Source organism: Terasakiella sp. (assembly GCF_048267425.1).
Taxonomy (GTDB): domain Bacteria; phylum Pseudomonadota; class Alphaproteobacteria; order Rhodospirillales; family Terasakiellaceae; genus Terasakiella.
The window spans coordinates 1-57380 of sequence record NZ_JBLWXN010000012.1; the positions used below are offsets into that span (position 1 = coordinate 1).

Below are 57380 nucleotides of genomic sequence, written 5' to 3' on the forward strand. Positions count from 1 at the left end.
TATGGTTGTGCGATGTTATGTTACGTCACCCCGAAAGAACATTTGGGCCTGCCCAACCGGGACGATGTGAAAGAAGGCGTGATGGCCTATAAGGTTGCTGCCCATTCTGCCGATCTGGCCAAAGGACATCCTGGGGCGCGTCTGCGTGATGACGCCATGAGCAAGGCGCGTTTTGAGTTCCGTTGGCGCGATCAGTTCCATTTGGCGCTTGATTCGGAAAAATCATTGGAATTCCACGACGAAACCCTGCCGGCGGAAGGCGCGAAAATCGCACACTTCTGCTCCATGTGCGGGCCGAAGTTCTGCTCCATGCGCATCAGCCATGAAGTGAAGGCAGAGGCGCAAAAAGGCATGGCCGAAATGTCGGAGAAGTTCAAAAAAGAAGGCGGCGAGATTTATAAAAAGATCGATGCCGCAGAATAAACCTAAAAATTGAGATGAAACTTTTAAAAGGGTGTCGTGAGGCACCCTTTTTTTACGCTAAAATACGTAAGAAATTCATACTCCGTTATGAAAATTGAAAAAATTGAGTGTCCGGTCAATATTTATACTGGAATTTCCCTGTAATATTCACATAATTAGGTTGTGCGAGGGTCTTCCATCATAAGTTTATAAAAAAAGCCTGTCGCGTCACAAAATGAACGATATAAAAATGTTTGCTCGGGAAATACGTAAAAGACTGTTTCTGATTTTTTTGTCGGCGGCTTTGGGCATATCTGTCAAGGTATCTGCGCAAGAATGGGTTATGTCTGTACAACATGCCGATCTTTCCCCGTTTAAACATCGCAATGGATTTGGGCCCGGTGGGATCAATGTGGATATTATGTCTGCGATTGCCCATGAAATAGGCGTGGATTTAAAGTTCACCGATTTTACGATTGCGCAAGGGCGCGAGAAATTTAAAACAGGGGATGTGACGGTTGATTGTTGTTTGAATGAAGTCTGGTTTCCAAAACAACAAGACGTTCATGTCTTCAGCAAGCCGATATATCATTTGATTGAAGTTTTTGTTTTTCCAAAGGGGAAAAAGTTTCCCGTTCCGGACACATCCGTTTTAACCGATAAAACGGTTGCAGGTATTCGCGGGTTTACATATCCCGGTCAGGATAATTATGGGCGCCGCGTGGATGGGGACAACCCGTTGGAAGTTTTGCAACTGGTGCATGAACGCAAGGTGGACGTTGGCGTATTGGAACGTCATGCGGCCTCGTTTCACATCAATTCCCATAAATTTAAGGTTCAGTTTGGCGACCCTTATTATTCCGTTGAAGTATCCGTGCGTTTACATCGATCCTTGGAAAACCGATTGAAAGATATCAATCAAGCCATTGATAAGTTGAAATCGAATGGCATGATCAAGCAAATCATTGCCCGCAATCTTCGATAAGGTCTGTTTTTTCCAAAAAAATTAAATAAGGCAAAAAAAGGCAGCTTTCGCGCATAATACTGCCCTATTTACAGTGTTAAATAAGAAACATGGAAAGAACGGTGTGTTGAGGAATATCCCCCTCGCGATAATCCCCAAAGCCCTTAAACGGTTTTATCCCATCAAACACACTTTCTCGATACACCGCTTGGACCATAACCGAATCGATCATGCTAGAACTCATCAAATCATCCTCGGACTTGCCCCCCGGGGATGATTTGTTTTAACAATAGGCTGAACGATATGAAGGGGAAAGTCATGGCGACTTTTGCAGGACGGGATTTGGTCTGTATCCGAGGGGAGCGACTGGTCTTTTCAAAATTGAATTTTGCGATGGAAAGTGGGGGGTGCTTGACCCTGATTGGTCATAATGGCGCGGGGAAGTCTTCCTTGCTGCGCATGATGGCCGGGTTGCTTCACGCCGCCAGCGGTGACATGTTGTGGGATGATCAGGTGGTCGCTGACGATATGGATGAACACCGTGAACGGTTGCACTATGTCGGACACCATGACGCGATCAAGCCGGTCCTGACGGTGGAAGAGAATCTGAAATTCTGGGCGGGTCTGCGTAGTGATGCGTCCGAAGCCCAAGCCAATTTTAAAGAAGCTCTGGATATTTTTTCCATTGGTCATTTGATCGACGTGCCGGGACGCTTCTTGTCTGCCGGACAAAAACGCCGTGCCAATCTCGCCCGCATCATTGCGTCGAAATCTCCTTTGTGGTTGTTAGATGAACCAACAACGGCATTGGACAAGGAATCCATCAAAAAACTCGAAGATGTGATTGAAAGTCACCGCGCCAACGGGGGCATGGTGGTTCTTTCAACACATTCCGATATGAACATCAAAGACCAGCAAATTTTAAATGTTAGTGAATTCAGTGCTGCACGCGGTCACGAAAGTGCGTCTTTACTGGCGGAGGGCATCTAATGGGTCGTTTTCTTTCTATTGTACGCCGTGATTTGCGTCTTGCCCTGCGTCAAGGCAGTGACAGCGTGATGGTCGTGATGTTTTTCGTTTTGACGGTTGTGTTATTTCCGTTCGGGATTGGACCTGAAGGCAATATTCTTGCCCGTGTTGCCAGCGGGGTGATTTTTGTTGCCGCCCTTTTGGCCTCTATGCTGTCGTTGGAACGTCTGTTTCAAACCGATTATGAAGATGGCTCGCTGGAACTACTGACCTTAAGCCCCATGCCGTTGGAAATCATTGTGTTGGCCAAAATTACCGCGCATTGGCTGACAACAGGCCTGCCTTTAATGATTGCCTCGCCCTTATTGGCGGTTTTGATGAATATGGACGGCAACGGTTTTGCCATGTTGATGTTGGCCTTGTTGCTCGGCACCCCGGCGTTAAGTTTGATCGGGGCAATCGGGGCGGCTCTTGTGTTGGGGTCACGGCGCGGCGGGGTGTTAATCTCCCTGCTGGTTCTGCCGCTGTTCGTGCCCGTTTTGATTTTCGGCGTGGGATTAATTGAAGCTGCAATTGGCGGATTTGCGGTAAAATCACAAATCCTGATTTTGTCGGGGATTTTGTTTGCCTGTCTTGCCTTCTGTCCGTTTGCGGCAGCCGCCGCCGTTCGTCAGTCAGTCGAATAATAATATAAAGTGGAATGCAGGGTTAGCCCTGCATCCACGGTAGGCCAGCAACTTTCCAGCCGTTGACGGTGCCGCGATGGCGTTGATCGTCGTGGTCGCCTTCAAATCCACCTTCGATATTATAACAGGTTTTGTAACCGGCAGCCGTCAGGGCGATGGCGGCATATTTGGAGCGCACACCGGACCGACAGAGCATAAGGAGTTCTGTTGTTTGGTTCGGCACCAGTTTGGCGACATCTTCGACAAAGGTTTCGTTGCGCATCCCACCGGGAAAGCGGTTCCATTCCACCAACAGATGTTCTTTTTCCAAGGAAGATAGATTAACTTGACCGACCCAGGCCCATTCGGCCTCGGTCCGTACGTCGATTAAAACGGCGTCTTTGGACGATTGAAGGATTTCCCAAGCCTGCTTGGGGGTGATATCTCCGGCATATGGTTCAGACACGGTGGACTCCCTTGGTATTGCGTCGCGATGCATTCTTGTTACACCTGTTTACAGATCCTGCAAATAAAATGTTCACGCATGTGTGAACGAGCGTGAACTGCAATTCAAAGCGTATATTGGTATTGTCTAATGAAATGCTTCTCAAACAATATCGAAAATTATTATGGCGCCTTTGCAAACCTTATCTTCAAAATACTTTTTGGAAACCCTGTTCCATTGCCGTTTATGCCGTCATGTAACAGGGGCCGTCTTTTTGGCAATTTTAATTGTCGAAGGGGCGATTCTGATTTTTTCGGTTAATAATTTTGAACGTGACCGATTGTTGGAGGTTGAACGCGAAGGTTTCACAGTTGTACGTGCATGGCTTGAGATTAGTGCGGATGGCCCACAAACCATGAAGAAGATGGCGCCGATGATCGGAAGTGGCTCTGTCTTGATTTCTGCAGAGGTGGTTGATGACGCGGGGCACGAAATTGCCAAACTGTCACAACACAGCATTTTGGCACCGAATAAAGAAACATTTACGGTGACCTGGACACCGCAAAAGCTGGGATATCCATTATATGTTACGGCGGTGCTGGATAAATCGGAAATACCGGGACAAATTCAGGCCTTTATCTGGCGGATTATCGGACTTGTTCTGTTGATTTCATTTTTTGTGACGGTTGTGACAATGGTGATCTTGGATCGTCTGATGTTGCGCCCGATCCGCACGTTGCGCAGCCGGATGACGGACGCCTGTGTTGATTTGGCGCACCCTGAATCACATCTGATTGAGAAAAGCAGAAATAATGAACTTGGTGATGTGGCCTTGGCTTTTAATGATCTGTTGAAGCGTTTATCAGCTGCCTTTGGTGAAATCCGTATGCAGCAAGACAGTTTACAGGAAAATAACAATCGCCTTGAAACAGAGGTGGTTGAGCGTACAAAAGAATTGAATGAAACGGTGCGGGAATTACGCCGGGAAGCAAGCGAGCGTGAACGCGTTGAAAAGGCACTGGATGCGTCAAAGGGTGTGTTTACATCCGATCATCTTAAGAAAATTGCATATACCGATACGCTGACCGGATTGGCGAACCGAGATTTGTTTATGGATCGGTGTCGGCAAGTTTTACGTCAAATGAAACGGGCAGATATAAAAGCCGCTGTCCATTTAATTGATCTAGACGGATTTAATGCCATTAATCAGGCCTATGGGTCGCAAGGCGGCGATGCAGTTTTGCAAACGGTCGGGGATCGTTTACAAGGCCTGGTACGCGAATCTGATACATTGGCACGTTTAAGTGCGGATGAATTTGCCTTGATCCAGTTTGATATTTCAAACAGTGACGACGCATCGGTTTTGGCCCAAAAAATAACGGAACATATCAGTCAGTCGATTCATTGGCAGAAGGACGAGATTGATGTGAGCTGTTCGCTGGGCATTACATTGCTGGAAAAGGAAGACAGTTCGGTCGAAGATGTTTTGCAACATGTCGCCTTGGCCTGTAAGCGGGCCAAACAGGACCAGGGTGCGAGCTATCATTTTTACGCAGAAGAAATGAACAAGCAGGCCTTGGAGCGTCAAGTCATTGAACGTGACCTTAAAAAAGCACTGATCAATGAAGAGCTTGAAGTTTATTTCCAGCCAAAACTAGACGTCAAAAACAATCGTGTTTCGGGAATGGAAGCCTTGGTGCGTTGGAACCATCCTGAACGCGGATTTATGTCACCGGCCTTGTTTATCCCGATTGCAGAACGCAGTCAGTTGATCGTGTCGATTGGCGAATGGGTTTTACGTGCCGCGTGTCGACAGGTTCGGCGTTGGCAGGCGGACGGGCTGGGTGATTTGAAAGTTGCGGTCAACGTGTCTGCTGTGCAGTTGACGCAAACGTGTATTGTTTCCCAGGTTCGACGCGTGTTGTTGGAAACTGGACTACAGCCGCATTTACTGGAACTGGAAATAACCGAAAGTGCGGTTATGAAAAATGTTGAAGAAACCATCACGATTTTAGAAGGTTTGCGGGGCTTGGGGGTTTCGCTTTCCATTGATGATTTCGGAACGGGATATTCCAGTTTGAATTATCTGAAACGTTTCCCGGTAAAACGCATCAAGATTGACAAGGCCTTTGTGGATGAAATCACCGACCTGCATAGTGAGGGCGTGATTGCGCGTGCAGTTGTGACAATGGGTCATAGCTTCGGTATGGAAATTACAGCCGAAGGTGTGGAAGAAGATTTCCAACTGGAATTTTTGCGTAAACTCGGGTGTGATGAAATTCAGGGATATCTGTATGGCAAGCCAATGGCGGCGGTTGATTTTGAAGCTTTTGTGAAAATGCGTACACAATCGGCTTTGGCTGCACAGTGATTGCAAAGTTCATCCTAGACAAAGTGGATGAAAAGGCCATAATGCGCGGCGTTTCAAATGCCATACAAGCAAGGCTGACTGCCCATGACCACCACACCAGAGATGTCCGTTGTTGTTCCCGTTAAAAATGAAGCGGAAAACATCCAGCCCCTGATTGAAGAAATTTGCGCGGCGCTGGAGGGGAAAATCTCGTTTGAAATCGTTTATGTGGATGATGGCAGTGATGATGACACCCCGCAAAAATTACGCGATATGCAGGCCAAGCTGGATAACCTGCGTGTGGTGACGCACCGTCAATCCTGTGGTCAAAGTACGGCTGTACGTACAGGTGTGAAACAGGCCCAAGGGCGTGTGATTGCAACACTGGACGGGGACGGGCAGAACGATCCGGCGGACATTCCAGCATTGTATGACGAATTGGTCAAAGACGATAATCAGGATTTTCTGTTGATGGCAGGATGGCGGGCCAAGCGTCACGACAGCGCTTTCAAATTATGGCAATCGCGCAATGCCAATAAAATTCGTGCTGGTCTGTTGGGCGACAACACGCCCGATACCGGCTGCGGTTTAAAAGTTTTTACCCGTGAAGCATTCCTTGATCTGCCTTATTTTAATCACATGCATCGGTTTTTACCGGCATTGATGATCCGGCGTGGTGGGCGTGTGCAGTCGGTACAGGTTAATCACCGTGCACGTGAACGTGGGATATCTAAATACGGCATGTGGAACCGTTTGTGGGTCGGCATTGTCGATATTATGGGTGTGATGTGGTTGCAAAGCCGGGGCAAGGTTCCTGAGATTGTACCGTCCAAGGAAGACGCATGAATTTTAAGGTCTTCATAAAGGGCCTGGTTTTCCTCTGTTCGCTCGCCGGGGCGGCTTATCTGTTGTCCTTGGGGATGGATGAAAGCTGGATCGATGAGAATGTGCGCGGTCAGGGCTTAAAAGGCTGGGTGATTTTCATTTCGCTGGGCGGTGTGTTGGCAGCTGTTGGTTTCCCGCGTCAAATTTTGGCATTTATGGGCGGTTATGCGTTTGGCGTTGTGAAAGGCACCACGATCACGGTATTGGCCGTTGGCGTGGGCTGTATTTTGACTTTTACTTACGCACGGGCCTTGGGGCGAAATTTTGTTAAACGCAAATTTCCACGCAAGGTGAAACGGATTGATGAGTTTTTGTCGGAAAGTCCGTTCCTGATGTCTTTGTTAATCCGTTTATTGCCAGCGGGTAGTAACGTTGCAACGAATGCAGCGGCCGGGGTGTCCGGTGTGCGGGCGCTGCCTTTTGTGATTGGCTCACTTGTTGGATATATCCCGCAAACGATTGTGTTTGCCTTGGCGGGCAGTGGTGTAGACGTGGACCCGGTTTGGCGCATCGGGTTAAGTGTGGTGTTATTTTTATGCTCCGGCTTGCTGGGGGTCTATCTTTATCGTCGATATCGTCATGGCAAAACATTGGGCCGCGAGATTGAAAGCCAGCTGAGTGGTGATGAAGACGAGGCCGAAGCCATTGTTCGCGAATGTGATCGCGGTTCTTCTTCATCGCAGGCTTGAAGCCAACCTTTTTCAATGTCATAAACGCCCGTCGCCTATCGGCAAGGAAAGTGTGGATAATGTTGCAGAAATACTGGTCTCCCGTCACGTTTACAGTCATGTGGTTGGTGTTGGTCGTGGTTGCGATCTGGACCCGTCCGGCCTTGCCGGTGGATGAAACACGCTATTTGGCGGTGGCGTGGGAAATGTGGCAACGCGGTGATTTCATCGTTCCGCATTTGAACGGAGAAACCTACAGCCACAAACCACCTTTGCTATTTTGGTTAATGAATGCAGGCTGGGCGATTTTGGGGGTGAATGACTGGTGGCCCCCGTTGGTTGCACCCTTGTTTGCATTGGCGTGTTTGTTTTTAACCCGCAGCATGGCACAAAAACTGTGGCCCGAACGTCCGATGATTGCGGATCTTTCACCGATCATTTTACTGGGTGCGGCTTTTTGGACTGTTTTTACCACAGTTACGATGTTCGACATGCTGGTTGCCGCCTGTACCCTGTGGGGATTGCTTGGTCTGTTAATGGTCTGGCGTGATGGCGATGTGAAAGGCTGGTGGTTTTTGGCCCTTGCCATTGGTTTTGGTGTTCTGGCCAAGGGGCCGGTGATCTTGCTGCAAATTTTGCCAATTGCCTTGTTGTTACCGTTTTGGGATCGTGAAAAACGCATCCAGAATCGCAAACGGTGGTATTTGAATATTTTGCTTTGTGTACTGGGCGGGGCGGTTATTGCCTTGGCTTGGGCAATCCCGGCCGGTATTCAAGGCGGTGAAGAATATCGCAATGCAATATTTTGGGGGCAAACGGCGGGACGAGTGGTGAAATCTTTTGCCCATGCGCGCCCGTGGTGGTGGTATCTGGCTGTTATCGGTCCCTTATTACTGCCTTGGGTCCTTTGGCCGAGCTTATGGCGCGGTTTGATCCAAAAGGCAGGCGTTATTTTTAAAGAAAGCCAGATCCGGTTTTGCCTGTTGTGGTTTGTGCCAATCTTCGTGGCCTTTTCCTTGATCAGTGGTAAACAACTGCATTACTTGTTGCCGATCTTTCCTGCCTTTGCCTTTGTCTTGGCGCGTGTGCTGGATGAAGGTGAATTGTTTTCATCCCGGTTGGGGCGTTTATTGCCTGCCGGTTTTATGATCGTACTGAACGTGACGTTAATTGCGGTGCCTTTTTTACCGATCCGCAAATTGCCCGATTGGGTGGGGATATTGCCGACTTATTGGATGCTGATCCCCTTAATGATCGCGCTCTATATGATTGCCAAACCGGTTTTGAATAATAAATCTGCGGTGATTGGTTTTACCAGCATGATGGGCGGCTTTGTGGTTGCGCTTCATCTTGCGCTTGCACCTTATCTTGCGCAGTCGTTTGATCTGCATGCGATGGGACGTGAGATCAAAAGCATGCAAGACGACGGATACGAAGTCGCCTTTGTCGGTAAGTATCATGGCACATTCCAGTTTTTAGGGCGTTTGGAACAACCGATTGCAGAATTGGCAACTGGTCGTGGAGAAGATATGTTTGATTGGTTGCGTGTCCATCCGCGCAGCAAAGTGATTACACTCTGGAAACAGCCTGCTCCGGATGATGAGGCTGTTGATTTTGTGCAAGATTTCCGCGGCAGTAATTTTATCATTTTTGATGTGGAAAAACTGGGGGGAGAGTTTGATCTCCTCCACCGTCGCGGTAAAGAATAAGCCCTGCAAATGTTGCGGTGCAATGCAGGTTTTATCGACGAGTCATTAAAAAATAGTAATTCATAGCTTGACAGAAATGAGGTCACAAATTACCTCTGTTAGCACTCGGACCTAACGAGTGCTAATCATTGACTCGTTTGGGTCATTACTTTGGTGACTATCACGGAGTTTAAAACCATGAAATTTCGTCCTCTGCACGATCGCGTCCTCGTAAAACGCGTAGAGCAAGAAACTAAAACCGCTGGCGGCATTATTTTGCCGGAAGCTGCGCAAGAAAAACCGTCCGAAGGCGAAGTGATCGCTGTGGGTGCCGGTGTGCGCAATAAAGACGGCGAGTTTGTCGCACTTGACGTAAAAGCGGGTGACCGCGTTCTGTTCGGCAAATGGTCCGGTACAGAAGTCAAAGTCGACGGTGACGATCTGTTGATTATGAAAGAATCCGACATCATGGGTGTGATCGAAGCTTAATCGGCTTTGTTAATCACGTTTCATAGATAATTTTGACTGCTTAAAATAAGGGTCTAGCTCACATGGCTAAAGAAATTAAATTCGGCACAGAAGCTCGTGCAAAAATGCTCGAAGGTGTTGACCTTCTTGCAAACGCTGTAAAAGTAACACTCGGTCCCAAAGGCCGTAACGTTGTTCTGGACAAATCCTTCGGCGCTCCGCGTGTCACAAAAGACGGTGTGTCTGTCGCCAAGGAAATCACACTGGAAGACAAATTCCAGAACATGGGCGCGCAAATGATCAAAGAAGTTGCGTCCAAAACAGCCGATTTGGCTGGTGACGGTACAACAACCGCAACTGTTTTGGCGCAGGCTATCGTTCGCGAAGGCACAAAATCCGTTGCGGCTGGCATGAACCCGATGGACCTGAAACGCGGTATCGACATTGCGGTTTCAAAGGTTGTTGAAGACGTTAAAGGCCGTTCCAAGCCGGTTTCTACAAACGAAGAAGTTGCGCAGGTTGGTACAATCTCTGCCAACGGTGAAAAAACTGTTGGTGACCTGATTGCACAAGCAATGGATAAAGTCGGCAACGAAGGCGTTATCACTGTTGAAGAAGCAAAAGGTCTGGATACGACGCTTGACGTTGTTGAAGGTATGCAGTTTGACCGTGGTTACACGTCTCCGTACTTCGTAACCAACTCTGAAAAAATGATTTGCGAGTTGGAAAACCCGTACATCCTGATCAACGAAGGTAAACTGAGCTCTTTGCAGCCGATGTTGCCGCTTCTGGAAGCCTCTGTTCAGTCTTCCCGTCCGCTGCTGATCATCGCGGAAGACATCGAAGGCGAAGCACTGGCAACTTTGGTTGTCAACAAGCTGCGCGGTGGTTTGAAAGTTGCTGCGGTTAAAGCACCGGGCTTTGGTGATCGTCGTAAAGCTATGTTGCAAGACATCGCCATCCTGACAAACGGCCAACTCGTTTCCGACGAACTGGGTGTGAAACTGGACAGCGTGACAATCGACATGTTGGGGACTGCCAAGTCTGTGGTTATCACCAAAGAAGAAACCACAATCGTTGAAGGTGCAGGCGACAAAGACGATATCGTTGCACGTTGCAACCAGATCAAAGCGCAAGTTGAAGAAACAACTTCTGACTATGACCGTGAAAAACTGCAGGAACGTCTGGCGAAACTAGCCGGCGGTGTTGCTGTTATTCAGGTTGGTGGTGCAACCGAGATCGAAGTGAAAGAACGCAAAGATCGCGTTGACGATGCCCTGCACGCGACACGCGCTGCTGTTGAAGAAGGCATTGTTTCCGGTGGTGGTACAGCCCTGTTGTACGCAACCAAAGCACTGGAAGGTCTGGAAGGTGAAAACCCGGATCAGAAAGTTGGTATCGACATCATCCGTCGTGCGTTGCAAGCGCCGATCCGTCAAATCGCGGAAAACGCGGGTCACGACGGTGCGGTTGTTGCTGGTAAATTGCTGGAATCTGATGACACTAGCTTCGGTTTCAACGCACAAACTGGTGAATATACCGATCTGGTGGCTGCGGGCGTTATCGACCCGGTTAAAGTTGTTCGCGCAGCTCTGCAAGATGCGGCCTCTGTTGCCGGTCTGCTGATCACAACCGAAGCAATGGTTGCTGATAAGCCGGAACCTGCAGGTGCTGCTCCGGCAATGCCTGACATGGGCGGTATGGGCGGTATGGGTGGCATGGGCTTCTAAGTCCAGACTAACCATCAGCTTTACAAGCTTATTAAAAAGGGGTCGTGCCTATTTGGTGCGGCCCTTTTTTCTTTGCAGGGCGCGGCGGTCTTTGATATAAGCTTCTTCAAGTTTACGTTGACGTAAAGGTAAACATTTTTAAGGAGAAGGATATGAACGTTCAAGGTTTGGCGGCAATCGTTACAGGTGGTGCGTCCGGTTTGGGGGAAGCCACGGCACGCAAACTTGCAAACGAAGGGGCGAAAGTTGCCATTTTCGACATGAATGTGGAAGCTGCGCAAAAAGTCGCTGATGAAATTGGTGGGATTGCGGTTGAATGTAACGTGTCCGATGCCGCCAGCGCCGAAGCGGCATTTGCCAGTGCGCGCGAAGCACATGGCCCGGCCCGTATCGTTGTGTCTTGTGCAGGGATTGCACCGGCTTCTAAAATCGTGGGGCGCAATGGTGCACACGATCTGGACCTTTTCTCCAAAGTGATTAACGTCAATCTGGTGGGGACATTCAATATGACCCGACTGGCGTGCGCCGACATGCTGGAATTGGACCCGGTGAATGGGGAAGAGCGCGGCGTTGTGGTCAATACGGCCTCTATCGCATTTGCCGATGGTCAAATCGGTCAAGCGGCCTATGCAGCCTCCAAAGGCGGGGTGGCTTCCCTAACATTGCCGGTGGCCCGTGAAATGGCCCCCAAAGGCATCCGTGTTATGACGATTGCACCGGGGATCATGGCAACACCAATGTTGTTGGGTATGCCCGACGAAGTTCAAGAAGCTTTGAATAAATCTGTACCTTGCGGTCGTATGGGCAAACCGCAAGAATATGCCGATTTGGTCAACCATATCGTCAATAATGCCTATCTGTCCGGTGAAGTCATTCGTATGGACGGTGCCCTGCGTATGGCCCCTAAATAATCGGTTGTTTAAACCGCATTTGAAACGGAACGGTCCTTACCTGTGTAAGGGCCGTTTTGTTTATTGGACTCTACTGCAAAGCATGTTAAACAGCGCGTCTAGGTTTTTGTCTCGATGCAAAGAGGTCCAAGGTGCAATACGTTTCCACCCGCGGCAAGGCGCCCGCACTTTCCTTTGATGATGTTCTTTTGACAGGTTTGGCCCGTGATGGCGGCCTGTATCTGCCGGAAAGCTGGCCGCAGTTCAGCACCGAGGATATCCGCGAGATGCGCGGCTTATCCTATGCCGATATGGCTGTTCGTGTGATGTACCCGTTTGTGGAAGGCTCTATCCCGCATGCGGATTTTAACGAATTGGTGCAGGATGCTTACAAGGATTTCGGTCATCCGGCGGTTGCTCCGTTAAAACAACTGGATTCTGACCAATGGGTCATGGAACTGTTCCACGGCCCGACCTTGGCCTTTAAAGATTATGCACTGCAATTACTGGGTCGTTTATTTGATTATATATTGAAAAAACGCGGGGAACGCGTGACCATCGTGGGCGCCACATCCGGCGATACCGGGTCCGCTGCGATTGAAGCCTGTCGTGACCGTGAATGTATTGATATTTTCATTATGCATCCGAAAGGGCGCGTGTCTGATGTACAACGCCGCCAAATGACGACAATCATGTCTTCCAACGTACACAATATCGCCTTGGAAGGCACATTTGATGATTGTCAGGATGCGGTTAAGGCCATGTTTAATGATATGGATTTCCGCGATAAATATAACTTATCTGCGGTGAACTCGATCAACTGGGCGCGTATTATGGCGCAAATCGCCTATTATTTCTGGGCGGCTGTTCAGGTCGGTGCACCGGATCGCAAGACCCGTTTTGCCGTGCCGACCGGGAACTTTGGCAACGTTTTTGCCGGATATTGTGCCAAGAAAATGGGTTTGCCGATCGAAAGTTTTGTGATCGGGTCCAACCGCAATGACATTTTAACCCGCTATTTCAAAACGGGTGTGATGAAAATGGAAACGGTGGAACCCAGCTTATCCCCGTCAATGGATATTCAAATTTCATCCAACTTCGAACGTTTGCTGGCACAACATTACAAGGCGGATGGTTCTGCCTTGGCACAGGCTTTGGCAGATTTCCGCGATACCGGCGAAGTTGATTTCGGTACAGATCGCTGGAAAGCCATGTGTGAAGATTTCACGGCCCAATGTTTGGATGATGAAGCCACCAAACAGGCGATTAACGCCTTTTATCAGCAAACCGGCGAATTGTTGGATCCGCATAGTGTCATCGGTTGCGCGGTTGCGCGCGATGCGGTGAAAACCGATGCGGTCACCATTGCTTTGGCAACGGCGCATCCGGCGAAATTCCCGGCGGCGGTTGAAGAGGCTTCCGGTGTTCATCCGGCCTTGCCGGAACGTCTAAGCGATTTGTTTGATCGTGAAGAACGTTTTGACGTGCTGGAAAATGATTTACCCACCATTCAGTCCTATATTGAAAAGACTCTTGCCTAAATGAACGTTCGTATTACGACACTGGACAACGGCTTGCGCGTTGTCTCCAACCACATGGCGTCTGTCCAGTCGGTTTCACTCGGTGCATGGATTGAAATTGGTGCCCGTCACGAAAAGCCGGAACTCAACGGCATTTCACATATGCTGGAACATATGGCCTTTAAGGGGACGACGACGCGCAATGCCTTGCAACTGGCCGAAGAGATTGAAAATGTCGGCGGGCATATCAATGCCTATACATCGCGGGAAAACACGGCCTATTATGCCAAGGTATTGAAAGAGGATGTCGCCCTGGCGGTTGATATCATTTCAGACATCTTGCAGAATTCCGTGATTGATGGTGAAGAACTGGAACGTGAACGCAGTGTCATTTTACAGGAAATTTATCAAGCCAATGATACGCCGGATGATATTGTTTTTGATCATTTCCAACTGACGGCCTATCCCGATCAGGCAATGGGCCGTCCGGTTTTGGGCGAAGCCGATATCGTCAAATCCCTGTCTCGTGAAACCGTCTTGTCTTATATGCAGGATAATTATGCGACGTCGCGCATGGTCTTTAGTGCGTCTGGCAATGTGGACCATGACACATTGGTGGCAATGGTCGAAGAAAAGTTTACCTCTTTGCCGCGTGAAACACAGATTTTGCCGGAACCGACCCGTTATGTCGGGGGGCATTTTGTGGAAAATCGCCCCAATCTGGAACAGGTTCATTTGGTTGCCGGGTTTGATGCGGTTAAATATGATGATCCCGAATTTTACAGCCTATCGGTTATGTCGACCCTGTTTGGCGGCGGCATGTCGTCGCGACTGTTTCAGGAAATCCGTGAAAAACGCGGGCTGGTCTATTCGATCTATAGCTTTGTTTCTGCCTATGATGATGGCGGGATGCTGGGGCTTTATGCCGGTACGGGCCGCGATGAAATGAAAGAACTGGTTCCGGTATTGGCTGATGAAATTGCCAAAGTTTGTGAGCGCGTCAGCGAAGATGAAGTGCAACGCGCACGCGCCCAGTTGAAGTCCAGTATTTTGATGTCTTTGGAAAGTACTTCAACCCGATGTGAACAATTGGCCCGCCAATTGACAGTGTTTAACCGTATTATTCCGGTAGAAGAAGTGGTTGAAAAAATCGATGCCATTGATGTGGATGCGGTCTGTAAGGTGGCCCGCCGTGTCTTTGCCAGCAAACCGACTTTGACCGCGCTTGGCCCCTTGACAGAAATTCCCGAATTTAAGTTACCGGCTTAAGATTAATTTCGCACAGCCAAGGCAACGCCAACGCTGACCACAGCCATACCGATCAAGGCACTTAGACCAAGTGTTTCGCCAAACAGGAAGAAGGCCTCCAACGCTGTTACAGCCGGGACCAGATAGAACATGCTGGCCACCTTGGAGGCTTCGCCTTGTTTGATCATCCACATCAATAAGCTGATGGCCCCGAACGAGGGCACGAAGATCAACCAGAACAGGGCGAAGATAAATTCCCCCGTCCACTGGATTTCCATTGTTTCCAAACCAGAGGCCAGCAGGCCGTAAATCAGGCAGGCGGCAAAATACTGGATGAAAGTCCCGCTCATCAGCGGCATGGTGGTGCAATATTTTTTCTGATAGACGGAACTTATGGTAATGCAGACAACCGCGCCAAAAGCAATAAAAACGGCGCTTAAGGGGAAGCCTTCAAACAAGGCGGTATTGTTCAGATCAATTTTTTCACTGAGGACCAAGACCGTTCCGGTGATCCCGAGAACCAAGCCTGCCCATTGAACCGGGCGCACATTTTCCCCGAGAACAGGTTTGGCAATAAAGGCCGTCAGCAAAGGCTGAAACCCTGCAATCAAAGCTGTTAAGCCGGAAGGTAGACCCATTTTGATCGCTGTAAAAACCCCACCAAGATACCCGACATGGATGAGAATGCCCGAGATTGCGACATGTCCGCCTAAGCGGCGGCTTTTAGGCCATTCTTTTTTTAGGACCAGCAGGACAACAAGCAAAATGGCGCAGGTGAGTGTCATGCGCACAAACAGGAAGGTATAAGGTTCGGCATAGGGCAGGCCGAACTTGGCCCCGATAAAACCGGTGCTCCATAAAAAGACAAACAGGAGGGGGATAAAACGGGTCACAGTTCGATATTGGCAACGTCGCGATAGACGTTTTGTAAACAACCGGCAGCCTCGATATCGCCTTCTTTATGACGGGTTTCCAGAACGCGTAGGCAAGCTTGCGCGATGGCTTGGACCTCCATGGTGTCCAGTTCGTTGAAGAAAAGCTGCGGGTTGGTTTTCAGGCCAATGATGAACGGGTTAGACATGTGTCTCTCAATGCTCCTTTCGAAATCTGTGCCCAATCTAGTTTTTTCTGAACCAAAAGAAAAGCTTCATATAGGCTGACTTGTCAAATCGCCTTTACGAGCCTAGTCTTCTTTTCGCACAGTTTGGTCGTTTTTGGGAAGAACACAATATTCGGTTGACGGAAATCTATGCGGGAACGATCGAGTCGTTGCAGGCAAGACAAGAACGGTCTGCCCGGCGTGTAATCACCCCCAAGGCCATTTCGAATTATTGGCGGAAATTGGTAAGGACATAACGATGTTAATCAACGTTGCACAGGATATCTGGATTGGCGAAGGCGGTCTGGTGGATTTTTACAGTTGCCCCTATCCCACCCGTATGGTCGTTGTACGACTGGCAGAAAACAAATTATGGGTCTGGTCCCCGATTGAACTGAGTACGGATTTAAAAACGGAAATTGATGCATTGGGGACGGTTGCCCATCTGGTCAGCCCCAATAAAATTCATCATCTGTTTTTGGGGCCGTGGCAACAGGCTTATCCAAACGTCAGTTTATGGGGACCGCAATCGACCATTGATAAACGCAAAGACTTGCAGTTTACAGGGGTGCTTGGGGATCAAGCGCCGCAGGAATGGGGTGATGTCTTTGATTCGATCTGGTTTAACGGGTCGTTTTTTATGGATGAAGTGGTGTTTTTCCATCGTCCGTCCCATACCGTTATTATGGCGGATCTATCGGAAAATTTCAGCGAGACCTTCATTCAAAAACACTGGAACACGTGGCAGCGCGTGATTGCGAAACTGTGGGGGATCGTCGAAGGGCGGGGGTATGCTCCGCTTGAATGGCGATTAAGCTTTTTTAAACGAGAAGCTACTCGCAAAGCCAAGGAACGTTTGCTGTCTTTACCCGTGGAAAAGGCCATCATGGCGCACGGCGAATGGCAACCCAGTAATGCGCGGGCTTTTCTGGAAAAATCCCTGTCGTGGATTTAATTTTTTTTGTGGGAGCGTTGTAAAAGGACCAAGGCAACCCCGCCCAATGTGGCAAGAGAGGCCAGAATAAGACGCAGTGTCAAGGTTTCGTCCAGCAGTACCGTTCCACCCAGGGCAGCAATGATTGGAACGCACAATTGAACGGTGGCAGCTTGGGTGGCTTTCAGGTAACGCAAGGCCGAATACCAAATGGTATAGCCGCAGCCTGAGGCCAATGCTCCCGATGCAATTGCCAAAAGAACGCCGTGATTACTGAGAACAGTTTGATCCAGAAAAAACAGGTTCATCACAATAACGGGCACCACGCAGTAAACAAAGTTCATGGCGGTGCTTTCCAGTGGTTTGGTTGTGCCCCGTCCGGCCAGCGAATAAAGACCCCATGCAATTCCGGCGATAATCATTAAAAGGCTTCCGATCAAGTCCGGTGCATTCAGACCGGGGGAAACCAGATAAATAATCCCGCTGACGGCAGTTCCCAGGCCCAGCCAGGATAAAAGACTGAAATGTTCCCCGATTTTAAGGGCATAGACAAACATGGTAAGCTGAACGGCCCCGAATAAAATCAAAGCCCCCGTTCCGGCCCCTAGGGAAAGGTAAGCAAAAGAAAAGAACACCATATAGGTGAACAGCATGGCGGCGCTTTTGATGTTTCCGTCTTGTCTGGATAAGGGACGGCGGCGGATCAGGACGATCAGGCACAGCATCACAGCCCCGGAAATAATCCGAATGGAGGTAAAAGAAGCTGCGTCAATTGCGCCGGTCTCAAGGGCTTGCCGACAGAGGATAGAATTGGCTGCCAGTGGGATCAAGGCGCAAGCTGTAAGCAAAAAAGCGTGCATGGAATAACTTTAAAAAGAATAATCAAACTATTCCAAGCTAGAGAAGTTTATCCACAGGTACAAATCTTTTTATATAAAGGAGGATGCGACTTTAGTTTATCCACACCCTCCTTCAGGGTCCTATTTCGTTGTACTTAATCGTTTAACGGCGTTAACAAAACGATTAAGTGTCTGGGAAATTTCGCCGCGTTCCAGCATGATTTCGATCAGTTGGAAACAGGATGTATCATTTTGGGCAGCTTCTAAGGCTTCGACCAGTTCTTTACGGGTGGTGACGCGCACACCTTTCCCGCCCATCGGGGCTGCCATTTGGGCGAATTTCCAATCATCCAAATCGTGATAATCCGGCCCCGGTTGGAAGGTGCGCAGCATTTCCCAGCTGCGGTTGTTAAACAGCAAAACAATCGGGTTCCAGCCATATTGGCGGCAATTGCCCAATTCCCAACCTGTCATTTGAAAGGCACCGTCGCCAACCATGATCAACGGACGTTTGCCGGATGTGGCCTGTATGCCGAGCCCTGCCGGTACGCCCGGCCCCATCGAGGCATAATAACCCGGTGCAATCAAAGCGGTATTGGCGATATCCATCGCGGTAAACAGGCAATCTCCCATGTCCGATGCGATGGGCATTTTGCCATGTTTGGCAAACATATCGTTGACGGCGCAGGCGATATCGGTTGGTGCAATGGGGCTGTCATCGGCGCTGAGATTACGTGGATAGACAGGGGCAGGGTGACGTTTGGCATCGCCAACGGGCTGGGCGATCTCGATCAAGGCTTCGATCAAACATTCCAGTGTGACTTCACGGTAAGTGTGATGGGCGAAATTGACCTCACGATCAAAGGCATGAACGCAGGCGCGCATGTCAATTTCGCGTTTGGAAACCCCGAAGTTGGTATCGGACAGGATGACGCCTAACATCAACAAACCATCAGAACGTTCAACCGCTTTGCGGACCTTTTCTGTACCGGCAAGGCCCAGATAAGTACCGATCAAGGGGACTTCGCTGTCGGCTAGAATGCCGCGTGCCATGAAAGAGGTTACAACCGGCACACCCAGAATATTGGTGAGTTCCGCCAGTTTCTTTTCCAGACCAAAACGACGAATTTCCACACCGGCCATAATGCAGGGCTGTTTTGCGGCACGTAAATGTTCCAGAACTTCTTCAGCACAGGCCCGCGCCGCGTCCATGTTGTCACAACCGGGATGAAAGGCGGGAACGGCTGCAATATCTTCGGCCACCATATCACGGGGCAATTCGATATAAACCGGGCGCGATTGTTGAATACAGGTGTCCAACGCGTGTGCGATCAATTGCGGTGCAGTCTGGACATCATCGAGAATGACCTGTGCGCAGGTGATTTCTTCAAAAATTTTATATTGGGAATCGATTCGTTTGACCTGATGATGCAAGCCAAGGCCGCGCTGGCTTTCCTGCTTGCCCGGCGCACCGGAAATGACGACGAGGGGTGATTTTTCTACATAAGCTTGCGCCACCGGGTTAACCATATTGAGTGCCCCTGCGCCATATGTGACGGCGGCAACCCCCAGGCGGCTGTTGAAACGTCCCGCAGCATCAGCGGCAAAACCGACACCGGGTTCGTGGCTAAGCGTATAAAGCGGAAGGACTTTCGTATCTTCCAGAATTTTGAAGTAGGGAAGGGCAAAGTCGCCGGGAATTCCTATAACCTCGGTAGCGCCACGATCTTTCAGGGCACAAAAAAGGGCTTCGGCAAGCTGCATGTGATAGGCCTCTCTGGTATAATTTCATTTGAAACTAGCTTATCAGAAAAAATTTGAAATGAATGCTCAAAGTTGGGCTGATTCTGATAATAACCAGTCGCGAAAGGCCTTGATTTTATACCTTTCCGTCGCGCCTTTTGGGCACACAAAATAGTAGGCAACGTTGGCAGAGATACTGAAGTCGAACAAACGTACAAGTCGTCCGGCATCCAGTTCAGTCTGGATCAGGGCTGATCGTCCCAATGCGACCCCTTCCCCCACCATACAGGCCTGCATAACCATATGGGTATGTGAGAATTTAGGTCCTCTGGTATGATCGACGCCTTTGATACCGGCTTCCCTTAACCAATATTTCCACGCAAGGTGGGCTTCGGCATCGCTATGGATGGCGTAGTCATGGATCAAGGTGTGATGTTTCAGGGCTTGCGGTGAAACCAGTGAGGGGTGTTTTTCAAGATAGAGCGGGGAGCATACCGGAAAAACATCTTCGCCCATAAAACGTTCTTCATAGACGTCGGGCCAGTTGCCCAATCCGTATCGAATGGCACAATCGACATCGTCGCGGGCAAAATCGGTCAAACTGTCGTCTGCTGCAATGCGAACGTCAATATCAGGATGTCGATTAGTAAAATTTTGCAAACGTGGCACCAGCCATAAGGAGGCAAAGGACGGCATGACCGATACGGTCAAGACACCGTTGAGGTCGGATTTGAGCAAAGTTTCAGTTGCACGCGATAACTGATCTAATGCGTCGCGCACGTCGGGATAATATTGCTGACCATCATCTGTAAGCATCAAGGCACGGTTTAACCGCTTGAAAAGCTTAAGTCCCAAGTGATCTTCCAAAGCTTTGACCTGATGGCTGACAGCGGCCTGAGTCACATAGAGTTCTTCTGCCGCACGTGTAAAGCTGAGGTGGCGTGCAGCGGATTCAAATGCGCGCAATGCATTCAATGGGGGGAGTTTGCGGGCCATTGTTTCGATACAATCCTGTTGTTCGCATTAGTTTTACTTATGCTGTATAGCAAAAAAGATCGTTTGAGAACAGAAGAAAACATCTGTAAAAAGAAACCATAAGAGGCGCGCCTCTATTGACTAAACCTTAAACGTGATGGAGATCGTTATGTCAGTAGAAACTCTTAACATTATTGAATGCTGTTCAACCCATAACGGCGAAAAAGCACAGGCACGTTTGGGTACAACGCTGAAGACAGCACACAAAACGCTTTTTGTATGGCTTCATCGCCATAATTCCCGCAAGTCTCTTGCGCAGTTGAGTGACCATATGTTGAAAGACGTGGGTTTGACCAAAGCGCAAGCGGAAGCAGAAATTGCCAAGCCGTTTTGGGTGAGATAAATTAATGCTTACGGTTACGTCATCCCGTCGCACCGGGATCTGGATACTCCCGTGAATTCAGGCTCTGGCTTTCGTGCCAGAGCGACGTTTTTTGAACAAGGCGAAATGAATTCAGCATGCCCAATGCCTTTCTTTATATAACAACGGTTTTGATCTGGGGCTCGACATGGCTTGCGATCAAATATCAGTTGGGCGTGGTTGCGGTGGAAGCCTCTATCGCATACCGTTTCGCATTAGCCAGTATTTTATTGCTGGCTTTTTGCGTTTTGACACGACGTTCTCTTTCCTTTGACCGTAAAACACATATATGGCTCGCCCTTTTGGGACTGTGCCTGTTTTCTGGTAATTACTTCTTTATGTATATCGCCAGTGGGCATATTACCACCGGGCTGGTCAGTGTTGGCTTTTGCTCTATGGTGGTGATGAATATTGTCTTAAGCCGATTGTTCTTTAAAACATCCATATCCGGGCGTGTGGTTCTAGGGGCAAGTCTGGGCATGGTCGGAACTTTTATGGTTTTTTGGCCGGAAGTGAAGCATTTTGACCCGTCCGACAGCGGTTTTTATGGCATGATATTGGTTTTGCTGGGCACGTTGTGTGCCTCGTTTGGCAATATGGTGTCGGCACGTAATCAGAAAAAAGGTGTTCCGGTGATGCAGGCAAACGCGTGGGGAATGGCCTACGGGGCATTGTTTATGGCGATTTTTGCCAGCTTCAACGGTGTAGCATTTACTTTTGATCCCCGTTTTGAATATATCTGGTCGCTGTTCTACCTTGCCGTATTTGGATCGGTGATTGCGTTCGGGTGTTATTTGACGCTGCTTGGCAATATAGGGCCTGAAAAAGCGGTTTATAGCGTTGTGCTCTTTCCAATTGTTGCGTTGAGCCTGTCAACCGTTTTTGAAGGATATCATTGGCCGGTTGCCGCAGTGGTTGGCGTTCCGTTGGTTTTGTTCGGGAATGTGTTGGTGCTTACAAAACCGGGGACGTTTCGCAAGGTTGCCCGCGTTTAAAGACCGTTTGGAAAAGCGCGTTGATAGGCATCGCGAAAGGCATTTACGGTTTCCATCTGAGTGCCCAAACTAAACGCCATATAAAGCGGCCTGGAAATCTCACTCAGATGATAAACCGGTTCCAGAATATCCGGAGAAAGCCCCATTTTTTCAAGGCGGTATCTGGTTGCTGTAATATCGGCAGGCATAAGGTCCAGACGGTTGTTCAGCAGAAGCTTAATCCCGTTTTCTTCGCTGGTTAGTTCAGTAACGGCGATTTTTTGTTTCTTTAAATATTGCCCTTTGACATCTTTGCGCAAAGCGCCGATTTGATAGTTTCTGAGTTCTGCAAGATTCTGGACGTGGATGTCTTTGCGTTTTTTATCTTTAAAAAGATGGACATCGAAACCCACAACAGGGCCAATCCAGTGGAATTTTTCTTCACGCTCCGGTGTGCGGGCCATAGAAAAAATAAGGGTGTCGGGTATGTTGAGTGCGATATTGTATGCACGCGCCCACGGGTAGACATTGATATTTGGGAAAAAGTGCAATTGAGCAAAAACCTTACGAACCTGATTGACTGCGATTCCTTGTGCGGCCCCCTCTTCTGCAAAGCTATAGGGTTCGTAAAAAGAGGTAACGACTTTGACTTTGGAAAAATCAGGTTGAGCAAAGCTGTTTGTGCTGAAAAAGAAAACAGCGCAAAAGATCGCTTTCGCTAAACTTTTCATTACGTTGGCGTCCTCAAAAATCTCATCTCCTTAGATATAGCGCTCTCCTAATCTTTTTTCTATACGCAATACTATCTATATTGTTTGAAATATTGTTTGGAATGCTTACATTTAGCGATTAATTATTTTAAAAATAAGGAATGCCACATGGGCAGAAAAGCATGGACGGTCATTATTTGCGGAGCGCTTATTTTAGCACTCGGTATGGGGATGCGCCAAAACCACGGTTTGTTTATTGAACCGATGCGCATGGATTTGGGCTGGCAGTTGGGTGTTTTTGCTCTCGCACTTGCCATTCAAAATTTGATGTGGGGGGTTGCTCAACCGTTTGCAGGGGCTCTGGCAGATAAATATGGCACCATGCCGGTATTGATGAGCGGTGTGTTCATTTATGTGTTGGGTCTTATTGGGATGGCTTTTCCGCAAGGACCATTGATGTTCCATATGAGTGCGGGCGTCTTTATCGGTCTGGGGGTGGCGGCGATGGGTTTACCCGTGGTTTTAGGGGCCGTTGCACGCATGGTATCTGAGGAAAAACGCAGCACCGCCTTGGGTATCGCCTCAATGGGCGGCTCTTTTGGTCAATTCCTTTTTGCACCGGTTTCCCAAACTCTGATCAATCAATACGGCTGGTCTTTTGCGCTTGCCTGTTTGGCAGCGATTGCGGCTTTGGGTGTTTTTCTGGCCTTGCAGGTCAATGCAAAGCCGGCAGACAGCAGTGTTGAAACCCATGAACCGGAACAAACGCTGCGCGAAGCTTTGCATGAGGCTTTTGGGACCAATAGCTATATTTTATTGAATTTAGGTTTCTTTGTTTGTGGGTTTCATATTGCTTTCATCGTGACGCATCTGCCGATGTTTTTATCGACATGTAATATTTCACCGGATGTCGGGGCAACCGCTTTGGCTGTAATTGGTTTGTCCAATATGGTCGGCACGTATGTTTCCGGTGTTTTGGGTGGGAAATATTCCAAGAAATATCTCCTCAGTATTATTTATTTCAGTCGTGCCGTTGCTATCCTTATTTATACTCTGATGCCGATTACCGTCTTTTCAACAATGGCGTTTTCGGTTGCAATGGGGGCATTGTGGCTATCGACTGTGCCCCTGACCAGCGGGTTGGTCGGGGTTATGTTCGGCACCCGCTATATGAGCACCTTGTTTGCCATTACGCTGTTCAGCCATCAGGTTGGCGCGTTCTTCGGGGCATGGCTGGGTGGTTACTTCTTCGATCTGACCGGCAGTTTTCAAGGCGGCTGGCTGGCGTCTATTGCATTGGGACTGTTTGCAGCTGTGGTACACTTGCCGATCAAGGAAATGTCGGTGCGTGATCGCCGGGTAACGGCTTAAACTTTTTTAGAACCGGATTGGCGAACCGTTTCATCTTTCCAGATGTACATGGTTTCGCCAATCAGGTGACTTGTTTGTTGCCAAATGGGAAGACGGGACAAGAGATAAAGATAAAAAGCACGTGAAAAAATGGATTTTCCCTGTTTACGTTTTGCCCATTTCCATGCCCGGCCCGCACATCGTTTAAAGGCGAGACGTTGAAGGTCGGCGCTTATATCCGGATTATCCATTAGAAAATAATACATCGTGGCAGACAGGTCGTGAATAACAGTGGCCTGTGCATCCAAAATACGGCCATCGGCATTTTCGGGGCCGAAAACAACCAGCAAATCTGTGCAAGCCATGCGATGTTTTTTGCTGAGACGCAGCGGGAGAGAGAAATCCTGAACGAAGACCCGTTCGTCACAGCCGCCGACATCTTTAAAAGCACGGGTACGGATCATGGTGGAGGTTGATCCCCCCATACCGACTTTAAAAAATTCAGAGAGAGGATCCTCTAAAATATCAAGAGATGCGTCGGTTTCTAGTGCATTTTTAGAATCGGTTTCTATATCCGGGCTGAGCTTCCATTCGGCGGCAATCTGGTCAAGGTTATGCGCGCGCATCATGTCAAGCAGGCGGCGGCTGGCATAGGGGGTCATCGCATCATCGGCATCAACGATTTTGATGAATTCGCCTTTTGCCGCAAAACCGCCTGTGTTGGTGGCAACACTGACACCTGCGTTTTCTTGTTCAAGAATACGAACATTGGGCCAGTCTTTGGTGCGTTCGCGGATGATATCTAGCGAATGATCCGTGGACCCATCATCGACAAAGATAAATTCACGGCTGAAATTGCCCTCTTGTCGTTCCAGTGCATTCAGCATGGGGGCGATGTGATCGGCCTTGTTGTAAACCGTGATGACATAAGAAATGTCGATCATAATTCTACCACCAGATGGTCGCGGTGGATCATTTCATCGCGACCAATATAGCCAAGTTTTTCTTTAATCTCGCTGGATTTTACACCAATGATTTTACGGGCATCTTCGGACCCGTACGCAATAAGTCCACGCCCGATTTCGCGGCCATCCGGGCCTTTTACGCTGACAGCTTCACCGCGCATGAAATCGCCGTTTACCGCACGTACGCCGATGGGCAATAGGCTCTTTCCGGCTTTTAAAGCTTTGAGGGCACCGTCATCCACGACAATTTCACCCATTGCTTTCAGGCTGCCGGAAATCCATTGTTTACGCGCATTGCGCGGTGTGGCTTCGGGCAGGAACCATGTGGCCTTTTCACCGTTTTCGAGGGCTTTAAGGGGGTGGGCGCGTTCGCCCTTGGTAATGACCATGCGGCAACCCGCGTTCAGGGCAATTTTTGCTGCGGCAATTTTTGTGGTCATGCCACCGGATCCGACATTGCTGGCGGCACCACCGGCCATTGCCTCGATCTCGTCCGTGATATGTTCAACAACGGGAATGAAACGTGCGTCCGGGTTTTTGCCGGGGTCCGCGGTGTAAAGCCCGTCAATATCGGAAAACAGAACCAAGGTGTCGGCACTGACCATCGCTGCGACACGGGCCGCAAGACGGTCATTATCGCCAAAACGAATTTCATCGGTGGCTACCGTGTCATTTTCGTTGATCAGGGGAATGGCGCCAACGCGCAAAAGCGTCTCAATCGTGTTGCGCGCATTGATATAGCGTCGGCGGTTTTCGCTGTCTTCCAAGGTCACCAGAATTTGCGCAACCGAGATGTGATGATGTCCAAGAACTTCTTGGTAGGCATGGGCAAGTCGAATATTGCCGCAAGCGGCTGCGGCTTGTTTTTCATCCAGGCGTAAACTGCCGTTTGGCAGGTCAAGGTGGCGCCGCCCAACGGCAATGGCACCGGAGGTCACAATGACGACTTCCTGGCCGCGCGCACGGGCTTCGGCAATATCATGCGCAAGGCTTTCCAGCCATTTGCGATGAACGGTCCCGTGTTTCGCATCCACAAGAAGGGCGGAACCGATCTTGATGACGATGCGTTTGGCGTCTGTGATCTGCGTGCTTTTTTGAAGATCGCCCATGATTAAAGTCTTACCTAGAATTTGGCCTGAGACGTTTATAAGCTAATTTTTTTGAATCTGTCACGCTAAAGGATCGAAAGGCTTTGACTCTTCTTCAAAAAACTCTTCTTCCGGTTCGTCGACGGGACCATCGTCCCACGGGCCGGCGGTAAATTCAATAGGGCCACCGTCTTCACCTTTGATAATGCGGTGCATTTCCAGCAACAGTTCCGGGACGTTTGTGCGTGCCACACCGGAAATCGCATGAATTTTTCCGTTATAGACCTTCGCCAACTCTTCTTTTTGTTCGGCAACCTGTTCGTCCAAAAGCGCATCGCATTTATTCAAGGCGACGACTTCAGGTTTTTTCGCCAGTTCAGGGCTATAGGCTTCCAGTTCGTGACGAATTGTGGTGTAGGCGCCGGCGACGTCGTCTTGCGTGACATCGATCAGGTGCAGTAAAACAGAACAGCGTTCCACATGACCGAGAAAGCGATCCCCAAGGCCTTGCCCTTCATGGGCGCCTTCAATCAAGCCGGGAATGTCGGCAATAACGAATTCGCGACCATCCTTTTGATCCCCGGCATGAACAACGCCCAGATTGGGGTGCAAGGTTGTAAACGGGTAATCAGCAATCTTGGGCTTGGCGCGGGAAACAGCCGCCAGAAATGTGGATTTCCCGGCGTTGGGCAGGCCGACAAGACCGGCATCCGCAATCAATTTCAACCGTAACCAGACCCAACGTTCCACGCCCGGCCAGCCGGGTTCATTGCGACGAGGTGCCTGATTGGTGGAGGTTTTGAACTGTGCGTTCCCACGTCCACCGTCACCGCCGCGCATTAAAACGCGCTGGACACCGGGTTCCAGAAAATCAGCCAGTACCGTTTCTTTATCTTCATCAAGAATTTGCGTGCCGACCGGGACTTTAAGGATAATGTCGTTGCCTTTTTTACCGGAACGATTGCGCCCCATGCCGCCTTCACCGCGCTGGGCTTTGAAATGCTGCTGGTAACGATAATCAATCAGCGTATTCAAATTGTCGACGCATTCAACGATGACATCACCGCCGCGACCGCCATCACCGCCGTCAGGACCGCCGAATTCGACATATTTTTCGCGTCTAAAGGAAACGCAGCCATTGCCGCCGTCACCGCTTTTGAGGAAAATCTTCGCCTGATCTAAAAATTTCATGATGATACCGTCCTCGCCCGGGCGGGGAGCTTTCTTGAGATGAAGGTGGCTATTCAGGGAATGTCAGAATAACCGTCTTGTTTGAACGAAAAAAGAGGAATGGAAAACCACCCCTCTCTTTCCTAACCTGTTATAAGCGAAAAATCGCTTATTCGGCAGCGTCTACGCTGACGTATGTGCGGCCTTTGGCTTTGGTGCGGAAGTTCACTTTACCTTCTGCTTTTGCAAACAGTGTGTGATCTTTACCCATGCCAACGTTGTCGCCTGCATAAAATTTGGTGCCGCGTTGACGGACCAGAATGTTACCAGCGAGAACGGCTTCGCCACCGAATTTTTTAACGCCGAGGCGTTTGCTTTCGGAATCGCGACCGTTACGGGACGAGCCACCAGCTTTCTTATGAGCCATAACTTGATCTCCTTAGTTTAACGGCCTTAGCCTTTGATAGACTTAATGCGCAAAACGGTCTGTTCCTGACGGTGACCTTTTGTGCGGCGATAGTTTTGGCGACGCTTTTTCTTAAAGATGATCACTTTGTCACCTTTGCCTTGTTCGATCACTTCTGCTGTGACAGAAGCCCCTTTAACAAGCGGCGTACCAACAGTGGTTTTGCCTTCTGCACCAACAAGAAGAACGTCTTCCAGTTTGATTTCAGAACCGGCTTCACCAGCCAATTTTTCAACGACGATAACGTCATTTTCAGCGACGGTGTACTGTTTACCGCCGGTTTTAACGATAGCGAACATGGTTCGACATACCCTTTAATAAACGCGCCTTACGGTGCCGATCAATGCGGACTTTCGAACTTGATAATCAAGAACCTCAAGCAGCGTGCTACAACAAAATCCGATTATGCGCAAACGCGCACTCGGACATAAAGTGGGCGAAATATACGTATATTTATTCAAGAGTCAATGTTTCTGTGGTTTTGGGCCAAAATAAATATCTGAATGAAGTATTTTTACTTATGTACTTTTGGTAGGGAGCTACCTAAAGTACAACGATAGCTAAAAAGAATAGAGGTTCTCAGATGGCGAATAATGATACCGCTTTAACGGGGGTTGAGCGCGCATTTGGCGATAATGAAATTATTGTAAGTAAGACGGACCTAAAAGGCCGTATCACCTATGCGAACAAGGTTTTTCTCGATGTCGCCGGATATGGTTTGGATGAAGTGATGGGGCAACCGCACAGTATGATCCGCCATCCCGATATGCCCAGAAGTATATTCAAACTTCTTTGGGATAAAATGACCAGTAAGCAAGAACTATTTGCGTACGTTATGAACCGCTGCAAGAACGGCGATCATTATTGGGTTTTGGCCCATGTCACGCCTAGCTTTGATGCTGACGCTAATGTGGTCGGCTACCATTCCAATCGACGTGTGGCAAAACGCGATACATTGGATAATATCATTATCCCGTTGTACGGTAAGCTTTTGCAAATCGAACAATCCCACCAGAACCGCAAGGACGGGATACAGGCTTCCACGCAAGCTTTGATGGATATATTAGATAATAAAGGGGTCGCATATGACGAGTTCATCCTCTCCATCTAAATCAAAAGGGAATGTTTTTTCCTATCTTGCGGTAGCAAGTTTGATTGCGCTGTTTGTCCAGATGATTGTGACGACGGGATTTTCTCTCATTCCGGCACTTTTAATCGTTGTGGCACTGGGGTTTGTTCTTTTTGGTATTTTTGCCGGTTCTGGTACTGTTGCTTTGGGATCGGGTTCGGCTATTGATGAAGTAATCCATGTATGTAATGAGATTGATCAAGGAAACTTCGAAGCGCGGATTACTCGTGGGGGACATGGCAAAGAACAGGAAATGTTCGATGCAGTGAACGCCGCGATTGACCGCACAGATGCCTTTGTACGTGAAGCGGCTGCTGCGATGGAGCATGTGGCGCAGAAAAAATATTACCGCACGATTATTGAAACCGGCATGACCGGGGCTTTCCTGAAAGGCTCGCGCGATATTAACGGATCGATTGCCAATTTGGCCGGGATGCAAAAATCGGCACTTACCCTGCAAGATCAGGTCAATACGGTTGTTGAACGTGTTATCAACAACGCAAAATCCATTGTCAGTGAAGCTGAAAATATGGGTAAACGGATCGATAAAAGTTCTTCAGGGACGATTGATGTCGCCGATTCTGCGATCCAAACGTCAGAAAGTATTACGTTGGTTGCGGCTGCGACAGAAGAATTGGCCTCCTCGGTTGCCGAGATTACCCGCCAGGTTTCTTATGCCAGTGAAACATCTCAATTGGCGATGACAAATGTAAACAGCATTCAGGAAGATATTACGGCTCTGTCCACAGAAGCGCGTAACATCGGGGAAGTTATTCAGCTGATTTCCGATATTGCCGCGAAAACCAATCTCTTGGCGTTGAACGCGACGGTCGAAGCGTCCCGTGCAGGGGAGGCAGGAAAAGGCTTTGCGGTTGTGGCAGCTGAAGTGAAAAACCTTGCGGATCAAACGGCAAAGGCGACGGACCGTATTGCGCAGCAGATCGGCAATATTCAGGATGCGACAGAAGAGGTTGTGCGTAAATCCGGCGAGATTTATCACACGATCAACGAAATTAACGAAGTTTCCAGTGCGATTGCGGCTGCGGTTGAAGAACAAGGTGCTGCCACCAATGATATTTCGGAAAAAGTCGGTGTTGTTGCCGATCAATCCAATATGGTGTCTGATCGCATCGGGGATATCGCGCAGGCTTCTGCCGGGTCTTATGCCGGTGCAATTACAGTTATTTGGGCGGCCGGAGATCAAATTGATCCAGTGCGTGAATTGGATGACGACCTGAAAAAATTCTTCAGTATGCTTTAATCCAGTAACATTCGGGAAGCCGGGAGAGGGATGATCTTTCCCGGCTTTCGCATGTCTCGGGCCAAGCCTCGTCCATTGAGGTAGGCGCTTTGTTCTTGCAAGGCGCGCTCAATATCCTGCTTATTTTTTACCCCCCATGTACAAAGATGTTTTTTGTGCTTATGGGCCATTTTCGCAATCGTGCTCAGGTGACTTTTGTGGTGGGTATTGGGGGAAGACAGCGACATATCATAGCAGACAAAGGATATGGCCTCATTTTCAAGAATATCGCGTGGGATATCTTGGTCTTCAATTTGGATGCCGATATGCGGCAGATAATTTTGATGTATTTGCAGGGCTTTGAAGAGGGCCTCGCTTGATTTCAATTCATCCAATCCAATAATTTCAATCCAGAGCCTCTGACGGGTTTGATCCGGCAGGTTGTGTAATGGTTTGAGCGGGGAATATTTTTTTTCCGCTAAAATACTTTCTAGATGGAACGGTAAAAAAATTGCCTTTTGGTCCAGTTGGCTAGTGTGTTCCAGATGTTGCACACCTTGTTTGGCAATGGCTTTATCGATGCGTTGGATGGTTTTGGTAGGCGCAGAGGCCGGATAGAATTGATCCCCCTTGAAAAGGGTGTTGTCTTGATGACGAAAAGCAAACCCGACATAACAATCAATACGTTCTGTATGACGTTGCCACGTGGGATGAAAGGCGAGAACTATATCGCCTAGTTGGCGCAATCGGGTGGGTTGAACGCCCAATGATTTGGGCGGGAGCGTTTGGGCTTGCGGCTCGGTTGCGGTGTTGTCGGGGGGAGATTGCGGCGTGTCGAGCCAGGAACGTGCTGTTTTGGCTTCATGGTTGTTGTGTGTTTTTTGCTCGGTTGTTGATTGCCATTGCTGTGACGGTGGCGGATTGTTTTTCGTCGGGGTTGATGGTGTGGAGTTGGTTTCGGTCGATCTTGCGCGTGTGGGCTGTGCGCTCCAGTCGGTCACGTGTTTGTCTTTTACCGGTTTTTTCTGTGTCTTCCAGTCGCCGTAGTCATTTTTTGTGGGACGGGGCGGCAAGGGGACATATTGCGTGGGGTCTGTGGCTTCAATACTGATTTTCCCATCCTGCCAGTTGGTATCGGTTGGGCCGGATATGTTTTTTTCCACCACCAGCTTGATGGCCTTTTTGGCCCGCTGAATATTGAATGTTCCATCCGGGTTTACGATGTCCTGCGGCAAGACACGGGTCATCGGGATGTCTGGTTTTCGCTCACCACTGGTATAGCGATCGCCTAAGAGACGGGCGCCGATTTCATCAATAATGCCAAGGGCGGCGTTATATTCCTCAACCGCATCATTTTTGTGAATGTGAAAGGCGTAAAAGGCATCGACGTGCATATATCCCACACCTTTTTCGCCACAACGCGTTTTTAAAATACCTTCCGTAACCGGGGGGATACTGGGGCGCAGCTCTTTGACCAATGCTTTGCGAAAGGCGGATGTATCCAGCAGGTAAGCGCGCGCACCGTGACGTCCGTGTTGAATGTGGATCACATCGTCACCGGAAACAGAAGGTTTCTTGCCGAATTTCTTTTCTTCTTCCATTTGTGCGGCATATTGTTTGGCAAACTCAGCCAGCCCCCCGTCGTCCGCTAACATATCGGGAGGGGGGGAAGGTGAACCAAAGATTTGATCCATAATGGTTTGAAACAGACCGACCATGAAGACCCCAAATACATCATAACCATTATACAACTGGATATGTTTTCTTAAAAAACAAGGGGGGAGCTTAAATCAATCTTATTCGGCAGATGTTTCGGCACGAGGAAGTAAAATGGTAAAGGTGGACCCTTCGTCCAGTTTAGAAATAACGGTGATCGTCCCGTTCATTTTTTCAAGTAAGGCTTTTGAAATGGTCAGCCCCAACCCTGTTCCGCCCTTGTGACGCTGATCGGAACTGTCGGCCTGAATAAACTTATTGAAAATTTTGTCACGCATATCACGGGGAATACCGCGCCCGGTATCAATGACGGAAATGGCGATTTTATCATTGCGCGTATGGGCGCGAATTTTAACCGTGTGCCCTTCATGGGAAAATTTTATGGCGTTGGAAACCAAATTGGCCATGACCTGCATGAGACGGTCAGGGTCTGCGAGGATCTGATAACTGTCGCCCGATTGATCGTAATCCAGATCGACTTTGAATTTCCCGGCGTAAGACCGATGATTTTCAATCACTTGCGGCAGGAAGCTATCAAGTGGGATCACAGAAGGAGAAAAAGTCACATTCCCGGATTGCAATCGGTCCATATCCAGAATGTCGTTCACCAGAAAGTTTAGACGTTCGCTGTTATTCTGGGCAATGCGAACAAGGTTGCGGGCGGGTTCGGACAGTTCCTCTCCATAATGACCATCAAGCAAACCGATGGCACCGTGAATGGCGGTCAGCGGAGTGCGTAATTCATGGGAGACAATCGAGGTGAATTCGGATTTGGCCTGTTCCAGTTGTTTAAGTTCGGTGACATCGGTATGGGCACCGATCATACGGATTGCGCGACCTTGTTCATCGCGCAAGGCATAGGCGCGCACCAAAATGAAAACCGTATGGTCTTTTTTATGATGAAAACGCTGGATCATTTCAAAACGGTCCAGCTCACCCCGAAAATGCGCGTCCATCATGTCCATCGCTTTAATGCGATCTTCGTCGAAAATCAGATTGGCCCAGCTTTCAAAACTGTTTGAGATTTCATCTTCTTCATAACCAAGTTGCGCTTTCCATTGTGGCGAAAACCACATTTGGTCGGTTTGTAGATCCCAATCCCAAATCCCGTCCGATGTGGCGCGAAAAGCCATTGATAAGAGTTCTTCTTTACTGCGCAGGCTGGCTTGATGGACGCGTTCTTCGGTGACGTCTTGCAAGATGCCGAACAGACTGCGCACAACACCACTTGCATCATATTCACAAACAGCGCGAACCGCGACGGTGCGTCTTTCGTTGTCGTCGCGCTTGAGAACCAGTTCCGTACTGATTTCTCGACCGTCATTTATGGCGTGTTGGATAAGTGACCAGAATTCCTTTTGGTGGCTGCCGGAAAACGCATCAATAAAATCGTCAAGGGTGATAACAGCCTTGTTCGGGCGCCGTCCGTAGATGTTATAGACCTCGTTTGACCATTGAAGTTCCCCTTTGGACACATCGAGTCGCCAATGGCCGATCCGGGCGGTCTGTTCAGCCAATTCCAGCAGGCGGACATCGTTATCAATGGCAATTTGCTTTTGTTTGCTTGTGCTGATATCGCGTGCGCTTGCGCATATGGCCTTATGAGGTAACCCGCTCAGGGAAAGATTCCAACTCAGCCAAATGTACTGACCATTTTTTTGTCGCCAGCGGTTTTCGATGTTTTGCTGGGGAAGGTTTTCAATCACCTTTTGCAAGGCCCCGCGCATGCTCGCGACATCTTCGGGGTGCAGAAAATCAACCAGTTGTGAACCGATTAATTCACCCTCAGTCCATCCTGTTGTCTTTGTCCATGCCGGATTTATTCGGTTCAGACAGGTGGTCTCATCGAAAATGCACAAGAGATCAAGCGCATTTTCGAACCAGTCATTCAGCATGTTTTGTTGGTTTTCTGACATTTTTCGTCACTTCTTCTAAAACTTTGGCAAGCAAGATACAGTAATTGTTACAAAAAACCAATTCACTGGTTGTGAATTATATAAACGCTCGGCTACACTGCTGATCGCAAGTAACCGGTTTGGCAATAAAACAAGGACGAAACGTGTCTGTATTTAGTTTGAAGAACCTCCTCATCTGCGCAACAATTTGTGCCCCGGCTTTGATTACCGGTTGCACGACGGCCAGTGAACCGCAAATGCCTCCGTTAAAACCGGGCGAGTCCTCCTTGTCAAATTATCTTGTGGGGCAATATGCGGTACGCCATCGTGATATGGAGAATGCAGCCGATTTTTTAAGTACTGTGCATGAATCAAAAGATTTCCCCACTGAATTGGACGATAATCTGAAACGCCAATTATTTGCGATTTATGCCAGCGAAGGCCGTTTCGAACAGGCTGCCAAGATTGCCGGTGAAATTAATAACGAAAATCTGATGGCGAAACTGGTTGTGGCCTTGGAAGATGTGGTGGCGGGTGATATGGCGGCGGCACGCACCAAGGTTGATGACATACCGGGCAGCGGCCTTGGCGCCTATGTGAAACCTTTAATCCAGACATGGTTAATCGCAGCGACCGATGGGGTGGATGCGGCGTTGAAGGCGATTGCCCCGATGCAAAAAGAAAAAGGGCTGGAAGCACTTTATCATTTGCACACCGGTTTGTTGTACGATTTTAAAGGCGATGTCGGGAACGCAGAAAAACATTATAAATTGGCGGCACAAGGCGAAAACGGTATGTCCCTGCGTCTGGCGGAACTTTATGCCGCTTTGCTGGTTAAACAGAATCGCGTGAGTGATGCGCAAGCTGTCTATGGACAGTATTTTATGGCGCACCCCGATTCTCTTTATATTCAGGCTTTGTTGGACGAACTCAATAGCGGCATGTTGGCGAAAACACCGGCGATTACGGTCAAAGACGGCTTGGCGGAGGCTTTGTTCGGTCTGGCTTCTTCCCTGCGCTCGCACAGTACCCGGCAAGTTGGCCTGATCATGGGCCATATGACCCTGCATGTGAAACCGAAATTCCCGATTGCGCGTATTTTGGTGGCAGAAATTCTGGAAAGTGATCGCCGTTTTGCCGATGCCAATAAAATCTATGCAACAATTGATAAGAAAAACCCGTTTTCATGGTCTGCGCGTTTGCGTATGGCATTGAACCTGGATGATCTGGGTGATCAAGACGGTGCGATTACCATTTTGGAAGAGATGGTGGCACAACATCCAGACCGTTTGGAAGTTCTGGTGACATTGGGCGATGTGTTACGTCACCATGAAAAATTTGAAAAAGCGGAAAAAATCTATGGGCAGGCAATTGGTTTAATTGGCCAAGAGGTTGGGGCCCATCATTGGAATTTGTTTTATTCGCGTGCCATTTCGCTGGAACGCCTGAAACGTTGGGATGAGGCAGAACCTTTATTCTTAAAAGCATTGGAACTGGAACCAAACCAGCCGTTTGTTTTGAATTATCTGGGCTATTCATGGATTGAAAACGGTCGTCATCTGGAACGTGCACAAGCAATGATCGAAGAAGCGGTCGCCCAACGTCCACGTGATGGATATATCGTTGATAGCCTCGGCTGGGTGCTTTATCGACTGGGACAATATGAAAAGTCTGTGCCTCATCTGGAACGTGCTGTTGAATTGCAACCCAGTGATCCGGTGATTAACGATCACCTCGGGGATGCTTACTGGAAAGTCGGTCGCAACCGCGAGGCCCGTTTCCAATGGTATCGGGCAAAAAGTCTCAACCCAACACCGGATGTTCTGGAAACAATCGAACAAAAAATTGCAAATGGTCTAGAGACGGAATGAGCATTACGCAACAGGCCTATGCAAAGGTAAATTTATACCTTCATGTATGTGGACGGCGCGAAAATGGTTACCACGAACTCGATAGCCTGATCGTGTTTGCCCAGACAGGTGATCTGTTACATGTGGAAGCGGCAGACCGTTTGTCATTAGATGTCGTTGGCCCGATGGCGTCTTATATTGATGTGTCGGGTCCAGATAATCTGGTGATGAAAGCGGCTTTGGGGCTGCAAAAGCTCTGCAAGACCGATTTTGGGGCTCAGATTACGCTGGATAAACGTTTGCCGGTGGCTGCTGGTATTGGTGGTGGCTCCGGTGATGCAGCGGCAACGTTGAAGGCGCTTTGTCAGTTATGGCAGGTTTTTCCCGACCCATTGGGATTGGAAGAATTGGCCCTGTCCTTGGGGGCGGACGTTCCGATTTGTATGAAAGCCCATGCCAACCATGTGGGCGGGATCGGTGAAGTGATCACACCTCTTCCCCCTATACCGGACTGCTGGATGGTTTTGGCTAACCCGATGATTGCGCTATCCACACCATCTGTGTTTAAAGCCCGCACAGGCGGGTTTACGGATGCGGCGCCGATGGGTGGGGAATATACGTTTGCGACCTTTATCAAGGCTTTAAAAGAACGCACAAACGATCTGATGGCACCCGCGGTTCAGATTGCGCCCGAAATTGCAAATGTCTTGCAGGCTTTATCTATTCAGCCGGGATGTGCATTGACCCGTATGTCGGGCAGTGGGGCAACCTGCTTTGGTTTGTTTGAATGCGAAAAGGATGCGCAAGCTGCTGAGAAAGCATTGCAAAAGGACTATCCGAAATGGTGGATTTCCTGTGGAAAAATAATTTAATTTTTTTTCAATTACCCTCTTGCACTTTCTAAAATTTGGTCGTATGTTCCGCGCCACCACACAGATGGGGCATCGCCAAGCGGTAAGGCAACGGTTTTTGGTATCGTCATCCCCAGGTTCGAATCCTGGTGCCCCAGCCAAAAAAAACCCGAGAGTTTTTGCTCTCGGGTTTTTTGTTTTGGAAAGTCCGTGTACATTTATTTGAAAGTACACAGAGAACGGCTTATCGTTTTGTTTGCTATGTGAACTGTTGGAAAATATACGATTTCAACCCTGAATATAATATTCTTTTGTGACGTTCTGTGGGTCTTGATATAACATTGCGCATTTATAGTAGTATTCATGCTATACGTTAATGCTAATAAGAGTTTCTTTGCCAAAAAAAAGAATTTGCGACACTTGTACGCGCTGTCCTGTTGCGCGTATGATAGACGCCGTTGTCTATGCAATGTTCGCGGCTGTCTTGAGAGTGAGCGACAAAAGGAGATTTGAATGCAAAGCGGTGAACAACTAACCGTATTGGCGGAGCAGATTCACCATCTGGTGCGCTATATTACAAAGATCAAGGCTGAGTTGGCATCTATACGGCATCCGAAATCTCCAGTTGATCATTTCAATACGGTGGCAGAACAGCTCAACACGATCTGTGAGACAACAGAAGACGCGACGAACACGATTATGGAGTCCGCAGAAGATATTCTATCAAATGTGGATGATCTAAATGCCAATATCAAATACGAACCGGCACAGGCCTCTTTGAATGCGATTCAGGATCGCACAAACAAAATTTTTGAATCTTGTTCTTTCCATGATTTGACGGGGCAACGGATTTCGAAAATCGTGCGTATTATGAACCGTTTGGAAAGCACACTGGACAGTTTGGTGGATATTGTCGGTCGCGAAGGCCTTGGTGAAATGCCGGTCGATAATGACGAAACCATTGAAGATGCTATCGGGATGCGTGATGGTGATATTGCGATGCATGGCCCGCAAGTCAGTGGACAGGAAGTATCGCAAGATGACATTGATGCTTTGTTCGGTGGCGACAACCCACCTAGCGCGGGTCAGGCGGTATCGCAAAATGATATCGATAGCTTGTTTGATACCCCGTCACCAGCCCCCGCAAGCAGCGCATCTGTTTCACAAGGTGATATAGACAGCATGTTTGACCAACCTGCAACGCCGGTGGCGAAAACACAGGCGCCTGACTCGGGTAGCGCTGTTTCGCAAGATGATATTGACAGTATGTTTAATCAACCCGCCGGTGCACCGAAAGCAACAAAGCCCAAGGCAGAAAATCCGCCTGCGGGGCAAGATGTCTCACAAGATGATATTGATAAGCTGTTTGGTTAGCTTTCTAGAATAAGCGCCACTTTTTCTTTTTTGTCTCGGTCTCTGTCAACCAGCTTTCCGGTTGTCCCGCATGGGGATCACGTTTTTCGCGCGCTGTAATCGGGCTATGGCTATGGCTGCGATATTCCACGTCGACCAGATAGTTAATCGCACTGAAGTCTTTACGTGGTAGATCTGCCTTTTTATAAAGGGCAGCGAAGCCTTTTTCGCCGGGGTCTTTAATCAAAGTCCGGGCCGCTTGAATATCAATTCCAACGCGGTGTGCCATTGCATATTCAAAGAAAGGACGGTCCCCAATTTCCAAGGCGCGGAAAATCAATTCCGGGGTTAGTTTCCCCTGTTTATTCATAGCAAGGACGAGTTTCTCTGCGTCGCGTTTAGAACGAGGGTCATGTAACAATCGGCGTTTGGCATCTTCACGTGATTCCAGTACCACACGTTCGATCAGAACAGGCGATAATGTCTGATGGCTCAGGAGGTAGGCCTTTAACTGGTCACTAACGACATCAACCAACAGGTCAATAATATGGGGTGGCAGTTGATGGCGCGTCGCCAGCCCTTCGTGAATGGCTTCGCTTTTTTCAAAACGCTGCAGGACAAGTTCATATGTATTGTCTTCAAAAGACGCGCCTTCATTTTTTAAGGTGCTTTCCACAACGGCTTCGCTTCCGGCTTCACATAAACTGTGCGTTAAGGTGGGGCTCAGGGTTGGGCGATGGGAAATGGCCATTTGACGATCATTATCGCCCGTATGGATGATTTCTATAAGATCGCTGTCTTCCAGCAAGGTGCTGAATTCCAGCATGGGCAGACTGACCTCAAGAACATCTTTTGCAAGACCAAGGGCCAAATCTTTGGGGATATCGTTATTCTTTTTAAGGGCGTGAGAGAGGGACCTACGAACGGTTGTATCGACATCGTCAGCCAGTTTTTGGCAAATCGCAATGGCAAGATCATACTCGGTTTCCGAAAGGGTCTTGTTTTTCAGGTCATTTGCCAGTTTCTGTGCGAGCACAGCACGTCGCGCCGGCGAACTGTCACCGTCAAGCAACTTCACATCGTTTAACGTAATTTCCGCCATGACCATATCCCTTAATGCTGCCTCGCCTATTATATCAAAATTCTAATTTATTCCCTATAGTAGAATTAAAATGAAAGAATTTATGTGATCACGCGCACAGCAGTGTTACTTTTTTCAATCCCTTAAACCGGGATCAATCCCGAATGACATGAGGGATAAAACGTGAGCTATCCTTGGTAATCGCACTGTTATCTTCGCGAATCCCGATGCCACAGGGCTGACTGGCGACCAGCCAGCTGCCAATGACGGTATGGTTTCCTTCAAAAACGGGAAGGGGGTGTAAGGCCTGTACGATCATGCCTTCCGCCCCGTAAGGTCCCTCAACATTTTCCAAAGATTCACCCGCCTGATGAATGCTGACATTTGCGCCTTCGCGAGACAGAAGAGGTTTGCGGACAAAGGCTTCGCCGACCAAATGCGCATCGGGGTCATCGGCAAAATAAGCGGGAAGGAGATTGGGATGACCTTCAAACATATCCCACAATAGGGGGAGCAATCCTTTATTGGAGAGGATGCTTTTCCATGCCGGTTCAATAAAGGTTGTCCCGGATGTCGGCATGGCTTCGCCGAATTCTTCCTGCATCATCCATTCCCACGGATAAAGCTTGAACAGGGTATGAATGACATTGTCCTGTAAATCGGTCAGTCGGCCTTTTTCATCAATTCCGATTTCTTCCATATGAATGAAATGGGTCTGAAGACCAGCTTGGGTTGCGCATTCTTCCAGATACAGAACGGTGCCTTCGTCTTCCAGGCTTCCTTGGCAGGCGGCAACATGCAGGGGGCTTTGCAGCTTCATATTGGCAAAAGCACCGATAAGGGATTCGTGGATGGCGTTATATTGATCGCAATCGGGTGGGATCAACCCTTGTTCCATTGCCTGTTCCATCCAAACCCATTGAAAAGCGGCACTTTCATAAAGGGAGGTCGGTGTGTCGGCATTATATTCCAAAAGCTTGGCTGGGGATTGTCCGTCATAGGAAAAATCCATACGGCCATATAAATTTTTTTCCCGGTTTAGCCAGCTTTGACGCACATAATCCCAGTAAGAACGCGGGATGGCCAGCTTTTGCAACAAGGCTTCATCCTGAACGACACGGTCAACAATCTGAAAACACATTTGTTCGAGTTCCGCAGTTGGGTCTTCGATATGGTTTTCAATTTGATCCAGTGTAAATCGATAACAGGCACTTTCATCCCAATAGCGTTCGCCGTCGATTGTATGAAAATGAAAGCCGACTTCCTTCGCCAATTGTTGCCAGTTTGGACGTTCTTCAATGCGGATACGATGCATGATTTCTTATCCGCCGAAACTGCGGGTGCTCATACGTGCGGCTGTTGAGCCAAAACCACCGCGACGCAGGGTCGAGGTTTTTGTGCTTGGGCTTTTCGTAACGTTTGACGGGACTTTTTGCACACCGGTTTGGGTAGCAACTTTTTGGTTATCACCTGTACGGAAGCTTTTCGGGTCGTCTTTTGAACGATAGAGCGGTTGGGTTGCCACGTTGGAACGTGTTCCGCCACTGAGCATAGACCCCATCATATAACCCATCATCATCGGCATGAAAACCGACCCGCCCGATGTGGTTTGCATGGGGGCTTGTTCGCAATTTTCATTACCGAAATCAGCTTGGCAATCTTCGACGGAGGTATATTTGGGTGCTGTGCGGATATGTTCAGCTGCAGCCTGTTCAAACCCTTGGCGGCATTGATCCAAATCCTGTCCTTCATAACGTGCGCATTCATCGACATCTTCGAAAATAGCAGCGACTTCATCGCCGTTGTCGCAAGCTGTCATGGTAAGGATTGTCGCGCCCATCAGGGCAAGTTTTAAAGATTTGGAACGTTTCATATCACACCTGTTTTGACCTTTGGGTCTTAATCTAGTAGGAAAAGAGAAACACACAAGTGAAAGTTCCATGGAAAGACCGAATTATATAACGCCACAAGGCTTGCAAACGCTAAAAGACGAGAAACACCAACTTTGGTCGGTGGAACGTTCCGAGGTGGTCAAAGTTGTCACATGGGCGGCAGGCAATGGTGATCGATCAGAAAATGCCGATTATCAGTACGGTAAGCGCCGTTTACGTGAAATTGATCGACGGGTACGGTTTTTAACAAAACGCATAGAAGCCGCGGTTGTGGTGAACCCGGAAGAACAGACCAATCGCGACCAGATTTTTTTCGGGGCATTTGTTGTGTATGAAAACGAACGCGAAGAAAAAGTCAGCGTACGCATTGTCGGGGAAGACGAAGTCGATTCCACCAATGGCCTGATCAGTTGGATCTCACCTGTTGCGCGTGCGTTGATGAAAGCGCGTGTCGGGGATTTGGTAACAGTCAAAACCCCAAAAGGCGACGATGAATTGGAAATTCTTGAAATCCGGTATTGATTGGCTAAAGGTCTTCGTGTTCGCCCTTGCGCGAGATGGTGACATCCTTGTGGATTGAAACACTAAGCAACAGGCCGAAGCTGAAGAGAATGGAAATCATCACCGTTCCGCCATATGAAATCAACGGTAGGGGAACCCCGACAACCGGTAAAAGGCCCATCACCATTCCCATATTAATGAAGACATAGAGGAAAAAGGTTGTCGTCACACCCAAAGCAACCAGACGACCAAAATTGTTGCGTGAACGCATGGCGATGGCATAGCCGTAGATCAATAACAACAGATAGAGTCCCATCACGACAAGTCCGCCGATAAGACCGTGTTCTTCTGCCAGCATGGTGAAGATAAAGTCGGTTTGTTTTTCTGGTAAGAAGTTAAGGTGGCTCTGTGAACCCAATCCAAATCCCTTGCCGGCAATGCCGCCGGACCCGAACGCGATTTTGGATTGCATGATATGATAGCCAGCCCCCAATGGATCATTTTCGGGATTTAAGAAGGTGAGAACCCGTTTTTTCTGATAGGTATGCAGGAACTGCCACGCTACGGGAATGGCGGCCAAGGCAGATGTGCCGACAAGGATAAACTTCCATAGACGCACACCGGCAAGGAAGAAAATTACACCACTGCCGAGAATCAGCATCAAGGTTGTCCCGAGATCGGGTTGGCGCAAAATTAAGACAGAAGGGGCCGCGACCATAAATAAGGGCACAAACAGATAGGGAATGCTTTGAATTTCTTCAAGGCTGCGTCCGTGGAAGTAACGCGCCAGTGCCAGAATAATTGTGATTTTCATCAGTTCGGACGGTTGAAGCTGGAAAAACCCCAGACTGATCCAGCGTTGTGCACCCATCCCAATCGATCCTTTGACTTCAACGCCAATCAACAAGCCAAGTGCAATGAAATAAAGGATATAGGAATATCGCAACCAGATCCGGATATCGGTCAGCGCGACAATAAACATGATACCCATGCCGCCGATAAAACGGATGAGTTGACGTTTGGCCCAAGGATCCCAGCTACCGATTGCCCCGGGGACGTTTGGGTCGGGGGAGGCAGCGGAATAAAGCATGGCAAATCCCACACAGGCCGTTAAAATCAGTAAAAGAACAAACCCCCAATTTAATTCGAGAATTTTGCGACCAAGCGTGAGTTTATCTTGCCCGAGGCGATAGCGTGTCATCATGGTGTGTACTTACGCCTCCTTCTCATTTTTTTTAGGGGTGGTCTTGGTGGGAACCAATAATTCACCGCGTGCAGATTCGCGTCTTTGGGCTTCCAGCAAAATGTCGCGGGCAATGGGTGCCGCCGTTCTTGAACCCGATCCGCCATGCTCAACCACGACGGAAACCGCATAGCGCGGGTTGTCGTAAGGCGCAAAGGCGACAAACAAGGCGTGATCGCGCAGTTCCCAAGGCAGCTCGTCATTTTTTAACACCCGTGTGTCCCGTTCGGACTTGGAAATACGGCGAACCTGTGCCGTTCCGGTTTTTCCGGCCATCGCGAATTCAGTTTCCTTGATGCGCGAGCGAAAGGCTGTTCCACCGGGGATATTGGTAACGGCATTCATACCGCGCTGCACGATTTTTAAATGGGCTTGTGAAATGCCCAGTGGTTCGAATGTGGTGCGGACCGGAACCTCGACCGCATCACTGGTGGTGATTTTACGTGTCAGATGTGGAATGATTTTGGTCCCGCTGACAATGCGTGCCGTCATCACGGCCAGTTGCAAAGGGGTTGCCAATACGTAACCTTGACCGATACCGGTAATCAAGGTTTCCCCGCCTTGCCACGGTGCACCGATGGTGGCCAGTTTCCAGTCCCGCGACGGCATCAAGCCGGTGCGCTCGCCGGGCAGGTCAATGCCGTTTAATTCACCGATTCCCAAGCGTCGCGCCATATCGTGTATGCGGTTAATTCCGGTGCGTTTGGCGATTTCATAGAAATAGACATCACAGGAATGCATATGGGCTTCCACCATATTGACATTGCCGTGCCCGCCTCTTTTCCAGCAGTGAAAGCGTGCGTTGCCCAGTTCCATGTGACCGGGGCAATAAATTTCCTGTGAGGGGGTGATGACCCCTTTTTCTAGGGCGGCCAAGGCGACAACCATTTTAAAGGTGGAACCGGGGGCATATTGCCCGGCAATGGCTTTGTTGGTCAGGGGGCCACGTGGATTGGTGATCAGGTTTTGCCATTCTTTGTGGGATAGCCCGCGATTAAAGGCATTTGGGTCATATGTCGGGCTGGATGCCATAGAAAGGACTTCGCCGGTATGGATATCCAGAACAACGGCTGCTGCGGCTTCTTCCCCCAGACGTTCGGCAACCATTTCTTGCAAGCCGGCATCTAATGTCAGGGTAATTTCTGCGCCGGGTTCCCCGTCTTGGCGTTGAACTTCCTGAATCACACGACCCAATGCGTTGACTTCAACCTGTGAAGTGCCACCCGTTCCACGCAGTTTTAAATCATGCAGTTTTTCGATGCCGGATTTACCGATTCGAAAGCCGGGTAATTCCAATAAAGGATCGTCTTTCGCATCACGTTCGGTAACGGAAGCCACATAGCCCAGAACATGTGCGCTGTAATTGCCTTTGGGGTAATGACGGGTCTGACCGACATCAATTTCACTGCCGGGGAGGTCCGGTGTGTTGACTTCGATCTGTGCGACCTCTTCCCATGTCAGGTTTTCGCGCACGGTAACGGGGACAAAGCTGCGTTTACGCTTGATTTCTTTCAGGATTTTCTTTTTTTCTTTTTCACCGATTTCGATAATTTGACCCAATGTATCCAGCGTCCCCTTTGGGTTGCCATTGGTATCTTCGGCGGTGATGATGACACGGTAGTTTTGTTCGTTGACTGCCAGTTCTTCGCCAAAACGATCCACAATATTACCACGCGGAGGCGGTAGCAAGCGGATGGAAATGCGGTTTTCTTCCGCCATTGTTTTAAAACGCGGGGCTTCGACGACTTGCAGATAATACATGCGCCCGACCAGTGCAGACATCAAAACCAGCTTGCCACCGCCGAGGACGGCCGCGCGTCTGCTGAAGAGTTTTGATCTGTCCGAGCTGCGGTGCATTTAAACGGCTTCCTTTGTTATTATCGCAAAATAGTACGTTGCCAGCGGCCCATAAGCCATGCCAGAAGGGGGTAAAATCCAATGGTCATCAGATATTGAAAAAAGATCGGGCCGGGAATAAGAACATGCACGTGATAGGCGGACAGTAACAACCAGGCTTGCAAGGCGGCCCCGGCCGCAATGATGCTAAACCCTAGCCATTCCACCCAGAAGGTTTTACCCAAAAAGAAACGGCGTTGACCCAGAACGACACCGAATACCGTAAGATAAACAATCGTGTTTAATCCCATCGGTGCACCGCTTAACGCATCTTGCAGAATGCCGATGGCGAAAACGGCAATGATTGGTAACAGATCGGGGCGAAAAACGGTCCAATGGAAAATACCCATTAACGCCAATTGCGGTACGATGGACCCGTAACCCGGAATATGGGTGGGAATGACGCTGAGCAAAATAAGAACGACCGACAATCCCACCGGAGAGATATTGCGCGCCCATAAATCGAGACGCTGCCAAAAACCCGGTTTCATGGCTCTGACGGTCTCCTTTCTGTCCCCGGTTTTGGCACGACGGTGCGCATTTCAATCGGTGTATGAACAGGCTGTGCAACCGGTTTTTCTGGGATATCATTTTTGGGAAGATCGGTTTTTAAACGGTCACGATCCAAAATACCATCCAGTCCGTAATCAATAATGCGCACAATCTCAAGACGGGAACTGTCGACGTACAAAGTGACCTCAATCGCTTTATCGCTGACAGAGGAAACCTGACCAACGGGAATCCCTTGCGGGAAAGCACCGCCGTGACCGGATGTCACGATGCGATCACCCGGTGATACAATGGTGCCGGGTGGCAGTTTACTTAAAATGGGTTTTTCTTCGTTGCGACCGATCATAATCCCGCGTGCGCGTGAGCTTTCGATCATTACCGGAATACGGGAGTTCAAATCGGATAAAAGCAGGATACGGGCAGAACGATAGGCAACACCGGCAATCCGCCCGACAAGGCCTTCGCCGGTGACGACGGCTTGTCCGTTTTTCACCCCTTCGCGAACACCGGCATAAACCAGCATGCTTTCCGAGAAAATCCCGCCGTCATCGGAAATGACGCGGGCGGCTTTGTAAGTGGCTTGCGGTCCGACTTCAAATTTCAGCAGTTCGCGCAGAACGGTGTTTTCACCCTCAACCTGACGGGCAACGGTTTGCCATTTTAACAAACGTTTGTTTTCTTCGCTCAGGCGTTGGTTTTCTTCATGCACGGCCAAAAATTGTCGCGCTTCAGCCAGATAACCGCGCACGGTTTCTGCCGGTTCCGCAACCGCTTCGAGAATGGGGGCAAAAGCATCGTTAATGCGGGCGCGGGCTTCTTCGACAATGATCGTTTCAGCCTTGCCCAGCATCATCAGGGCAAAAGCCGCCAAAATCAGCCCGAGATATGCAAATCTCTGTAGCAGATTTCGGATCACATCGACCCGGTTTTGTGCGCCTGGTCCGTGCTTTACCAAAAGATGTTTCCCTCATTCTCAAGGCAAAAGCGTTTTAAGATAAAACGCTTTATTTATTAATACATAGAAGACAGGACGTGCTTGAGCTTCTTCATTTCTTCAAGCGAGCGACCTGTTCCCAGTGCGACGCAAGATAGTGGATCATCGGCAATGGAAACCGGTAATCCGGTGGAATGGCGCAAAACGAAATCCAGATTGCGCAACATGCCAGCCCCGCCTGTCAGGACGATACCTTTATCAACGATATCGGCCGCCAGTTCTGGGGCGGTGTTTTCAAGGGCGACTTTGCAGGCTTCGATAATGGCGCCGACAGGTTCTGTCAGGCTTTCTGCAATTTCGCGCTCTGAAATGACCAATTCTTTCGGCACGCCATTCATCAAATCGCGGCCTTTGATCTCCATCGTCCGGCCTTCACCATCTTCCGGCGGGCAAGCGGAGCCGATTTCTTTTTTAATCCGTTCTGCGGTACCTTCACCAACCAGCAGGTTGTGTGTGCGGCGGATATAGGCAATGATGGCTTCGTCCATTTTGTCGCCACCGACACGCACAGAACGTGCATAAACGATACCACCCAAAGACAGGACGGCAACTTCGGTTGTACCGCCACCGATATCAACGACCATGGAACCGGTCGGTTCGGTCACAGGTAAGCCTGCACCAATGGCTGCCGCCATCGGTTCTTCGATCAACATGACTTTGCGGGCACCTGCATTTTCAGCAGAATTTTGAATGGCGCGGCGTTCAACGGCAGTGGAGCCGGAAGGCACGCAGATCACAACCAGAGGGGCGGCAAAACTGCGACGATTATGCACCTTGCGGATAAAGTGCTTGATCATTTCCTCGGCAATTTCAAAATCAGCAATCACCCCGTCGCGCAAAGGGCGAATGGCTTGAATATTACCCGGTGTACGGCCAAGCATTTGCTTGGCTTCTTCACCAACGGCGAGAACCTGTTTTTTACCCATGTTATCGGCAATGGCGACAACGGACGGTTCGTTTAGAACAATCCCTTTACCTTTGACGTAAACCAGTGTGTTTGCAGTTCCTAAATCGATTGCCATGTCAGCGGACAGAACGCCGAACAGTTTTGAAAACATCTCGCCTCAACTCTCGTTTTGCAGGCCAAGCCCTGATAACCCAAATGGCTTTTCAAAAATACTTCGAAAAACCGATTAACCTTTATAAGAAGTCGCGTGCTGCAATACTAGTCCTTATCACGAGTCGCAAACATTTTTTTTGTAACAGTTCGAGACGTCACACACTTCTTAACCCATGCATGATGAAGCAAAGAAGTTAACAAAAGATGAGGGCTAAAAAAAAGGGAGAAAACAAGGTTTGCCTTTCTCCCTTTAGTGTCCGTGATTTAGGCGGTTTTTAACTTTTCTTTTTGGTCTTTTGAATGATTAACCAGCAGCTTATTTAACGCGTTTAAATAAGCATGGATGGAGGCAACGACCGTGTCCACGTCCGCACCCCGTCCATTGATGGTTTTGCCGTTTTCTTCCAGACGAACCGTGACTTCGGCCTGTGCGTCCGTCCCTTTGGTCACGGCATGGACTTGATACAGTTCCAAATGGGCGTTGGGCAGGGGCACAATTTCTTTAATCGCCTTGAAGGCGGCATCGACCGGGCCGTCGCCTGCGGCAATGGTTTTACGTTCTTCCCCGTCAACTTCGATAGCCAAAGCCGCGATTTGTTCTTTGACATGGGTGCCACAGGTGACTTGGAAATGTTTCAGTTTGACCCGTTCGTTGACACGCATGACTTCATCATCGACCAAGGCGATAATGTCTTCGTCATAAACATCTTTTTTCTGATCGGCCAGATCCTTGAACCGTTTGAAGGCATCGTTCAAGGCATTGTCACCCAGCTCATACCCCAAGGCAGACAGCTTATCTTTAAATGCGTGGCGCCCAGAATGTTTGCCCAAGACGATTTTGTTGGCGTTATCCAGTCCGACACTTTCCGGTGTCATAATCTCGTAAGTTCCGGCATGTTTCAACATGCCATCCTGATGGATGCCAGATTCGTGGGCAAAGGCGTTCTTGCCGACGATGGCTTTGTTGGGCTGGACGGAAAAGCCTGTGATCGCCGATACCATACGCGAGGCCCGTGTGATCAATTCGGATTTAATGCCGGTATCATAGGGCAGGAAGTCCTTACGGGTGCGCAAGGCCATGACGATTTCTTCCAAGGCGGCATTGCCGGCGCGTTCGCCCAGACCGTTGATGGTACATTCCACCTGACGCGCACCTGCGCACACAGCCGACAGGGAATTTGCAACCGCCAAACCCAAATCATTATGACAGTGGGTGGAAATAATCGCTTTGTCGATGTTGGGAACCCGGTTCATCAACATATCGATCATGGCATAGTATTCTTCCGGTACTGTGTAGCCGACGGTATCGGGGATGTTGATCGTGCGTGCCCCGGCATCAATGGCGGCTTCGACACAACGACACAGGAAGTCTGCTTCGGTTCGGGTGCCGTCTTCTGCGGACCATTCGACATCTTCGACCAAGGAGCGCGCAAATGTCACGGATTCTTTGACTTTCGCCAAAACGGCATCGGGTTCCATCTGCAATTTATATTTCATATGCAGTGGCGATGTGGAAATAAACGTATGAATGCGATGTTTCGGCGCGTGCTTAACGGCATTGAAACAGCGCTCAATATCACCACGTGCGGCGCGGGCCAAGCCACAAATACTGGCATTTTCAGCCTGTTTGGCGATCTCGCTGACCGATTCAAAATCCCCTTCCGAAGCGATTGGGAAACCGGCTTCGATGACATCTACACCCATTTCTTCCAATGTATTGGCGATGCGCAGCTTTTCTTCCAGGTTCATGGAGGCGCCGGGGGATTGTTCTCCGTCACGCAAGGTGGTGTCAAAAATAATTACGCGGTTTGAATCGGTTGTCATCTATCTCATCCTAGAAATGGCATTTGCTACGAAAATTAGTGAAAACAGCTTGGAAAAGCAACAAGCCTTATCCCCTGAACGTTGCTTCAGGTCACTTTTTTCAAATCATGGACAAGAAGCAGGGCTCGCTCAGGGGCGAGTAAGTCGTGCGAGGAGGAGAGAGAGTTGTTTTTGACCGTAGAAACGCACGATCAAGGCCGCGCTTAACGCGCCTGCACTTAAGATCATCATGCTTGTTTCAAAAGCGGTCATGGAATTGAAACCTTTGGTTCACTTTTTCTCTGCCTATATAAAACGGGATTGCGGGGCCGTCTGTCAACGTCTTTTTGGGAAAATCGTCTCTGTTGAATTCCTGCGGATGATTTTTTTTTAATTATTCGCAAAAAAAAAGGGTGAAATAGATATAAAGTATGATACATTCACACTCGAAGTCATACTTTAGGACCGTTATCGCCAGTATTAAATGGTCCTAGAGATTTTCAGGGATAACTCTCCTTACGATTCCAATCGATTGGATTGCCCCCACCTTCCCTGAAAGCACATAGAAAACCCTGCGCTTATTATACCCCCCCCCCTCCGAGTGCAGGGTTTTTCTATGTGTGTTTTTCAATTTCCGCAAAAATTGACTCTTTGAGCAATCGGTGTTTTACTGTTGTGGTAGACGACAGAAGTTCGTTTTAAACGATAGAAGGACGTTGAAACATGGATATTACCGGACTTGCGGTGAGTGCTATGGCGATGCAAAAAGCTTCGAACAATCAGGAAGCCAGCATTGCTATGACGCGGCAGGCTATTGAAAGCCAGACCGCTGCGGCCGCAACAATTGTGGAACAAGTGAGCGAGCAGGCGAAAGCCTCAGCCGCCGCTGCCGCACGGGGCGGGATTAATATTCTCGCCTAAGGCTACACAATTTCAATGCGTTACATCGGCTCGATGGCAATGTGCTGTCGGGCCGTTTCTGTTTCTTCAGCAGGAAACGGGGGCAACTTTGCAGATAGCTGTGTTTTTAGTCGGGCGAGGACGAGATGGCCTTCTACAGGTTCGCCATTTTCCGTGCGAATGGGAACGAAGCGTTCTTCGATGATATGAAATCCGCTTGCCGACAACCAATTGCGCACCGTTTGACGATTATGGATAAAGCGCTGTGTGTGATTAAGGTTGAAGCTTTCACAAGACGGGTCAAAACCGGAACTTTCCACGCTAAAGGCAAGAAAACCACCGGGGCGCAGGCGTTGTACAGTACGTTGGAAAACAGTACTGAGATCCCCGAGATAGTTAAATACATCACAAGCGATAACCAGATCGAAACGTGGTGCGTTTTCCGCGATCTCGGCAAGAATATCGCCTTGCAGCAAGCGGTTATATATTTTTTTCTTTTCCGCCTGTTTTAACATTTTTTTGGAAAGATCAATGCCTTCCAGACGACCAGCGATGGGGTGGATATGTTGCCCTGCCAAACCTGTTCCACACCCTAGATCAAGGACATGCGGTTTGCGAGGCATTTTGGCAAGATGGGTAAACAACAGATTGAAAACCTGTTCCGGTGCGCGATAAGATAAATGCTTGAGCAAATTTTTCTCAAAGCGTGGGGCGTAATCGTCAAACAGGGCCTCGACATAATCAGCCGGTAGACGTTGCATGTGTTCACCTGCGCCCAGTAAAGACAGACGCACACCTGCCCCAAGATGATCCTGATCTTGCAAAATCAGGGCTTGTTGATAGGCGGTAATGGCTTTCTCAGGTGCTTTTGTCTTTTCGTAAAGCTCCCCCAGCACAAAATGAAACTGCGCTTCGTTGGGCAAGGCATCAATGGCGGCCAAGGCGGCTTCGATGGCGGCGTCCAGATCGCCTTCCTCCAACATACCAAGGGCAAAATCCAAACGCATAAAAGCAGAATGTCGCGACATGTGACCTACGGGGAAAGGGTTTCAATCGCGATTATCTACGGGGAAAAATGAGTTCTATCAAACGAATAAAATCAAAGGATAACTTCGATTTTATTCATGTGTAGGTCTAGAAACTTACTTCCTGACATGTTTCTTGTTTCTTGTTGATTGCAGAAAAAATTTTCGAAAAACGGGTTAGCTCGGAAGTAAAACGAGAATACGGATTTCCTTCTAACCATTCATCTTTAAATTCTTTAATATTGGGGACAAGTAAAGAAGCTTTGATAGGAGTTTCATTCACATTCGCAACAGTGACATTTAGAAAAGACATCTTAGTATTAGTTGTGAATATATTTTCTATTTGCTGAAAGAGGTGATCAGCATGACAACTAATTAAATTTGAGAAATCAAAAGTTGCGATTTCATTTTTAAGATAAGAAAAATTATCTGCTTCTTTAATATCTAGTGGATAAGGGCTAAAGACTACGACAATATCTTTATTTTTCAAATTTAATGCGTTGAGAAGTTCATTGCTATAAGCGTAATCGTAGGAAGATAGAAAAGACTTAAAAAAATTAATATCACGCTTGCTATATAGTTTTTGAATATCCCAACTATATTTACCTTCTTTTAAAGGTACGGTTAACAAAGCAATGGCTTGTGTAGGAACAGTAACACGTGTGTAGCCTTCATGTTTTTCATACATAGCGGCGAATGCTTTTGCGACAGCTTTTCGTGTGGAAAGAGTTCTGTCAGAATTATCCCCAAATAGCAGATAGCCGTAACTACCATATCTGTCTTGTGATAACCAATAGGATCCGTTTTCTATATATTTAGGATAAATATATGCAGGTCTAATTTTCTTAAGTTGCCTAGACTCGAGCATTTTTGCATAGGTGAATTCAGGTACGACAATACTGTTTCCACCGCCACCGCCACCATCATAGTTCCAATCAACTATATTAATTGGGGTGCAAGCAGAAAGAACCATTAAAGTTAGTCCAATGCTAAATCCCATTTTCATTTCATGTTCTCCGCCAAATTTTCCAGAAAAGAGATACGCCAAAGACAGATAAAGAGCATAAAAAAAACAAGCTTAAAATTTCGCCCGATGATAAAAAAATACCTTCGTTTTCCAGAACGTAAATTCCAGCATAAGTCATTAATAGTATGGGAATAAATAGAACGCTTCTTTTGAAAATAAAAATGTATGATTTTATCATATGTAATCCCGGAAAACCTCTATATGTTGTTGTATATATATAAACACAATCAAAAAGTATTTTCATTAAAAAAAGAGGTCCGACAGATATCGGACCTCTTTCTTCTTGCAGTGCGTGCAATGCTCTCACCAAAGTGGAGCTACGCGTTCTAAACCCGAGGGCTTAGTTGCGTTCCTTGTCGACCAATGCATTGGATTTGATCCAAGGCATCATGCCGCGCAGTTTTTCGCCTGTTTCTTCCAGCGGGTGAGCCGCACCTTGCGCACGACGTGCTTTCAGGAACGGTTGACCAACTTGGTTTTCCAACATGAAGTCACGAACGAATTTACCGGTTTGGATATCGGTCAAAACGTCTTTCATGCGGTCTTTAACGGAAGGATCAATAACACGCGGGCCGGAAACATAGTCGCCGTATTCCGCTGTGTTAGAGATAGAATAACGCATGTTGTGCATGCCGCCTTCGTACATCAAATCAACGATCAGTTTGACTTCGTGCAAACATTCGAAGTAAGCCATTTCCGGTGCGTAACCGGCTTCTGTCAATGTTTCAAAACCATAACGGATCAGTTCAGTCAAACCACCGCAAAGAACAGCTTGTTCACCGAACAGGTCGGTTTCACATTCTTCTTTGAAGTTGGTTTCGATGATGCCGGAACGACCGCCGCCAACGCCACATGCGTAAGACATGGCGATTTCTTTGGCATTGCCGGACGCATCCTGATGAACCGCGATCAAGCAGGGAACACCGCCGCCTTTCACGTATTCGCCACGAACAGTGTGACCCGGGCCTTTCGGCGCGATCATAATAACGTCGTTGCCAGCCGGAACTTCGATCAGGTTGAAGTGAATGTTCAAACCGTGTGCGAATGCCAGTGCAGAACCTTCTTTGAGGTTCGGTGCGATTTCTGATTTGTAGATACCGGCTTGCAGTTCGTCCGGTGTCAGGATCATCAGTACGTCAGCCCATGCTGCAGCTTCAGCAACAGACATAACTTTCAGGCCTTCGCCTTCGGCTTTTTTACGTGTAGCAGAGCCTTCGCGCAGCGCAACAGCGATTTCTGTGCAACCGGAGTCGCGCAGGTTCAATGTATGTGCGTGACCTTGGGAGCCGTAACCAACGATGGCTACTTTTTTGGTTTTGATCAAATTGACGTCTGCGTCACGATCGTAATAAACCTGCATGTTCAAATACCCCTTGAACTATAAGACAATAAAAAAATTAGACGCTTCTCTTAGAGCCCTTGGGCTCCGCGAGAAATTGCCACGACACCGGTACGTGAAACGTCAACCAGCCCCAGTGGCTCCATCAGTTTAATAAACGCATCGACTTTGCCGGCTTTACCGAACACTTCGAATACGAAGGAAGAATTCGAGCTATCGATAACGCGCGCGCGGAAAATATCGGCAATACGCAAAGCTTCTACACGATGTTCCCCCTCGCCTGCAACCTTTACCAACGCCATTTCGCGTTCCACACTGGGGCCGTCGATGGTGAGATCGACGACTTTGCGCACAGGAACAAGGCGATCCAGCTGCGCTTTGATCTGTTCGATCACTTGGCGCGTACCGCTGGTAACGATTGTAATCTTTGACAAATTATCCACATGGTCGACTTCGGCCACGGTCAGGCTGTCAATGTTGTAACCCCGACCGGAGAACAGGCCCACAACGCGGGCCAGAACACCGGATTCGTTGTCCACAAGAACGGAAACTGTGTGGCGTAGGAGGTCATCTTTGTCGTTATTGGTCATTTTTTGTTACTCCTAAGCTTTAAACCAGAACACCGGATTCGACGCTGCCGCCGTTTTCGCTGGATTGAGAATCCTCAGGGCCGAGAATGATTTCATTATGGGCCGCACCGGACGGGATCATCGGGAAAACGTTTTCTTCTGCATCGACCGAAATGTCGACGATGGTTGGCAGGTCAGAAGCAAATGCTTGCTTAATCACGTCATCCAGTTCACCCGGTGTGGTCGCGCGCAGGCCTGTTGCACCATAGGCTTCGGCCAGTTTGACAAAATCAGGTTGAACGTCGATATGGCTTTCGGAATAGCGTTCACCGTGGAACATTTCCTGCCATTGGCGAACCATCCCCAGAAATTTGTTATTGAGAATGAAACATTTCACCGGCAGGCGATAGGCCATTAAGGTGGCGATTTCCTGCAGGTTCATCTGGAAGGAACCATCCCCGGCAATGGCAACAACCAAGGCATCGGGATGCGCGGTTTGAACGCCCATCGCAGACGGGAAGCCATATCCCATTGTGCCCAGACCGCCAGAGGTCATCCAACGTTTGGGTTTTTCAAAGCACAAATGTTGTGCCGCCCACATCTGGTGTTGACCAACTTCGGTCGTATAATAGGTGTCTTTACCCGTTTCTTTTGCCAGATCACGGATGCGTTCCAAGGCATATTGCGGCTTAATGACTTTATTGGATTTGGTGTATTTCAGGCTGTCAACTTTGCGCCATTCATTAATTTCTTTCCACCAGTTATCCAAAGCTTTTGCGTTCACTTGTGCTTGGTCGGCTTTCCAGTGTTTGATCAACTCTTCCAGAACATGGGCAACGTCGCCGATGATCGGCACGTCCACGATAATGTTTTTGTTGATCGAGCTGGGGTCGATATCCACATGAATTTTCTTGGATCCCGGCGAGAATTTATCCAACGCGCCCGTAACACGGTCATCAAAACGCGCCCCGATATTGATCATAACGTCGCAGTCATGCATGGCAAGGTTGGCTTCGTACGTGCCGTGCATCCCCATCATCCCGAGGAATTGGTCATCGGATCCCGGAAAAGCGCCCAGACCCATCAAGGTCAAGGAACAGGGAATGCCCGTCATTTTCACCAGTTGGCTGAACAATGTGCAGGCTGCATCGCCGGAATTGACGATCCCGCCACCGCCGTAAAACAGGGGGCGTTTTGCGTTTTTGATCAAATCAATGGCTTGTTTGATCGCAGCCGTATCGCCTTTGACTTGCGGTTTGTAAGAACGGTGTTCAACTGCCGTGTTTTTACCCGGTGTCGTATAATTACCAAGCGCCAGCAGAACGTCCTTGGGAATGTCCACCAGAACGGGGCCCGGTCGACCGGAACGCGCAACATAATAGGCTTCGTGCAGAACACGGCCCAATTCGTTTACATCTTTTACAAGATAGTTGTGTTTGGTGACGCCGCGTGTGATCCCGGTGATATCAGCTTCCTGAAAGGCATCGTTGCCGATCAGGCTGGACGGGACCTGCCCGGTCAGGCAGACCAGCGGTACGCTGTCCATCATGGCATCAACAAGGCCCGTCACGGTATTGGTCGCGCCGGGGCCGGAAGTCACAAGGACTGTTCCCACTTTCCCGGTAGAGCGTGCATACCCTTCCGCAGCGTGGACAGCAGCCTGTTCGTGCTTCACCAGAATGTGGCGGAGACCGTTTTGTTTGAACAGTGCGTCATACAGCGGAAGAAGCACGCCACCCGGTAGCCCAAACATCACATCCACACCTTGATCTTTCAAAGCTTGGATGATGATTTCAGAACCGGTCATTTGTTTCGTGGACATGCAATAATCCTCCGTCTCAACGAATTTTCTTGTGCCCGTTTTTAAGACACAAAAACTCCCGCGCAAGTGCTGCGCAGGTTCGAGCTGCGCAAACTAATGGGTCAACTGTCTGGGGTCAACAAAAAATGACGAATTTTATTATAAATCTCATCACGCAAACTTTCCGAATATTGCGTATTGTGAATTTCTACCGCAGAAATCTGATTCCGAAACCAGGTGCATTGGCGTTTTGCAAACCGTCTTGTCTGCATTTGGGCCTGACTTCGCGCCTCATCCAGGGTGCATTCATGGCGCACGTAAGACAACAGTTCGGGGACACCAAGTGCTTTCATTGCCGGGACTTTCGGATCCAGTTCAAGCTTGGCAAAGGCGGTGATTTCTTCAACCGCACCTTGGTCAATCATCAAGTCAAAGCGCTGGTCGCAACGGGCATAAAGGACATCACGTGGCGGCATGACCACATGACTTGCAAAACGGGCGTCCAAGGCGGGTGTGGGTTTTATGTCACGTTGTAATTGGGCCAGTGATTTGCCGGTGGTTTCCAAAACTTCTAATGCGCGGCAGATTCGCTGCATATCGCGTGGCTTCAGGCGCGCGCCCATTTCCGGGTCTTTGGCTTGCAATTCGGCGTAAAGTGCCTCGACCCCCAATTGGTCGCCCCGTTGACGGATGTCATTTCGAATATCATCGGGGATGGCGGGCAGTTGGGAAATACCTTCCACCAATGTCTTAATATATAGTCCGGTTCCGCCTGTGACGATGGGCAGTTTATTTTCTGCCCATGCCTTTTCAATTTCCGCAACACAGAGCTTTTCCCAATATCCGGCGGAACAGGTTTCTGCCGGGTCCATAATTTGATACAGGCGATGGGGGATGCGTGCTTCGTCTTCTGGACTTGGGCAGGCCGTGACGATCGGGATTCCTTTATATATTTGCATGGAATCGGCGTTGATGATGACACCATTAAATTCAGTGGCGGCATCTAAGGCAAGGGCCGACTTTCCGCTGGCGGTGGGACCCGCGATGACAACAACCTGATTTTTCGTAACGGTTGGCATAGACTTTCTTGGTTTCCTCTGGCATAAAATGGCGCACCGCAAAACTCTACGGCTCGTACCCTAATGTCCTATGTTCTGACTTTTATTGCAAACCCTGAAAAGCGACAAATTACGCCGGAGCAGATTCTCAAACATCTGCCGAATGCAAAGCCGGTCTGTTTGTCAGAAGGGGAAGCCTACGATGTTGAGATTTCAGAAGTTGTTAATCTCAATGATCTTCGGTCTAAATTCACGCAAGTTGATGTGATTTTTCAAAAAGTGCAGGGGCGTAAGAAAAAGCTGCTAATCGCGGATATGGATTCTACCATCGTGGCCGGGGAAACGCTGGACGATTTGGCGGAATTCGCCGGACTGAAAGAACAAGTTGCCGAAATTACCACACGCGCCATGAACGGCGAAATTCCCTTTCGCAAAGCCTTGCGCGAACGCGTTTTGATGTTGAAAGGCTTGTCGGAAAGCTTTTTGGAAGAAGCAATGGGCTTGGTTCACCTGAACCCCGGGGCAAAAGAACTGGTCGCAACCATGAAAGCAAACGGTGCCTATTGCGCCCTTGTATCCGGTGGCTTCACCTTTTTTACATCGCGGGTGGCGGCCGATGTCGGCTTTGATTTCAATGCGGGCAATAATATGGAAATTATCGATGGGGTTTTGACGGGAAACGTCATCGACCCGATTGTGACCAAAGACAGCAAGCTTGCGTATCTGCAATCACTGTGCCGGGAACAGGGGCTTTCTGTGGATGAAGCGGTGGCTGTCGGGGACGGCGCGAACGATTTACCTATGTTATTGGAAGCGGGACTGGGCGTGGCCTATCACGCGAAACCCTCCGTGGTGGAAAAAGCGCGTCACAATGTGCAAAATACCAACCTGCGCAGCCTGTTATTTGCGCAAGGTTATACGGAAAGTGAATTTTCTCGTTAAATTAAGCGATTGATATGAAAAGATAAATCGAGGGATAAAGTGCAATTAAGCATTGTAATACCGAAATACCATTATTTCC

The 57380-nt window shown here is 48.8% G+C and carries 56 protein-coding genes and 1 tRNA gene; 26 read left to right on the forward strand and 31 right to left on the reverse strand.

Annotated elements, in window-relative coordinates:
- Positions 1 to 423: phosphomethylpyrimidine synthase ThiC (locus tag ACN0VA_RS15465; RefSeq protein ID WP_417822029.1), on the forward strand; the 423-nt coding region annotated here is incomplete at its 5' end.
- 322 nt (positions 424 to 745) lie between these two features.
- Entirely contained in the window at positions 746 to 1387 is a 642-nt protein-coding gene (locus ACN0VA_RS15470; protein ID WP_417822030.1) for a substrate-binding periplasmic protein, read from the forward strand.
- Positions 1388 to 1463: 76 nt separating this feature from the next.
- On the opposite strand, the gene ACN0VA_RS15475 is transcribed toward ACN0VA_RS15470, so the two are convergent.
- The gene (locus ACN0VA_RS15475; RefSeq protein WP_417822031.1) at positions 1464 to 1610 is read right to left on the reverse strand and encodes a hypothetical protein; all 147 of its coding nucleotides are present in this window, start codon (positions 1608 to 1610) and stop codon (positions 1464 to 1466) included.
- 74 nt (positions 1611 to 1684) lie between these two features.
- Between ACN0VA_RS15475 and ccmA the strand changes: the two genes are divergently transcribed.
- Both ccmA and ccmB read left to right on the forward strand, forming a co-directional pair.
- Complete coding sequence (gene ccmA / locus ACN0VA_RS15480; protein WP_417822032.1) at positions 1685 to 2356, forward strand: heme ABC exporter ATP-binding protein CcmA; 672 nt, start codon at positions 1685 to 1687, stop codon at positions 2354 to 2356.
- Positions 2356 to 3021 carry a heme exporter protein CcmB gene (gene ccmB / locus ACN0VA_RS15485; protein ID WP_188665623.1) on the forward strand — a complete coding sequence of 222 codons (666 nt, stop codon included), beginning with the start codon at positions 2356 to 2358 and terminating at the stop codon, positions 3019 to 3021. The genes ccmA and ccmB overlap by 1 nt, the downstream gene beginning before the upstream one ends.
- Before the next feature lie 22 nt (positions 3022 to 3043).
- Here ccmB and ACN0VA_RS15490 read toward each other — a convergent pair whose 3' ends face one another.
- The gene (locus tag ACN0VA_RS15490; RefSeq protein WP_417822033.1) at positions 3044 to 3466 is read right to left on the reverse strand and encodes a rhodanese-like domain-containing protein; all 423 of its coding nucleotides are present in this window, start codon (positions 3464 to 3466) and stop codon (positions 3044 to 3046) included.
- Positions 3467 to 3629: 163 nt separating this feature from the next.
- Here ACN0VA_RS15490 and ACN0VA_RS15495 point away from each other — a divergent pair, with 163 nt between their 5' ends.
- The 9 genes from ACN0VA_RS15495 to ACN0VA_RS15535 all read left to right on the forward strand — a co-directional run bounded on the left by ACN0VA_RS15495 (position 3630) and on the right by ACN0VA_RS15535 (position 14913).
- Positions 3630 to 5816: a putative bifunctional diguanylate cyclase/phosphodiesterase gene (locus ACN0VA_RS15495; protein WP_417822034.1), complete on the forward strand. Its 2187-nt coding sequence runs from the start codon at positions 3630 to 3632 to the stop codon at positions 5814 to 5816.
- A gap of 84 nt (positions 5817 to 5900) precedes the next feature.
- The gene (locus ACN0VA_RS15500; protein ID WP_417822035.1) at positions 5901 to 6641 is read left to right on the forward strand and encodes a glycosyltransferase family 2 protein; all 741 of its coding nucleotides are present in this window, start codon (positions 5901 to 5903) and stop codon (positions 6639 to 6641) included.
- Positions 6638 to 7369, forward strand: coding sequence for a TVP38/TMEM64 family protein (locus ACN0VA_RS15505; RefSeq protein WP_417822036.1), 732 nt, complete (start codon positions 6638 to 6640; stop codon positions 7367 to 7369). The genes ACN0VA_RS15500 and ACN0VA_RS15505 overlap by 4 nt, the downstream gene beginning before the upstream one ends.
- 59 nt (positions 7370 to 7428) lie before the next feature.
- Positions 7429 to 9057, forward strand: coding sequence for an ArnT family glycosyltransferase (locus tag ACN0VA_RS15510; protein WP_417822037.1), 1629 nt, complete (start codon positions 7429 to 7431; stop codon positions 9055 to 9057).
- A gap of 177 nt (positions 9058 to 9234) precedes the next feature.
- Positions 9235 to 9525, forward strand: coding sequence for a co-chaperone GroES (gene groES, locus ACN0VA_RS15515; protein ID WP_188665609.1), 291 nt, complete (start codon positions 9235 to 9237; stop codon positions 9523 to 9525).
- A gap of 62 nt (positions 9526 to 9587) precedes the next feature.
- Positions 9588 to 11234, forward strand: coding sequence for a chaperonin GroEL (gene groL / locus ACN0VA_RS15520; protein WP_417822038.1), 1647 nt, complete (start codon positions 9588 to 9590; stop codon positions 11232 to 11234).
- A 152-nt stretch (positions 11235 to 11386) separates the two neighbouring features.
- On the forward strand, positions 11387 to 12145 hold the full coding sequence (locus ACN0VA_RS15525) for an SDR family NAD(P)-dependent oxidoreductase (RefSeq protein WP_417822039.1): 759 nt from the start codon (positions 11387 to 11389) through the stop codon (positions 12143 to 12145).
- A gap of 131 nt (positions 12146 to 12276) precedes the next feature.
- Positions 12277 to 13665, forward strand: coding sequence for a threonine synthase (gene thrC, locus ACN0VA_RS15530; protein ID WP_417822040.1), 1389 nt, complete (start codon positions 12277 to 12279; stop codon positions 13663 to 13665).
- Positions 13666 to 14913 (forward strand): M16 family metallopeptidase, encoded by a 1248-nt coding sequence (locus ACN0VA_RS15535; RefSeq protein ID WP_417822041.1) that lies wholly within the window; start codon positions 13666 to 13668, stop codon positions 14911 to 14913.
- Positions 14914 to 14915: 2 nt separating this feature from the next.
- Here the strand turns inward: ACN0VA_RS15535 and ACN0VA_RS15540 are convergent, their stop codons facing one another.
- Both ACN0VA_RS15540 and ACN0VA_RS15545 read right to left on the reverse strand, forming a co-directional pair.
- A complete protein-coding gene (locus ACN0VA_RS15540; RefSeq protein WP_417822042.1) occupies positions 14916 to 15785 on the reverse strand; it encodes a DMT family transporter in 870 nt (289 codons plus the stop codon).
- Complete coding sequence (locus ACN0VA_RS15545; RefSeq protein WP_417822044.1) at positions 15782 to 15973, reverse strand: hypothetical protein; 192 nt, start codon at positions 15971 to 15973, stop codon at positions 15782 to 15784. The genes ACN0VA_RS15540 and ACN0VA_RS15545 overlap by 4 nt, the downstream gene beginning before the upstream one ends.
- A 277-nt stretch (positions 15974 to 16250) precedes the next feature.
- Here ACN0VA_RS15545 and ACN0VA_RS15550 point away from each other — a divergent pair, with 277 nt between their 5' ends.
- A complete protein-coding gene (locus ACN0VA_RS15550; protein ID WP_417822045.1) occupies positions 16251 to 16946 on the forward strand; it encodes a DUF4336 domain-containing protein in 696 nt (231 codons plus the stop codon).
- Here the strand turns inward: ACN0VA_RS15550 and ACN0VA_RS15555 are convergent.
- The 3 genes from ACN0VA_RS15555 to ACN0VA_RS15565 form a co-directional block, all read right to left on the reverse strand.
- Entirely contained in the window at positions 16943 to 17785 is an 843-nt protein-coding gene (locus tag ACN0VA_RS15555) for a DMT family transporter (protein WP_417822046.1), read from the reverse strand. The two genes, ACN0VA_RS15550 and ACN0VA_RS15555, sit on opposite strands and share 4 nt — an antisense overlap.
- Before the next feature lie 120 nt (positions 17786 to 17905).
- Complete coding sequence (ipdC, locus tag ACN0VA_RS15560) at positions 17906 to 19528, reverse strand: indolepyruvate/phenylpyruvate decarboxylase (RefSeq protein ID WP_417822047.1); 1623 nt, start codon at positions 19526 to 19528, stop codon at positions 17906 to 17908.
- 66 nt (positions 19529 to 19594) lie between these two features.
- Positions 19595 to 20503: a transcriptional regulator GcvA gene (locus ACN0VA_RS15565; RefSeq protein WP_417822048.1), complete on the reverse strand. Its 909-nt coding sequence runs from the start codon at positions 20501 to 20503 to the stop codon at positions 19595 to 19597.
- Positions 20504 to 20651: 148 nt separating this feature from the next.
- On the opposite strand from ACN0VA_RS15565, the gene ACN0VA_RS15570 reads away from it, so the two are divergent.
- Positions 20652 to 20885, forward strand: coding sequence for a DUF1127 domain-containing protein (locus tag ACN0VA_RS15570; RefSeq protein WP_417822049.1), 234 nt, complete (start codon positions 20652 to 20654; stop codon positions 20883 to 20885).
- 116 nt (positions 20886 to 21001) lie between these two features.
- Positions 21002 to 21898, forward strand: coding sequence for a DMT family transporter (locus ACN0VA_RS15575; protein ID WP_417822050.1), 897 nt, complete (start codon positions 21002 to 21004; stop codon positions 21896 to 21898).
- On the opposite strand, the gene ACN0VA_RS15580 is transcribed toward ACN0VA_RS15575, so the two are convergent.
- The gene (locus ACN0VA_RS15580) at positions 21895 to 22608 is read right to left on the reverse strand and encodes a substrate-binding periplasmic protein (RefSeq protein ID WP_417822051.1); all 714 of its coding nucleotides are present in this window, start codon (positions 22606 to 22608) and stop codon (positions 21895 to 21897) included. The two genes, ACN0VA_RS15575 and ACN0VA_RS15580, sit on opposite strands and share 4 nt — an antisense overlap.
- 147 nt (positions 22609 to 22755) lie before the next feature.
- Here ACN0VA_RS15580 and ACN0VA_RS15585 point away from each other — a divergent pair, with 147 nt between their 5' ends.
- A complete protein-coding gene (locus ACN0VA_RS15585) occupies positions 22756 to 23958 on the forward strand; it encodes an MFS transporter (protein ID WP_417822052.1) in 1203 nt (400 codons plus the stop codon).
- On the opposite strand, the gene ACN0VA_RS15590 is transcribed toward ACN0VA_RS15585, so the two are convergent.
- The 5 genes from ACN0VA_RS15590 to rplU form a co-directional block, all read right to left on the reverse strand.
- Entirely contained in the window at positions 23955 to 24881 is a 927-nt protein-coding gene (locus ACN0VA_RS15590; protein ID WP_417822053.1) for a glycosyltransferase family 2 protein, read from the reverse strand. The genes ACN0VA_RS15585 and ACN0VA_RS15590 overlap by 4 nt on opposite strands.
- Positions 24878 to 26011, reverse strand: a complete 1134-nt coding sequence (gene proB, locus ACN0VA_RS15595) for a glutamate 5-kinase (RefSeq protein WP_417822054.1) — start codon at positions 26009 to 26011, stop codon at positions 24878 to 24880. Before proB ends, ACN0VA_RS15590 begins: the two co-directional genes overlap by 4 nt.
- 60 nt (positions 26012 to 26071) lie before the next feature.
- Positions 26072 to 27181, reverse strand: coding sequence for a GTPase ObgE (gene obgE / locus ACN0VA_RS15600; RefSeq protein ID WP_417822055.1), 1110 nt, complete (start codon positions 27179 to 27181; stop codon positions 26072 to 26074).
- A gap of 148 nt (positions 27182 to 27329) precedes the next feature.
- Positions 27330 to 27587, reverse strand: a complete 258-nt coding sequence (gene rpmA, locus ACN0VA_RS15605; RefSeq protein WP_188665558.1) for a 50S ribosomal protein L27 — start codon at positions 27585 to 27587, stop codon at positions 27330 to 27332.
- Between the two features lie 26 nt (positions 27588 to 27613).
- Positions 27614 to 27925 (reverse strand): 50S ribosomal protein L21, encoded by a 312-nt coding sequence (rplU, locus tag ACN0VA_RS15610; protein ID WP_417822056.1) that lies wholly within the window; start codon positions 27923 to 27925, stop codon positions 27614 to 27616.
- 284 nt (positions 27926 to 28209) lie between these two features.
- Here rplU and ACN0VA_RS15615 point away from each other — a divergent pair, with 284 nt between their 5' ends.
- Together ACN0VA_RS15615 and ACN0VA_RS15620 are read left to right on the forward strand one after the other, a co-directional pair.
- Positions 28210 to 28737: a PAS domain-containing protein gene (locus ACN0VA_RS15615; RefSeq protein ID WP_417822057.1), complete on the forward strand. Its 528-nt coding sequence runs from the start codon at positions 28210 to 28212 to the stop codon at positions 28735 to 28737.
- Positions 28712 to 30016: a methyl-accepting chemotaxis protein gene (locus tag ACN0VA_RS15620; protein ID WP_417822058.1), complete on the forward strand. Its 1305-nt coding sequence runs from the start codon at positions 28712 to 28714 to the stop codon at positions 30014 to 30016. Before ACN0VA_RS15615 ends, ACN0VA_RS15620 begins: the two co-directional genes overlap by 26 nt.
- On the opposite strand, the gene ACN0VA_RS15625 is transcribed toward ACN0VA_RS15620, so the two are convergent.
- Positions 30013 to 31713, reverse strand: a complete 1701-nt coding sequence (locus ACN0VA_RS15625) for a hypothetical protein (protein ID WP_417822059.1) — start codon at positions 31711 to 31713, stop codon at positions 30013 to 30015. The two genes, ACN0VA_RS15620 and ACN0VA_RS15625, sit on opposite strands and share 4 nt — an antisense overlap.
- Before the next feature lie 78 nt (positions 31714 to 31791).
- Positions 31792 to 33627, reverse strand: coding sequence for a PAS domain-containing protein (locus ACN0VA_RS15630; protein WP_417822060.1), 1836 nt, complete (start codon positions 33625 to 33627; stop codon positions 31792 to 31794).
- Between the two features lie 143 nt (positions 33628 to 33770).
- Here ACN0VA_RS15630 and ACN0VA_RS15635 point away from each other — a divergent pair, with 143 nt between their 5' ends.
- The 4 genes from ACN0VA_RS15635 (at position 33771) to ACN0VA_RS15650 (ending at position 37681) form a co-directional block, all read left to right on the forward strand.
- A complete protein-coding gene (locus tag ACN0VA_RS15635; protein ID WP_417822061.1) occupies positions 33771 to 35477 on the forward strand; it encodes a tetratricopeptide repeat protein in 1707 nt (568 codons plus the stop codon).
- The gene (locus ACN0VA_RS15640; protein ID WP_417822063.1) at positions 35474 to 36328 is read left to right on the forward strand and encodes a 4-(cytidine 5'-diphospho)-2-C-methyl-D-erythritol kinase; all 855 of its coding nucleotides are present in this window, start codon (positions 35474 to 35476) and stop codon (positions 36326 to 36328) included. Before ACN0VA_RS15635 ends, ACN0VA_RS15640 begins: the two co-directional genes overlap by 4 nt.
- Before the next feature lie 65 nt (positions 36329 to 36393).
- A tRNA-Gln gene (locus ACN0VA_RS15645) sits at positions 36394 to 36468 on the forward strand.
- A 352-nt stretch (positions 36469 to 36820) separates the two neighbouring features.
- A complete protein-coding gene (locus ACN0VA_RS15650; RefSeq protein WP_417822064.1) occupies positions 36821 to 37681 on the forward strand; it encodes a hypothetical protein in 861 nt (286 codons plus the stop codon).
- Between the two features lie 4 nt (positions 37682 to 37685).
- On the opposite strand, the gene ACN0VA_RS15655 is transcribed toward ACN0VA_RS15650, so the two are convergent.
- The 3 genes from ACN0VA_RS15655 to ACN0VA_RS15665 all read right to left on the reverse strand — a co-directional run bounded on the left by ACN0VA_RS15655 (position 37686) and on the right by ACN0VA_RS15665 (position 40614).
- Positions 37686 to 38762 (reverse strand): DUF2336 domain-containing protein, encoded by a 1077-nt coding sequence (locus ACN0VA_RS15655; protein WP_417822065.1) that lies wholly within the window; start codon positions 38760 to 38762, stop codon positions 37686 to 37688.
- Positions 38763 to 38895: 133 nt separating this feature from the next.
- On the reverse strand, positions 38896 to 40056 hold the full coding sequence (locus ACN0VA_RS15660; protein WP_417822066.1) for a glutathionylspermidine synthase family protein: 1161 nt from the start codon (positions 40054 to 40056) through the stop codon (positions 38896 to 38898).
- A 6-nt stretch (positions 40057 to 40062) separates the two neighbouring features.
- Positions 40063 to 40614 carry a DUF1190 domain-containing protein gene (locus ACN0VA_RS15665; protein ID WP_417822067.1) on the reverse strand — a complete coding sequence of 184 codons (552 nt, stop codon included), beginning with the start codon at positions 40612 to 40614 and terminating at the stop codon, positions 40063 to 40065.
- 67 nt (positions 40615 to 40681) lie between these two features.
- Here ACN0VA_RS15665 and greB point away from each other — a divergent pair, with 67 nt between their 5' ends.
- Positions 40682 to 41155 (forward strand): transcription elongation factor GreB, encoded by a 474-nt coding sequence (gene greB / locus ACN0VA_RS15670; RefSeq protein ID WP_417822068.1) that lies wholly within the window; start codon positions 40682 to 40684, stop codon positions 41153 to 41155.
- Between the two features lie 4 nt (positions 41156 to 41159).
- On the opposite strand, the gene rodA is transcribed toward greB, so the two are convergent.
- The 7 genes from rodA to ACN0VA_RS15705 form a co-directional block, all read right to left on the reverse strand.
- Positions 41160 to 42338, reverse strand: a complete 1179-nt coding sequence (gene rodA / locus ACN0VA_RS15675; protein WP_417822069.1) for a rod shape-determining protein RodA — start codon at positions 42336 to 42338, stop codon at positions 41160 to 41162.
- A 9-nt stretch (positions 42339 to 42347) separates the two neighbouring features.
- A complete protein-coding gene (gene mrdA / locus ACN0VA_RS15680; RefSeq protein WP_417822070.1) occupies positions 42348 to 44234 on the reverse strand; it encodes a penicillin-binding protein 2 in 1887 nt (628 codons plus the stop codon).
- Between the two features lie 20 nt (positions 44235 to 44254).
- A complete protein-coding gene (gene mreD, locus ACN0VA_RS15685; protein WP_417822071.1) occupies positions 44255 to 44764 on the reverse strand; it encodes a rod shape-determining protein MreD in 510 nt (169 codons plus the stop codon).
- Positions 44761 to 45738 carry a rod shape-determining protein MreC gene (gene mreC / locus ACN0VA_RS15690; protein ID WP_417822072.1) on the reverse strand — a complete coding sequence of 326 codons (978 nt, stop codon included), beginning with the start codon at positions 45736 to 45738 and terminating at the stop codon, positions 44761 to 44763. The genes mreD and mreC overlap by 4 nt, the downstream gene beginning before the upstream one ends.
- A gap of 56 nt (positions 45739 to 45794) precedes the next feature.
- Entirely contained in the window at positions 45795 to 46835 is a 1041-nt protein-coding gene (locus ACN0VA_RS15695; protein ID WP_188660406.1) for a rod shape-determining protein, read from the reverse strand.
- Between the two features lie 266 nt (positions 46836 to 47101).
- Positions 47102 to 48661, reverse strand: coding sequence for a 2-isopropylmalate synthase (locus ACN0VA_RS15700; RefSeq protein WP_417822073.1), 1560 nt, complete (start codon positions 48659 to 48661; stop codon positions 47102 to 47104).
- Between the two features lie 129 nt (positions 48662 to 48790).
- Positions 48791 to 48913, reverse strand: a complete 123-nt coding sequence (locus ACN0VA_RS15705) for a hypothetical protein (protein WP_268233793.1) — start codon at positions 48911 to 48913, stop codon at positions 48791 to 48793.
- A 486-nt stretch (positions 48914 to 49399) separates the two neighbouring features.
- Here ACN0VA_RS15705 and ACN0VA_RS15710 point away from each other — a divergent pair, with 486 nt between their 5' ends.
- On the forward strand, positions 49400 to 49561 hold the full coding sequence (locus ACN0VA_RS15710; protein ID WP_417822074.1) for a hypothetical protein: 162 nt from the start codon (positions 49400 to 49402) through the stop codon (positions 49559 to 49561).
- 20 nt (positions 49562 to 49581) lie between these two features.
- Here ACN0VA_RS15710 and ACN0VA_RS15715 read toward each other — a convergent pair whose 3' ends face one another.
- From ACN0VA_RS15715 to miaA, 6 genes are all read right to left on the reverse strand, one after another.
- A complete protein-coding gene (locus ACN0VA_RS15715) occupies positions 49582 to 50568 on the reverse strand; it encodes a methyltransferase (RefSeq protein WP_417822075.1) in 987 nt (328 codons plus the stop codon).
- Positions 50569 to 50674: 106 nt separating this feature from the next.
- Positions 50675 to 51571 carry a hypothetical protein gene (locus tag ACN0VA_RS15720; protein WP_417822076.1) on the reverse strand — a complete coding sequence of 299 codons (897 nt, stop codon included), beginning with the start codon at positions 51569 to 51571 and terminating at the stop codon, positions 50675 to 50677.
- A 361-nt stretch (positions 51572 to 51932) separates the two neighbouring features.
- On the reverse strand, positions 51933 to 52952 hold the full coding sequence (ilvC, locus tag ACN0VA_RS15725; RefSeq protein ID WP_417822077.1) for a ketol-acid reductoisomerase: 1020 nt from the start codon (positions 52950 to 52952) through the stop codon (positions 51933 to 51935).
- 50 nt (positions 52953 to 53002) lie between these two features.
- Complete coding sequence (ilvN, locus tag ACN0VA_RS15730; protein WP_188660392.1) at positions 53003 to 53521, reverse strand: acetolactate synthase small subunit; 519 nt, start codon at positions 53519 to 53521, stop codon at positions 53003 to 53005.
- A 19-nt stretch (positions 53522 to 53540) separates the two neighbouring features.
- Positions 53541 to 55322, reverse strand: coding sequence for a biosynthetic-type acetolactate synthase large subunit (gene ilvB, locus ACN0VA_RS15735; protein WP_417822078.1), 1782 nt, complete (start codon positions 55320 to 55322; stop codon positions 53541 to 53543).
- 101 nt (positions 55323 to 55423) lie between these two features.
- Complete coding sequence (miaA, locus tag ACN0VA_RS15740; protein ID WP_417822079.1) at positions 55424 to 56380, reverse strand: tRNA (adenosine(37)-N6)-dimethylallyltransferase MiaA; 957 nt, start codon at positions 56378 to 56380, stop codon at positions 55424 to 55426.
- 63 nt (positions 56381 to 56443) lie between these two features.
- Here miaA and serB point away from each other — a divergent pair, with 63 nt between their 5' ends.
- On the forward strand, positions 56444 to 57301 hold the full coding sequence (gene serB, locus ACN0VA_RS15745) for a phosphoserine phosphatase SerB (protein WP_417822080.1): 858 nt from the start codon (positions 56444 to 56446) through the stop codon (positions 57299 to 57301).
- The last annotated feature ends 79 nt before the right edge of the window (positions 57302 to 57380 follow it).

Coding starts and splice junctions, on each gene's coding strand:
- groES (WP_188665609.1), top strand. CDS start 9,235: ATGAAATTTCGTCCTCTGCACGATCGCGTCCTCGTAAAACGCGTAGAG.
- ACN0VA_RS15575 (WP_417822050.1), top strand. CDS start 21,002: ATGCCCAATGCCTTTCTTTATATAACAACGGTTTTGATCTGGGGCTCG.
- miaA (WP_417822079.1), bottom strand. CDS start 56,380: ATGCCAACCGTTACGAAAAATCAGGTTGTTGTCATCGCGGGTCCCACC.
- ACN0VA_RS15640 (WP_417822063.1), top strand. CDS start 35,474: ATGAGCATTACGCAACAGGCCTATGCAAAGGTAAATTTATACCTTCAT.
- proB (WP_417822054.1), bottom strand. CDS start 26,011: ATGGGCGATCTTCAAAAAAGCACGCAGATCACAGACGCCAAACGCATC.
- ACN0VA_RS15565 (WP_417822048.1), bottom strand. CDS start 20,503: ATGGCCCGCAAACTCCCCCCATTGAATGCATTGCGCGCATTTGAATCC.
- ACN0VA_RS15495 (WP_417822034.1), top strand. CDS start 3,630: ATGGCGCCTTTGCAAACCTTATCTTCAAAATACTTTTTGGAAACCCTG.
- ACN0VA_RS15650 (WP_417822064.1), top strand. CDS start 36,821: ATGCAAAGCGGTGAACAACTAACCGTATTGGCGGAGCAGATTCACCAT.
- ACN0VA_RS15700 (WP_417822073.1), bottom strand. CDS start 48,661: ATGACAACCGATTCAAACCGCGTAATTATTTTTGACACCACCTTGCGT.
- ACN0VA_RS15505 (WP_417822036.1), top strand. CDS start 6,638: ATGAATTTTAAGGTCTTCATAAAGGGCCTGGTTTTCCTCTGTTCGCTC.
- ACN0VA_RS15665 (WP_417822067.1), bottom strand. CDS start 40,614: ATGAAACGTTCCAAATCTTTAAAACTTGCCCTGATGGGCGCGACAATC.
- ACN0VA_RS15620 (WP_417822058.1), top strand. CDS start 28,712: ATGACGAGTTCATCCTCTCCATCTAAATCAAAAGGGAATGTTTTTTCC.
- ccmA (WP_417822032.1), top strand. CDS start 1,685: ATGGCGACTTTTGCAGGACGGGATTTGGTCTGTATCCGAGGGGAGCGA.
- ACN0VA_RS15625 (WP_417822059.1), bottom strand. CDS start 31,713: ATGGTCGGTCTGTTTCAAACCATTATGGATCAAATCTTTGGTTCACCT.
- ACN0VA_RS15475 (WP_417822031.1), bottom strand. CDS start 1,610: ATGAGTTCTAGCATGATCGATTCGGTTATGGTCCAAGCGGTGTATCGA.
- ACN0VA_RS15525 (WP_417822039.1), top strand. CDS start 11,387: ATGAACGTTCAAGGTTTGGCGGCAATCGTTACAGGTGGTGCGTCCGGT.
- mreD (WP_417822071.1), bottom strand. CDS start 44,764: ATGAAACCGGGTTTTTGGCAGCGTCTCGATTTATGGGCGCGCAATATC.
- ACN0VA_RS15660 (WP_417822066.1), bottom strand. CDS start 40,056: ATGCATCGTATCCGCATTGAAGAACGTCCAAACTGGCAACAATTGGCG.
- ACN0VA_RS15570 (WP_417822049.1), top strand. CDS start 20,652: ATGTCAGTAGAAACTCTTAACATTATTGAATGCTGTTCAACCCATAAC.
- ipdC (WP_417822047.1), bottom strand. CDS start 19,528: ATGCAGCTTGCCGAAGCCCTTTTTTGTGCCCTGAAAGATCGTGGCGCT.
- ilvN (WP_188660392.1), bottom strand. CDS start 53,521: ATGACCAATAACGACAAAGATGACCTCCTACGCCACACAGTTTCCGTT.
- ACN0VA_RS15615 (WP_417822057.1), top strand. CDS start 28,210: ATGGCGAATAATGATACCGCTTTAACGGGGGTTGAGCGCGCATTTGGC.
- ccmB (WP_188665623.1), top strand. CDS start 2,356: ATGGGTCGTTTTCTTTCTATTGTACGCCGTGATTTGCGTCTTGCCCTG.
- ilvC (WP_417822077.1), bottom strand. CDS start 52,952: ATGCAGGTTTATTACGATCGTGACGCAGACGTCAATTTGATCAAAACC.
- rpmA (WP_188665558.1), bottom strand. CDS start 27,587: ATGGCTCATAAGAAAGCTGGTGGCTCGTCCCGTAACGGTCGCGATTCC.
- ACN0VA_RS15630 (WP_417822060.1), bottom strand. CDS start 33,627: ATGTCAGAAAACCAACAAAACATGCTGAATGACTGGTTCGAAAATGCG.
- rplU (WP_417822056.1), bottom strand. CDS start 27,925: ATGTTCGCTATCGTTAAAACCGGCGGTAAACAGTACACCGTCGCTGAA.
- ACN0VA_RS15550 (WP_417822045.1), top strand. CDS start 16,251: ATGTTAATCAACGTTGCACAGGATATCTGGATTGGCGAAGGCGGTCTG.
- ACN0VA_RS15500 (WP_417822035.1), top strand. CDS start 5,901: ATGACCACCACACCAGAGATGTCCGTTGTTGTTCCCGTTAAAAATGAA.
- rodA (WP_417822069.1), bottom strand. CDS start 42,338: ATGATGACACGCTATCGCCTCGGGCAAGATAAACTCACGCTTGGTCGC.
- ACN0VA_RS15555 (WP_417822046.1), bottom strand. CDS start 17,785: ATGCACGCTTTTTTGCTTACAGCTTGCGCCTTGATCCCACTGGCAGCC.
- ACN0VA_RS15510 (WP_417822037.1), top strand. CDS start 7,429: ATGTTGCAGAAATACTGGTCTCCCGTCACGTTTACAGTCATGTGGTTG.
- ACN0VA_RS15545 (WP_417822044.1), bottom strand. CDS start 15,973: ATGTCTAACCCGTTCATCATTGGCCTGAAAACCAACCCGCAGCTTTTC.
- greB (WP_417822068.1), top strand. CDS start 40,682: ATGGAAAGACCGAATTATATAACGCCACAAGGCTTGCAAACGCTAAAA.
- ACN0VA_RS15715 (WP_417822075.1), bottom strand. CDS start 50,568: ATGTCGCGACATTCTGCTTTTATGCGTTTGGATTTTGCCCTTGGTATG.
- serB (WP_417822080.1), top strand. CDS start 56,444: ATGTCCTATGTTCTGACTTTTATTGCAAACCCTGAAAAGCGACAAATT.
- obgE (WP_417822055.1), bottom strand. CDS start 27,181: ATGAAATTTTTAGATCAGGCGAAGATTTTCCTCAAAAGCGGTGACGGC.
- groL (WP_417822038.1), top strand. CDS start 9,588: ATGGCTAAAGAAATTAAATTCGGCACAGAAGCTCGTGCAAAAATGCTC.
- ACN0VA_RS15535 (WP_417822041.1), top strand. CDS start 13,666: ATGAACGTTCGTATTACGACACTGGACAACGGCTTGCGCGTTGTCTCC.
- mrdA (WP_417822070.1), bottom strand. CDS start 44,234: ATGCACCGCAGCTCGGACAGATCAAAACTCTTCAGCAGACGCGCGGCC.
- ACN0VA_RS15705 (WP_268233793.1), bottom strand. CDS start 48,913: ATGACCGCTTTTGAAACAAGCATGATGATCTTAAGTGCAGGCGCGTTA.
- ACN0VA_RS15710 (WP_417822074.1), top strand. CDS start 49,400: ATGCAAAAAGCTTCGAACAATCAGGAAGCCAGCATTGCTATGACGCGG.
- ACN0VA_RS15655 (WP_417822065.1), bottom strand. CDS start 38,762: ATGGCGGAAATTACGTTAAACGATGTGAAGTTGCTTGACGGTGACAGT.
- ACN0VA_RS15720 (WP_417822076.1), bottom strand. CDS start 51,571: ATGAAAATGGGATTTAGCATTGGACTAACTTTAATGGTTCTTTCTGCT.
- ACN0VA_RS15580 (WP_417822051.1), bottom strand. CDS start 22,608: ATGAAAAGTTTAGCGAAAGCGATCTTTTGCGCTGTTTTCTTTTTCAGC.
- ACN0VA_RS15470 (WP_417822030.1), top strand. CDS start 746: ATGTCTGTACAACATGCCGATCTTTCCCCGTTTAAACATCGCAATGGA.
- ACN0VA_RS15695 (WP_188660406.1), bottom strand. CDS start 46,835: ATGTTTTCAAAACTGTTCGGCGTTCTGTCCGCTGACATGGCAATCGAT.
- ilvB (WP_417822078.1), bottom strand. CDS start 55,322: ATGTCCACGAAACAAATGACCGGTTCTGAAATCATCATCCAAGCTTTG.
- ACN0VA_RS15590 (WP_417822053.1), bottom strand. CDS start 24,881: ATGATCGACATTTCTTATGTCATCACGGTTTACAACAAGGCCGATCAC.
- ACN0VA_RS15585 (WP_417822052.1), top strand. CDS start 22,756: ATGGGCAGAAAAGCATGGACGGTCATTATTTGCGGAGCGCTTATTTTA.